Source organism: Halioglobus japonicus, assembly GCF_001983995.1.
GTDB classification, from domain to species: domain Bacteria; phylum Pseudomonadota; class Gammaproteobacteria; order Pseudomonadales; family Halieaceae; genus Halioglobus; species Halioglobus japonicus.
Genome location: NZ_CP019450.1, coordinates 3,621,924 through 3,679,594, shown reverse-complemented (window position 1 = coordinate 3,679,594; position 57,671 = coordinate 3,621,924). Strand labels below are relative to the sequence as shown.

Below are 57,671 nucleotides of genomic sequence, written 5' to 3'. Positions count from 1 at the left end.
CCGCTACACCGTGCAGGTGCGCAATGAGGTCGATCCTGACCTGTTTGAATACCATCACCTGATTGAAGAACCCCCTGTGGCTTGGCTGACCACTGTCCTCGGTGAAGGCAGCCAGGTTGCCTGTGACCCGCGCCTGCATACGCTGGCATGGTATCAGCAGAGTGATCAGCATTTGGCTGCCAAGGGTATTACGCTGATGGCGGATGCTGACAATATCGTCGACCGCTGCTGGCAGGATCGTCCTGCAGCCGCTATCAGCCCCGCAGTCATGCTCGACGAGGCCTATACCGGCGCCAGCAGCGCCCAGAAGCGCTCGGATATCGCTGAACTGGTACGCGTCAAAGGTGCTGATGCTGCGCTGATTTTTGCCCCCGACTCGGTGAGCTGGCTGCTCAACCTGCGGGGCACGGACATTCCCTGCCTGCCGATATTGCAGAGCTTTGCGCTGCTTGCGGTCGATGGCACATGCCAGGTGTTTGCCGAGCCTGGCCGCGTCCCCGACGGGTGGGAGCAACACGTTGGCACAGGCGTCACATTTTTACCGGAAAGCGATGCCGAGGCAGCGCTGCTTGGCTGCGCCGGGATGCGCGTACTTGCAGACCCGGACAGCGCCAATGCCTGGACGCAATTGTGCCTGGCGCGCGGCGGTGCCGAACTGGTCGCCGCAGAAGACCCGGTGCTCATGCCCAAGGCGAGTAAGAATTCGGTCGAAATTGAAGGCGCGAGGCAGGCACACCTGCGCGACGCCGTCGCTGAAATTCAGTTTCTGCAGTGGCTGGACGCTGAGGTTGCCGCCGGTAACCTGCACGATGAGGCAGTACTGGCTGACAAACTGGGCAGCTTCAGGGAGCAGGGAGAACACTATCGCGGACCTTCGTTTGACACGATATCCGCCGCAGGTGGTAATGCCGCGATGTGCCACTATAACCATCAGAACGTGGAGCAGCCCGGACGTCTGACACCAGACTCTGTGTACCTGGTCGACAGCGGTGGCCAGTACCTGGATGGCACGACCGATATTACCCGCACGGTGGCTATTGGCGACCCCGGTCCCGAAGTGCGGCGTATGTTTACCCTGGTGCTCAAGGGCCATATTGCGCTCGATCAGGCACGCTTCCCGCGCGGTACTACCGGCACCCACCTGGACGCGCTGGCGCGCCAGTTCCTGTGGCGTGAAGGCCATGATTTTGATCATGGTACCGGTCACGGAGTGGGCGCTTATCTCAGCGTGCACGAAGGGCCGCAACGCATCGCCAAGGCGCACAACCCATTCCCGCTGCAGCCTGGCATGATCCTCAGCAACGAGCCCGGTTACTATCGCGATAATGCCTATGGTATTCGCTGTGAAAACCTGGTGGTTGTGCAGCCCGTAGACGCAGACACCGAAGTTCCTATGTTGGGCTTCGAAGCACTGACGATGGTGCCGTTTGATCGTCGTCTGCTCGATGTCTCCCTGCTGACAGTTGAAGAGCTGGATTGGTTGAATCGCTATCATCAACAGGTATTTACCCTGATCGCCCCTCGTCTGGAGGGGGATGTACTGGCCTGGCTGGAAGACGCCACCGCACCTGTTGCGGCCTAGGGCCCCTTTGTAAGGCCAAGGGCGTGTGTGTAGACTGCGCCCAATAACAATTTTTCGGAGAACACACCATGGCTGCAGCCGGCGGCGCGCACTGGTCATCACGTTTTGCATTTCTCATGGCATCGGTTGGTTTTGCCGTGGGCCTGGGAAATATTTGGCGTTTCCCCTATGTCACCGGCGAAAACGGCGGTGGTGCATTTGTCATTATTTATCTGGGCTGCGCGATTCTGATCGGCGTACCCGTACTCATGGCGGAGCTGTTAATCGGTCGCCGCGGCCAGGCCAGCCCCCCGGCCTCAATGGCCAATGTCGCGATTGAGAACAAGCGTTCTCCCAGTTGGAAGATCGTCGGCGCCATGGGCTTGCTGGCGGCCTATACCATTGAAATTGTCTACGCCGGCGTGGTCGGCTGGGTACTGTGGTATCTGTTCAAGGCACTGACCACCGGCTTCGCGGGTGTGGACGCCGCGGCCGCGCAAGCCACCTTCAGTGGTGTCCTGCAGGACAACGTTGGTATGTTGTTCTGGACGCTGATCGGTCTTGCCATTACCGGTTTGATTATTTATTCCGGGGTCAAACAGGGGATTGAGCGAGCCGTTAATATCATGATGCCCCTCATGTTCATGCTGCTGTTGGGGCTGGCAGTGTTTAACTACTTCAACGGCGGTTTTGCGGAGGCGATCGACTGGCTGTTTACGCCTGATTTCAGCAAGATTGGTGCCGCGACGGTGTTGGCTGCCATTGGCCAGGCGTTCTTCTCTATCGGTGTGGGCATGGGCGGTATGATGACTTACGGCTCGTATCTGCCGCGGTCTATCTCTATTTCCCAATCGGTACTGATCATCGTATTTGCCGACACTCTGGTTGCCCTGTTGGCGGGTCTGGTGATCTTCCCTGCCGTGTTTAACAACGGCCTGGATCCAGCGGCCGGCGCAGGACTGATATTCCAGACCCTGCCGGTGGCCTTTGCGCAAATGCCCGGCGGCTATGTGTTTGCGGTCATGTTCTTCCTGATGTTGTCGGTAGCCGGTATTACCTCCATGGTCGGCCTGGTTGAAGCAGTGAATCACTGGGCCGAAGAACGGTTCGGTATTCCCCGGCATCGCAGTGCGCTCATCGTGGTGGGCAGCATCGCGGTGTTCAGTATTGTCAGCCTGATGTCCTACAACGTCATTGGTGACGTCTCCATGGGCGGCCTGAACTTCAACGACATCATGGATTACTTCTCCAACCAGATCCTGCTGCCACTGGGTGGTCTGTTGATCGCTGTATTCGCCGGCTGGGCTGTGACTCGGGAGGTGACCCAGGATGAACTCGCGCCGATCGCGGGCTGGGCTTACACCCTGTGGCGCTTCCTGATCCGGTACGTGGTGCCACCGGCGTTGCTTATCATCTTCATTATGGGCGTTAGCGAGTAGCGCCCCACCTCGCTACAGCACGGGTGCAAACAAGCGCGCGGTGGCCATGGCCACCGTAAACCAGGCGGGTTTATTGTCGAACTCGTCCAGGCTGACCTCGCGGCTGCGCCCGAGGTCGGTATTGAGCATGTCCTCGACCTTCCGAGCGAAGAACACATCGTTAACCAGCACCGTGATTTCGAAATTCAGGCGGAACGAGCGGTTGTCGAAATTTGCCGTGCCAACGCCGGCCAGTTGATCGTCCATCAGCAACACTTTCTGGTGCATAAAGCCGCCCTGGTAGCGATAGATCTTGACGCCGGCGGCCAATAGCTCGCGCGTGAATGACCAGTTGGCCATGGCTACCATCGGGCCGTCCGGCTCGTCCGGAATCAGCACGCGGACGTCGACGCCGCGCAAAGCTGCCAGTTGCAGCGCGGAAATAATGCCGCGATCGGGCACAAAATACGGGCTGGCAATCCAGATCCGGTGCTGGGCGGCGACGATGGCCTGGTGAAACATCAGTCCGGCTTCTTCGTATTCACTGGCGGGGTCCGAGGGAAACACCAGCACGGTGCTGGATCCTTCAGCGCTGCTGTTAAAGTCCCAGCTGATTTCGAGATCCTCGCCGGTCGCCCACAGCCAATCCGTGGCAAAGGCCTGCTCGGCGCCGATCACCGCCGGGCCCTGAAAACGCACATGGGTATCGCGCCAATGACCGAAACGTTTGCTCAAGCCCAGGTATTCGATTCCCACATTGTGACCGCCGATCCATGCCTGTTTGCCGTCGACCACGACGACCTTGCGGTGATTGCGGAAGTTGAGTTGAAAGCGATTTCTGCGGCCCTGGGTGGTGTTGAAAGGGGCGACCCTTACACCGCTCATATGCAGTTGCTTGCAGAGCCTTGAGCGCTGGAATTGACGACTGCCGATCTCGTCATAGGTGAGAAATACTTCGACGCCAGCCCGGGCCTTGTCCGCAAGAATGCGCCCCAGTCTGCGGCCGAGTTCATCGTCGCGAATAATGTAGAACTGAAAGAGAATATAGTCCTGGGCCTGCTCCAATCCCCGGCTGATATCGTCAAAGGTGGCATTGCCGTCGATTAATAAATCAACCTGATTGCCGCGGGTGGCAGGCATTCTGGCGAGGTTGAATAAGCTGGTGTAGAGGGGGTCACGACCGGTAACCGGGAGCACGAATTCCTGGACGTTGCCGCTGGTACGTTGGATGAGTTCCAGTGATTCGCGCTCCATGCGATCGCGTTTCTCTTGATAGCCTGCGAACCGGCTGCGACCGAAAATCAGGTACAGCGGTACAGTGATAAAGGGAAAGCTCAGGAGTGAAATAGCCCAGGCAATGGCGCCCTGGGGTGTGCGGGATTGCAGTATGGCCTCAATAGCGGACACCAGTGCCGCCACGTAAAACAGGGCAACGCCTACAGCGATTGCAGTGTTAACCCAGGCTGCGTCCATGGCTACTCCAGTAGGCTGTTCCTGAGGGCCTCTACCTGCTCGGTCGATAATCCCAGGCCCTGGGATACATAGTTGTCGAAACTGCCCCAACGGGCGTCTATTTCTGCAAACGCGGCTTCCAGCCAGTTTGGCTGAACGCCCAACAATACGGCGATCTTGTCGGCGGCTTCATCACCTTTGAACAGCCGCAATACTCGGAGCATTCCCTGTCGCCCCTCCAGAGCATAGTCGTTGCTGAGCATATAGTCTTCGCTAATCGAGGCCATCGGCACGCCGAGAATGCGCAACAGGATGGCGGCTGCGTAACCGGTGCGGTCCTTGCCGGCACTACAATGCCACACTACCGCACCGTCGCCGCTGTCGCCTACTTCGTCAATAAACTGGTTAAATTGTGGCGTGAAGGTGTATGCGAACTGACGGTTCGCCGCGATCATAAAGGCATTCGGATCGAGGTCAGCCATGTTGCCGTCTTCAATGCGCGCCATGATTTCCGTGGCGACATCATTGTCGCCACCATCCAGTGTGGGAATTTCCACGACGGCAAACGGCGGAAGTTCGGGGAACTTATTGGGCTCCTGTTTTTTTTCGGCGGATGAGCGAAAATCGATAATCTTGCTGATGCCGAGATCGCTCAGTACTTGCCGATCGGCTCTGCTGGCCGTATGAAAATTGGCGGAGCGATAGAGTTTTCCCCAGCGCACGGTGCGGCCATCTTCGGTGCGATAGCCACCCAGGTCGCGGAAGTTGTGGATGCCCTCAAAATTGAGCGTGCGGTGCTGTTCGCGTTCACTAACTGGCAATTGTGCGGGGACAATAACGGCGGGAGCAGGGGCAAACTGAATCGCTGCGAACAGGGTTGCGATGATGGCGAAGCTTCCCCACGCCAGGTATGTTTTGTTCAAGTTCGCTCTCGTTTGCCCGCTGGAATGGCCCAGAGCATAGCACCGCAAATATGAAAGCATCCAGTGGCTGAAACTATCTCCCGGTGGTGAGTTTCCCCTATACTGCCGGGCATGTCGGACACAACAACAAAACTGACCGATCTGAATACCACACTGGTGGTCATCTCCCGTGCCAGCGGCCAGGTGTTGGCCATCGAAGGCGCGTTGCCCAATCCCACGGGTGAGGAAAGAGTAGGCCGCGACTGGCGCGATGCCCTGATTGTCTCTCCAAACTGCACGGCTGTTGTTACCCAGGCTCTGGAAGCGGGGGCTGGCGCCGCATTGTCTCCCATGATTGTCGGCAGTGGCACGCAGAGTGAATGCGTCGTCGGTGGCATGGCGGTCCCGGAGTGGTTTGCGGGAGAGCCTGCACTGCTTCTGTTTCTGCGCGAGCTGGAACTGGATAATGCGCTGCTCGAACTGGAGTCAGTTACCGGCGATGATGTGGTTGCCGTACTCGGTATCGACCATCTCGAGTTCAGTCCCAGTTGGGGGGCGGTGGAAACCGAGCGACTGATGATGGACTTGCGCAGCGGCCTGCAGCAGGTGCTGCGGGATGAGGATTGGCTCGGTCTGCCGGCGGGAGCCACATTGACCCTGTTATTGCGTGGGCTGACACCGGAAAGTGCGCTGGATATCAGCCGGGCACTTTTGTCACACCTGCACCAGCGGCTGGAACAGATGAACTCCGGGGCGAGGGTGGCGCGGGCCAGTATCGGCCTGGCCCAACAGCGCCGGGAACAGGGCTCATTGGATGCCTTGCTGGCGGCCAACGGAGCCCTGCTTCACGCCCAGTCGACACCTGAGGAGCGTATCCGCTTTGCCAGTCCCTGGGATCAGCAAGGCCAGGCTGCGCGAGCATTGAATGCCGCCGGGGCATTCCCCGATCGCCGCCCTGATGTAGATGCTACTGTGGTCTTGCGCCGATTGGTTGGCATGCAGGTAGAAGCCATGTCTGCCCAGGAGGCCGTCGCCCGGGTGCTGGCGCTGCTGGTGAGTCAGCGCGGTCTGCATGTGGCGGCCCTGGCACAGTGGGATGCCACGGGCAAACTCAGTATCAGCGCCGCCTATCGCCAGGCCAGCGAGGGAGCGGTCGAGCTGCCTTCTTCACGGCTGCCCTCCCAGCTGCGGCGGGTGCTGCGAGGCGTGAGTGCCGTGCAGCTGCAGGGGCGCGACATATTGGAGCTTCCGGAGCAGCGGGCGGCCCTGGTGGCATTGCGCGGCGCGGGGCAACCTTGGGGTTGTATCGCATTGCTGGCAGAGCCGGATTGTGTGGATGCCTTCCGACCTTCGCCCTCGGTCCAACACTATCTTGGCGTCACTCTGGGCGGCAAGTTGGGTCCGGCTTCCATGGTGGACGAAGCTGCTGAAGACAAGCCCCTGGCCAGAGAAATGGAGAAGGGCATCGAGGGCTATGTGCTCGATAACATGGAAGGCGCGATAGACCAGGCTGTGTTCCTGGCCGGCGTAGATATGCCCGTGGCGGTTATCGGTGCCCGCGGCACAGGCAAAATGTACGTCGCCCAGGTGATCAATACCGAAGCAGGTGGCGCCGCCGCGGATATCCTTTGGCTCGATTGTCGCGCCTATCGCAGCAGGGCGGACGCTCTGCGTAATATTGTCCAGGCACTGGAGGCCAGCGCGGGCCGTACGCTGGTATTCAAGTCGCCTCATTTACTTCACGCCGAGACCCAGGGTCGCCTGGCTCGTATTCTGTCTACCCGGACGTTGACGGGCGAGCGGGGCAGTCACTACCTGCCCCAGGCACGCTATGTGGGCCTTTTTCCCGAGAGTCTCGAGGCCCTGGTGCACCGCGGCGAGCTGGATGAACGCCTGGCGGGGGTGTTTGCGGGTTATCCCATCCAGGTGCCGCCCTTGCGCGACCGGGGTCGTGCCGTGCTGCGATGGGCGCACAAAATTCTCGAGCAGGAAGCTGAACATCTGGATCGGCGGGTACTGGGCTTTACGGCAGATGCCGAGCAGGCCCTGCAGCAGTACCGCTGGCCGGGTAATATCAGCGAAATGCGCGACATGGTTCGAGAGGCGTTGGGGCGCACTGAGAATGAATGGGTCACCCCGGTGGACCTCGGTGTCTTCGCGGGCATCAGCGCTGATGGCAGTGCGGTCAGCGGGGCTCCCAGGCCTTTCCTGGAAGTGCTGCAGGAAGAATCCGCGGCAGAGCCGGAGGAGTATGCGCCATCTGCGCTGGAGGAGATGCGAGCCGCACTGGCCAAGGCCCTGGCGAGCAGTCTCGAGCACGGGGTGATTCGGCCACTCGGTGCCTGGCTTGACGATGAAATCGTGCTGGCGGCACTGGAGCGCTTTGGCGGTGACACCCGTGGAACGGCGCAGTTTCTCCAGACCCGCACGCGCAATATTGGCCGCTGGATGCCGAAAATTGAGGCGCGAGAGCGAGAGCGTGAGACCAGTTTGCTATGGGAGGATTCGCGCAGCCTGGTGCGTCAGTGGATTCTCGAAGCGGTGCCAGGCGAGCATGTGCCCCAACAGTTTGCCGAGGAATTGCTGCTGGGATTGGTACTGCAGCAGTGCGATGAGATCAGCGTCGCCGACCGCGCCAGAATCATGGGGGTCTCTACGCCTACTTATCAAAAGCGGCTAAAACAAATTTTGCAGGAAGCATGAGCATGCCCCACGAATCCAAGACCCACCCAGCCCCCGGGCGCCGGCCCGCTCCCAGCGATCGCCGGAAGAGCTGGCGTCCCAGTTCGAACAGTTGGCCCAGGAGGCACTGCCCGCCAGCCTGGGGTTTTCCGCCCGGTTGAATATGCTCTGGGATCTCTCTGGCGTCGTTCCGGCGCAGGCGGAGGGGCGGGTGCTGGCCGTGTTGGGCATTAATAGCTGCTGGCGCGAGACGGAAGTGCGCAAGTGGCTGCAGAAGGACATTCTGCCGCCGCCACTGGATTTGAGGAATATGGTGTCGTTTTTGCTGGCGCAAATGGATGAGGCGCAGGATGTGAGCCGCTGGGAGGCATTCCTGATCTACGGCTCGCCGGTGGTGTCATCCCCTGTGAATGCCAGCATGTATCGGCAGGACCAGGCCCGGCGCGAGATTGCATCGCTGATTTTTGCGCAATTGACCGATGAATACGGGATTGCCCCCTCAGCCTACGACGCCGACAAGGCGTTTCAGCGCTGTCTGACGCTGATGCACAAGTTTAATATCTACGAGTTGCAGGACTTTCAGCCCGGTCATCTGGAGCCTTTCAGAAACTATATGTTTCCCGTCGAATAGCCCCACCGGGCATTTCACTCAATACCACAACATCTTGTGCCTGGGCCTCTTTTCAGGGGGGATGTGGAGTGCATCACAGAAACTGCTCCTTTCTGGAGAAAACTGCAGATTTTTGTTGCTGGGAGCGCCCCCTCTCTCAATACTGTGACGACAACCCATGTATCTGACTCACAGTAACGAATAAAACTGAGGGCAAAAATGAGCGAACAAACTGAAGAAATGGACATCAGCGGCGTAAAAATCGCCATTGTTGATGACGCCAAGACCATCAGGATGATGATGTCCCACACGCTGAAGGGAATGGGCTGCGAGGTAGAGTCCGCCGAGGACGGCTACAAGGCTCTGGGCATGCTGCGTCGCTTCAAACCCGACCTGATTTTCCTGGATATCACCATGCCAGAGCTGGACGGGTATCAAACCTGTACCCTGATCCGAAACGCAGAAGCCACCCGCGATACCCCTGTGGTTATGCTGTCTTCCTCGGATGGTATTTTTGATATTGCCAAGGGGCAGGCCCGCGGCGCTACCGCTCACGTGACCAAGATTCCGCCGGAGAGTGTGCTCCGTCGGTTGATTTACACCCATACCCGACAGCGAAAAATTGCCTCAGTCTAAAAAAGCCTGAAGCCCGCGTGCACCAGCAGTACCTATAAAGATAAGCGGCCCATAGTCCGCAAAAAAAAAGGAAAACCGGAGGTTTGGTAGTGGCCAGCAAAACTGACATCGTAGCCCTAAAATGGGTCGTCGGCCTGATGAATAAGCAGGCGGAGAATGCTGAGGCGTCCCTGGTGGACTACAGCAATGACCCGTCCAACAAGCGCCCGCTCCTGCAATGCATGTGGGCCGTGCACCAGATTACCTCCACCCTGCGGGCATTGGGTATGCGCAAGGGGGAAATGCTCACGCTGGAGATGGAGCGCAGCCTCAACTACCTGTACAAGGACAAGGTCACCGGAGAGCGGCGCAAGCTCACCATGGGTGGCCTTATGCAGGCGCTCAAGGTATTACCTGCCTACTTTGCCCACGCCCAGAACGCCCGCGCAGACTCCGGTCAGGGACTCGAACAACACGTGAATGATATGCGCCGCTGGCTGGGCGAACGTCCCCGTCCGCCGGCCTACTTCTTCCACATGGAAATACCTGAAAATGCAGGTATTACCGTGGGCGGACAGCCCGCTGCGGACGAGGAAATTCGCGAGCGCGCCAACGTCATGCTGGCCCTGTACCTGGAAATGGCCAAGATGGCCCTGCGCCGCAAAAATGTGAAGGAAAGCATGAAGACGGTGGCGCGGATTTCCCGCCGCATGCAAACCCTTTTTGTCGGCACCGAGCCGGAGCGCTTCTGGCTGACGATGATCGGCATTTGTGAGGGCGTTGCTGGTGGCCTGATTGTGCCCGACGAATGCATTGCCCAGATTTTCAAGACCGGCGCCTTTACGATCAAGTATGCCCGCGAGAATGGCGCGGCTATCGACCCCAACATGGATTACCAGGCGACGCTGCAACAGATGCTGTACTACATTGCTGCCTGCAAGGCGCGGCCGGTACATATCGGTCGAATTCGCGGCATTTTTGGTATTTCCGAGAACACGCTAAGCGATGCTAATGGCAACCTGATTCATGCCGATGCGCTGGTGACGGCGTTGAGTTCGGCGCTGGATCAGCTCAATACGGTGGTCGACCACCTGAATACCCACGATCTCGCCGAGGAAGCCAAGCGTGGCGACGGCCGTGAACTGGATAACACTGCTCTGGTGGGCATTGAGGCCACCCAATACCGCCTTGAAGCAGCCGGCCAGATGGTCCATGCAGACTCACTGCACGGTGTGCAGGGGCGTCTCGAGAAGCTGTATCGCGGCGATTTCAACGAATCACCGGAACAGCTTACCCAGGCAATCAGCGACATTATTCGCGGTATTGTCGACGTTAAACTGGATATCGAGCACAAGTTGGAGCACGGCCTGGGCAGTTCGTTCTCCAGTCGTGAATTTGAGCTGCGCGAAAGTGTCGTCGCTGCCACCTTCAATCACATGGGACTGGTGGAAAACTACATGCACCAGATCCTGCGCCGCAAGGAACTGGCCAGTGCCCTGGCGCGCAAACCCAAGGATGACGCGGCATTGCTGCGCCTCACGGTCGCCCTGAATCGACACCTTAACAAGACCGATCAGGGCTATGAAGAACTGCGCGAGGCAGTGCGCCAGGCCGACGCCGGTGAGGCGGACGTCGATCGCTTATTGGAGCTCTCCAGAGTCTTCCTCAATGAGCAGGAAACCCTGCCCGATCGCAAGGCGATAGACCTGTCCCTGGAATTGCTGGACGAGATCGCCGGCGCACTGGGATTTGCGGGTATGGAAGAAGAGGCAAGCATCATCGACCGCTGCTCCGGGTGGCTGCGCGCCGCCAGCAAAGCCGGTGAGGTGCGTGAAGATGACGCCTTCCGCTGCTTTGCCGAGGCTTTTGCCCAGCTTGAGCTGCACCTGCAGCGTTCGGTGATTGACCCGCTGGATGATACCGAGCACATGCTTGCGATTGCTCGTCAGCGCGCTGCCGAACTCGACGAATTTGCGGCCAAGCTGTCATCTGGAGCCGAGGTTGTCGAAGGCAGCTGGGCCGAGCCCAAGAACTATGTGGAAGACGCAGATATTCCGCCGGAGTTTCGCGAGGTATTTATCGAGGAATCCGAGGAGATTGTCGCGGAAATTTCCACGCTCACCCCGCGTTGGCTGGAAACGCCCGACGATCAGGACGTACTGCGCGATATTCGCCGGCACTTCCATACGTTCAAAGGTAATGGGCGCGCAGTCGGTGCGAACATTCTCGGTGAGTTGGGCTGGGCGGTACAGGACATGCTAGACCGCGTCCTCGATGGCGACCTCGAAGTCGGTGAAAGCCTGAAACTGTTGATGGACGATGTCGTTAATGAACTTCCCGTGCTGGTGGCTTCGTACAAAGATGGCACCAGCTTCGATGTTACCCGCACACGTGAGCTCACAGACCGCTGTTTCCGGATGGCCAGTGGCGCCGGTGAAGATCTCGCTGGCACGCTTCCCCAGATAGACGATCAGGCATCGGCAAGCGCATCCGATAGCTCGGTTGTTGAGCCTCTGGGCCACTAACCCGGCCGCTGCGCGGAAGGAGAAGCAACGTGCATACTGATGAGAACAAAGTCGGGTCGCAGGATGCGGCGGATGGCCTGGACAGCGCTCAGGAGGCGATGGTCCTCTGGTTGATGGACGAGCTCGACAAAGACGAGCCGACTGAGAAGCTGTTTGTCGTCGATCGCCAGGACCCCGTGGATATGTCTCTCAGCGCATTTGAGGCTGAGATTGCTGCGCGTCCAATGCAGCGTGGCAAGGATGGCGCCGATTCGTTTGACGCCTACGTCGGCGAGGAAGTGGTCATGTCCTCGGACGGAGCGTCCAGCGATATCTACCGCGACTCGATGGATGAGAGCCTGAGTGAAGACCTCGAGATTGAAGAGGTTATGGCCCTTGATTTCTCCCGCGACGGGGACGTGGGGGTGTTTGAGGGCAAGATCGATGTACAGGATGGTGACGATATTCTCGGTCTGGAAGATGACGATGATATCGGTGAAACCTATCTGAAGGTCAAACGCGTCAAGCGCGGCGATCAAGTCGACGCGGCACCGGCGCCTGTGGCAGCAGAGCCTGTCGAGGCTGTGGCGCCCGTAAATGTGACCGAGCCTGTTGAGGCAGCACCCGCTGCCACTGAACCTGAGACGCTGGCCCCCGCGGTGCAAGTCACTGAATCCGCCGTGGAGCAGGTAGATGAGGTCGAGTCAGCCGCTACGGAGACAGAGCCTGCAGCCGATTCAGTAGAGGACTATATTGCCGAGAATCCGGCGCCTGTCGATGACGAGGCCTTTGATGACTACCTCGTTGCCGGCGGTGAATTAGGTGAAGCACAGGGTGATATTGGAGGCCTGGAACTGGTCGCCATGGAGCCGGTGGTTGATGTAGAGCCCGACGAGCCGGTAGACCTGCCCGAAGAAATTCAGGAAGTGGCCGAGTTGGGCGAGAGCATTTTGGCGGCGGTCACGCCGCTGATTGCACCGCTGATGGAAGAGCTCAACATGGCCCTGGGAGCACGACTGGTGGCCATGGGCCGCCCGGCAGACTCGGTCTACGCGGATTTCTCCATGGCCACGGACGAATCCAGTGCCAACCTGGCCCAGCAGCAGGACTATGCCCGGGTGATGGATATCTTCACTGCCATCCCTGCCAGTCTCGCCGAATTGACCGACACGCAGCGCGACGCCATTTTCCTGCGTCTGTGCTGGATGGACAGCGGCGAGATCTGTAACAACCTGTTCCGCGAAAGTGGGGAGAGGGGGGTTATTGAAATCGATACCCCGCCGGTGTTGCGCGCTGTCGATAACAATGTATTTGAAGAGAGCATTCTCGACGACGATCTCGATGCCGATCTCGCGCCCAGTGGTTGGGAACCAGGGCAAGAAGATACCGATATCGATGCCCTGTTTGACGAGTTCGACGGCGGCGATGATTTGGCGGCGGCAGAGCCTGCAGCTGAGTCATCCGCTGTAGAGACTGCGCCTGAACCCACGTTTGTTGCGAAGCCAGAACCGGAGCCGGAACCACAACAGCCTGCAGTCGCGGCTGCGGCACCTCAGGATGCTGCCTGGTGCATACCGGCGCATCTGTCCTTTATTCCGCGCGCCCCCGAAGGCGCCAATGTACTGGAAAATTTCCTCGACGCGTTTGCGGAGGAGGGTACCTCCGAAGTGGCCGCGCTGGCGCAGATACTGAACGCCTGGGAGGCCGAGCTTGACGGCGACGCACCCACAGCGGAAATCGCCCGCATTCTGCATACTTTGAAGGGCATCTCCAATGGTGTTGGCCTTGCCGGGTTCGGCACTTTGATGGAGAACTACGAAATTCTGTTTGAAGGCCTGCCCGCCCCCACCGGCGACCTGGCCCCGGATTACTTCAGGATAATGCGCGCCTGGCAGGAAGCCGCTGCCCAGGGTGTTGCGGCTATCAAAGCCAATCGCTGTGATATCGGCAATGTCTTCCCTTATGCGGCGATGCCCGAAGAGCATAGCGCTGAGGCCGCTGTTGTCGTGGAGGAAGCTCTCGAATTGCCGGAGGAGGCGGATACAGCGTCGCCAGAAGCACCCCCGGTGCCTGAGCCTATGGCGGATGAATCTGCGGCGCCGGCCGAACTCGGCGAGATGCAGGCGCTTACAGCCCAGGAAACGGATCTGCGCGCAGCAACAACCGACCTGTTTGTCGCCATCGAGGCGCGACTGGGCACACTGCGGAGTCTTATCTACGCAGAGCAGAACCCGGCATTGCAGGGAGAGCTGGATGGTCTTGCGGAACTCATCGCTCAGGCCAGTCGCAATAACGCCAGCGCCGAGGCGTTGCTTGAGCAGCAGGCAGTTGCCATGCAATCACTCGGTGGGCAGACTGAGCCCGCTGTGGCTGTAGCAGAGCCCGCAGAACCGGTACCCCCGGCGCCGCAGGAAGTGGTAGATGGCGTCTTTGCACTGGTCGTTGATGACTCCCGTACCCAGCGAATGGTCGCGACGAGCCAGCTGGGTGGCGTAGGTGCGGAGACCGAGACGGCCGAGAACGGCGCGCTTGCGATCGAGTGGCTTAACAGCACGGATCGGCTGCCGAACATCATTCTGCTGGACGTGGAGATGCCCGTTAAAGACGGCATCCAGACGCTGCGGGAAATTCGCGAATCGAGCCGATACGGGCACCTGCCGGTGATTATGGTGACCTCACGCACCGGGGCCAAGCATCGCGCCCTCGCCGAGGAAGCAGGCTGTAACGGCTATATGGGCAAACCATTTAATTTCCGTGCACTGGTTGGCCAAATCAATGAATTGACCGGACAAAACCTTGAGATAAAAGGTTAGTTCGACCCATGACCCCAAGGAGCACTTCCGTGCATTTGCAACTGGACAAGTTGGTGGAAAGTATAGAGCTCGCATTTGGCGATGAACTGCCGTTTGTGACCGGGCCCCTGACCGAAGAGCAGAAATCGGTTCTGGTGCAGGTGTTCGGCGATGAGGGCTATCAGAGCTATTTGCAGGATCAGGTCAGTCGCCAGATTATTCGCGACTACCTGACCAACGCGGTGGTGCTGGGCTTTATCAGCGACCGTGACGTGGCGGATTTGCAGGGTAAGCTGGCCACGCCGGAGCTGCGCTCAACCATGTCACTGCAGATGTTGATGAGTGCCGTGGAACAGGCTGCCGAGCTGATGTCTCAGGGGGTACCCGAGCCACTGGAGGCCCTGGACCCCACGCCAAAGTCCCCGCCTCACATGCAGCTGATTACGAATTAGCCGCTTAGGCGTCGAAAATTTGGCACATCAATCGCACTCGGTCCCTAGAAATGATCAAGATGCGTAAAAAAATGGCCAACTAATACCGAATTTGGCAAATTCAGCAAAAATCTGGCCAAATTACCTTTGCCCCTTGCCCGATCCTCACATATAACTAGCGGGCATGTCGCGGAGTTGCGGCATCTTGCGGGCTTATACCCGCCCAGCCAATGGAATGGAACTGACTATTTTTTGTGGGGGCAGAGATGTTGACTATAACACCAACAGCATCGCTAGAAAGCGAAACCGGCAGTGACCTGGAGGTCTTTGCCGTCATCGACGGGAAAAAGGTATTCCTTCCTGACGATGCCAATTACATCATGCAGGACCGCCGTGGCCTGTGGTATTACTCCAAGCGTAAGCCGCGCCCGAAAGAGGGTGATTGGACGCCAAACAAGACCAGTATTTCGTGTCGCAGTGAAGGCGGGTTTGTGCGCGCCTTGAAAACCGACACCGTCCAGCCCTGGCTGGATACCTGTCAGCGCACCGTGCGTATGGTAGGGAAGTCAGCAGGCGATCGCCGTCCGGCGGACGCCTGATCGGGATATCAGGACGCGATAGCGTGGTCGATCTCAGGCTCCGCTGTCGCTATCCACTGATCAAGTACCTCAGCCTGCTCCTCTAGCAGCGCACACAACTCCCTTGTCATGCGTCGGTAGGCTTCCTGCCAGACATCGATATACATCAGCATTGCGCAGCGCTGGCGCAGCGGCATGCTCTCGGGCAGAGCCAGTGGATCCAGGGGACGATTGCGAAAACCGGAGCTTAATACGCTGGCAATCACCTCGTTTTCGCGATGATCGCGCAATTCGCCCTCAAAGCGACGCAGGCACATAGCCAGCTTGCTGCGGCCGGGAAATTCGCGGTCGGTCACAATATTGTGCACCCACAGGGGCAGGGCCTGGTCAAAATGCTCACGAAACTGTGCCGTGTCCATATCGGATAACTTTAGTCCGGCGGTGTCCGGAAAGACCCGTTTCATATTAAGCTCACTGCGCGTTTTGAAGCCCTGCGGAGAAAAGGCATCCATACGCGCGCCGACCAGCGCGACATGGGTTAGCTGGAATTCCGACATCTAAGTCGCATCCTTTTGTTTTTAATAGGGGAATTCAACCATAGGCGCCTGCTTTTCGACCAGCAAAAAAGTGGGAAAAGTTGATCTTTCGCCCCTTGGAAACCGGCGGTGGGATACCACATACTGTGAGCATAACAACAAGGGGACAGGTGGACGCCGGATGACCATTGCCGGAAAGTTCAATGCGCTGGTAAGTACGATAGTGATCAGCGTGGGCCTGCTGGTCTGCGGGGTCAGTGCAACACACGAATTCAATGCCGAGCGCGAGCGGGCTTTTGCCCAGCTGGAGCGCGAGGTCCGTTCGCGGTACCAGATTGCCTACGCGATGTACCTGGGCGACAGCCAGGCCCTGTCGGCTGCCCTGAAGCCCATGCTGCAGACACCCGTGATCGGCATTACCGCCTATTCCACCCAGGGTGACAATCGCATCGTGCTCGGTCGCTCCTCGGACCTGGCCGGGTTCGATGAGGCGCGGGGCAATACGACCTCTGCAGAAACCAACTTGCAGTCCTTGAATCGCGATGGGACCGCCGCAGGTGTCGGGTTAGTCAGTGCCTTTTATCCTCCGGGTGCAGAGCTGCATCTCAACTTACCGGTGTTCTCCGGCGTTAATCCGCAGTCATCGGTGGATACACAGGCTTTTGTACTGGCTCAGAGTGAAGTCTTTGCCGAGGGCAGCCGCCACGTGGTGGGCTATCTCGACTTCGTAGTACCCCAGCAGCAGATTCTGTTGCAGGTCACTCCCCATTTGTACCGTGTCTTCCTGATTAGCGCGCTGTTCGCTTGTGTCAGCATGTTGTTCAGTGCCGTCTTCACACGCCGGATTACCGCGCCCTTGGCCCGGCTGGCGCGGGCAGCGCAGGAGCTCGCAGAGGGGCGTTTGGAGAAGCCGGTACAGGCTCGCGGCAGCGGTGAGATCAGCGACATCGCGCGCATCATCAACGGCATTTTCAGCGGTATGTCCGACTACAAGACCCGTATGGATGTCGACCACCAACTGCTCAGCATGAAGGTGGAGGAGCGTACCGCGCAGTTGTCCAAGCGCAACCAGGAGCTCAATCAGGCGGTCAAGCAGGTCACCCAGGCCAAGAACCGGCTGCGTCAGTTCGCCTACTACGACAGCCTGACATCACTGCCGAATCGCCGCTTGTTTACCGAGCAATTGTCGCTGTTGTTGCGACTGGCCAAACGCAACGAGGAGCAGCTGGCGCTGCTGTTCCTTGATCTGGACAACTTCAAGCGGATCAATGATTCCCTGGGGCATAGCGCCGGCGATTTACTGTTGCGAGAGGTCGGTGCACGGCTGGCGAACTGCGTGCGCGAGAGCGACGTGGTAGCGCACTACAGTGAGACCAGCGGCAAGATCGGGGTGTCGCGGCTCGGCGGCGATGAATTCACCGTGGTGCTCAACCATGTGGCGGGCCCCGAGGCGGCGGGGGTGGTTGCGCAGCGACTGCTCGACGCGCTGGTGGAACCCATGCTGATCGACGGCCATGAACTGGTGGTCACCCCCAGCGTAGGTATTGCCCTGGCGCCTGACCATGCCGACGACGTGGAGGGCCTGCTGCGCTGCGCGGATACCGCGATGTACCACGCCAAGAGCACGGGCAAAAACAGCTTCCTGGTGTACAACAACGATATGGATGCGGCAGGTCTGGATCGCCTGACGCTCGAGACCGATTTGCGGCGCGCTATCGAGCGCGATGAACTGGTGCTGTACTACCAGCCACAGGTGAACACTCGCACGGGTGCCGTGGAAGGCGCCGAGGCCCTGATGCGCTGGCGGCACCCAGAGCAGGGACTGATACCCCCGTTCCGGTTTATTCCCCTCGCCGAAGAAATGGGGCTTATCAATGATATGGGCGACTGGGCGATCCGCGAGGCCTGTATGCAGGTAAAGCGCTTCCGCGAGCAGGGACTGCTATTGCCGCGAGTGGCCGTCAATGTCTCTGCCCTGCAATTCACGCCTACCTTTGTGCGCAAGGTCAAAGACATTCTCGAAGAGACAGGGGTCGACCCCAGTGTGTTGCAGCTGGAGCTGACTGAGGGTGTTGTGATGGGCGATACCCACGCTTCGGTGAAGGCCTTGAGCGAGTTGCGGGAAATGGGTGTGAGTCTGTCCATCGACGATTTTGGCACCGGTTATTCATCGCTGAGTTACCTCAGCCGTTTCCCGTTAACCGAGCTGAAGATTGATCGTAGCTTTGTTATCGCCGCCGAGAACAGCGCCGAAGATGCCAGCCTGGTAATTGCGATTATCGCCATGGCCCGTGGGCTGGGGCTGGACGTTGTGGTGGAGGGCGTTGAGACGCCGGAGCAGTACCACTTTATCAGCGAGCACGGCGCCCACATTATTCAGGGCTACCTGTTCAGTGCGCCCGTACCGGTGGATGAGTTTGCCGAGCTGTTAAAGCCCTGGCATTTTGTGCGTGAGTTGCAGGGGCTGGATGGGCGCGCCCGGCAGGTGCCGGGCGGCTGAGATTACATATTCTCGGGGCCCCAGTAGGCCTTCATGCTGACGACCTTACCCGCTTCATTGAATTCAAAGATATCGATGATATCGATGCTCATGTCACCCATTTTGACCTGAAATGGAAATGCTGCCGTGTTGGCGGCTGAGCGGACCGGGCCGCTGAGTACGAGTTTGGCACCCGACCCCAGGGCGCCTTCATAAAAAGCACACACCGCTTCAATGCCCACATGCTTATCACTGCCCACTGGGTCTTCAACAATAGCATCCTCCGCGTAGATATCGCGGATGATTGCCATGTCCTGTTTGTCGAAGGCCTCGACGTAGCGCTCTACCGCCGCGACTTTGTCTGCGTATTCCATTGTTGCTCCTTAGTAGCCACACAGGGTGGCGTAGCGGTCCTTGTGAAAGCTGGTGTCGCCGAATACCTGCATGGCGACGCGTGCGCGCTTGAGGAAAAAGCCGATTTCCATTTCGTCGGTGACGCCGATGCCACCGTGCATTTGCACCGCTTCGTTGGTCACCAGCTGCGCGAGATCGTTGAGACGAGCCTTGGCCAGGCTTGCCAGCAGCGGCAATTGTTCGGGGGTTTCATCGACGGCGGACAGGGCCTGCAATACCACCGAACGCGCCAGTTCAAGCTGGGTTTGCATAAAGGCGGCGCGGTGCTGTAGCGCCTGGAAGCTGCCGATAAGTGCGCCGAACTGTTCGCGTTCCTTGAGGTAGGCCACTGTGCGCTCAAAGCACTCCAGGGCAATACCCATCATTTCAGCGGCCATCGCTACCCGGCCGCGATCCAGCACCGGCTCCAGTACCGACCAACCCTGGCCAGCCTCGCCCACTAGTGCCTCAGGGCCCACCGCGACATTATCGAGCGTGATATTGGCAGCGTTGCGGCTGTCGGCCATCAGCGTGCGCTGACGCTGTATGCCGGGGGCATCACCGGACACCAGAAACAGGCTCAAGCCAGCGCTGTCGCCAGTGTCGCCTGCGCTGCGCGCCACGACCAGAATTTGGTTGGCGCTGTGGCCGTCCAGCACAAATGTCTTGCGCCCGTTCAGTACGTACCCATCGTCAGTGGTCTCGGCGGTAGTCGCAATGCTGTGGGGCTTGTGACGGTTGTGCTCTTCCAGGGCCAGTGCCAGGGTAGTCTCGCCTGCTGCAATGGCTGGTAGCAGCGTCTCTTTCTGGGAGGGCGTGCCGCCCAGCAAAATGGCCGAGGCACCGACAACGGCCGAGGCGAACAGCGGGGATGCGGTGAGTGTACGACCGGCTTCTTCCATGACCACACCGAGGCCGAGAAAGCCAAAATCTAGGCCGCCGTATTCCTCCGGCAGAATAATACTGGCCCAACCGAGCTCTGCCATTTGCTGCCACAGTGCGCTGTCGTAGCCCGTTTTGTTGCGCTCGTCGCGCAGGGTCCGCAATGCCTCAACCGGCGCATTGGTTTTCAAGAATTCCCGGGCAGTATCCTGCAGGAATTGCTGTTCTTCATTCAGTACCAGTGCCATGTTACCTCTCCTAGCCCTGGGGCAGTTCCAATACGTTTTTAGCGATCACGTTGAGCTGTACTTCTGAGGTGCCGCCGGCAATCGTCATGGCGTAGGACATAGCCCACAGCCGCAGTGTGTCGATTTCGGCGCGGTTGAAGCCTTCGCCTTCCCAGCCAAGCCCCTGGCTGCCCATAATGGCCAGCAGCAACTCGCTCTTCTGTTTCTCCGCCTCGGTGCCCACATACTTCATGACCAGCGGTGCGGCGCTGCGCACGCCGGCAACTTTCTCTTCGAAGGTGCGGAAGTGGGTGAGGCCCACGGCGTGCATTTCCATGTCGTAGTCCACCAGGCGCGAGCGCAGCTCAGCGTCGGCGATCTTGCCGTCCTCAAATTCCAGGTACTGGCGCGCTGCCTGGTTGGGAACGACCACCTCGCGGGGTGAGTCGCTGCCAATCTCTGACATCAGCTTGCGTTCGTGGACCAGCAGTGCCTTGGCGACGCTCCATCCCGCGTTCAGTTCACCGACCAGGTTTTCCTTGGGGACCCTCACATTGTCGAAAAAGGTCTGGCAGAACTCGGATTCGCCGGAAATCAGCTCAATCGGGGTGGTGGTTATACCGGGGTCGTCCATGTCGATCAGCAGGAAGCTGATACCTTCCTGTTTCTTTGCATCCGGATCTGTTCTGACCAGGCAGAAAATCCAATCGCACTTGTCAGCGGCAGTGGTCCAGATCTTGGAGCCGTTAACCAGGAAATGGTCGCCCATATCCTCGGCCTTGCACTGCAGGCTGGCGAGGTCGGAGCCTGAACCGGGTTCGGAATAACCCTGGGCCCAGCGCACCTTGCCATCGATGATGTCGCGAATGTGTTGTTGTTTCTGCGCCTCATTGCCAAATTCCAGCAACGCGGGGCCGAGCATCCAGATGCCTATGCCGTACAGCGGCGTGCGCGCCCGGATGGCTTTCATTTCTTCCTTGATAACTTTGCCCTGTTGCGGGCTCAGGCCGCCACCACCGTACTCGGTTGGCCACTCGGGGCATACCCAGCCTTTGTCGCGGAACCGTTCAAACCAGATGCGGGCGTCTTCACTCGGGAACGTCGCATTGCGACCACCGAAGTACTGTTCTTCGGGGGTAATGGGTTGGCGCTGTGACTCGGGGCAGTTATCTTCAAGCCACTGGCGAACATCGAGGCGAAACTGTTCCAGGTCCTGCACAGTCGAACTCCTATCGGCAGCTGTCATGGTGTCTCCGTCAATAAAACGTAAGCGGGAGGGTCGGGCGCAGTTTATGTGCTCAAAGCCCGCTAGATGAAGGATCTTCAGGGTACTTACTGGTGATTTGCAGGCAATAGCCTAAGAAGTCAGTCTGGGTGACATATTGGGACATACTCGTGATCTGAGCGTCGGTCCGGGAACGGTCAGGTCCTTGCGAAACCGCTGCAAGGCCATCCATGGCGCGCTTCGGCCTTCGCTATCCATGGCTACGGACGATTTCGAAAGGGCCTAACCGCTCCCAGACCTTGTTTCGGCGAGTCTGCGAGACAGGAAAGACCCTATTGGCCCGTTCAACTAGTTGTTGCAGGGATTAGGTCTGTAGACAAATTCTGGCTTCCGAAATCGTCGGTAGGCAGGGATGGCGCGGCCGGCGCTCCGGGACGCCGAAGCGACCACATGGATGTGCCCCGTAGCGTTTTCGGGAGGCAGAATTTGTCTACAGACCGACGGGCAGAGAACAAACCGTCACTGTGACTCAATCAACCGAACCTCAAAGCTCAGCTCTTCCTCTTCCCGCCGTGTCCGAATAGTCACCGTATCCCCGGGCTTACGCTTCTCTAGTGCACTCAGGTAGTCATCCCTATTACGTACCCGGACCCCGTCAACGTGGGTGATGATGTCGCCCAGTTCCACCTCGCGCCGGGAGACCCGCCGCGCGCCTGTCAGTCCTGCTTCCGCCGCAGGCAGGCCCGGGTATACGTGCACGATAGGAACGCCATCAATCCGGTAGCGTTGAATCCAGCTATCGCTAGCCAGTTCCACACCGATGATGGGGTGGAGAATGCGGCCGTAGGCAATGAGCTGTGGCACCACGTCTTTGACCGTATTGACCGGAATCGCAAAGCCAATGCCCGCACTGGCGCCGCTCGGGCTGTAGATGGCCGTGTTCACGCCAACCAGTTGGCCCAAGGAGTTAAGGAGGGGCCGCCGGAGTTGCCCGGGTTAATGGCCGCGTCGGTCTGGATAACGCCGCGTATGGTTCTGCCGCTGGGCGATTGGATTTCTCGACCCAGGGCGCTGACCACGCCAGTGGTCAAAGTTGTGTCCAGGCCAAAAGGGTTGCCGATGGCGAGTACCTTGCGTCCCACTGACAGTTCCGATGAGTCACCCAGAGGCAGGCTGACAAGATCCTCCGGCGGCTCTTCAAGGCGCAGTACCGCCAGGTCTTTTTCCGGAGCCACGCCAATGAGCTCAGCTTCGAATTCGCGCTGATTATCCAGGGTGACGATCAGGCGGTGAGCGCCGGCGATGACGTGATAGTTACTTACAATCAGGCCGCTGTCGTTCCACACAAAGCCGCTGCCCGCGCCACGTGGAATCTCCTGTACGTTGCGCGAGAACAGGCTGCGCCGCAGTGCCGTGTTGGTGACATACACCACGGAGGGGCTGGCCTTGCCGAAGATCTCGGTGCTGTTGCGTTCGTCTTCCGTGGCAAAGGTCAGGTAATCCACGTCTTTGGCCGTGCCCGGGAGGGATACGGCCAGCAGCATCAGGCTTAGCAGCGCCGGTAAAACAGACTTCATTTTTATTCCTGGTAGAACGCTTCGGTGAACTTGCGAATACGGGCGGCATTGGCGCCCAGATCAGAGCGGCCCACGCGGGACACCGAGCGCAGATCCACCATAGTGCCGGACTCGTTGCTGGTAATGCGAATGGCGACGTCGTCCTTAAAGCCCATGAGGGCCGTAGTGGAGACAGCCTCGAGATAACCTGTGTTGAGGTCCTCGCGATAAATATCCCAGCCCAGGTCCAGCGCTGTTTGCTTGGCCTTGGCGAACGCATCTTCGATGCTCAGGTTGGTCTCCAGTGTCGAGAGATCACTGTAGGCCTCACGGGCCATCTCAACGACATCCGGGGCCAGCGCCAGGCTGTTGGCGTCCGGGCCGCGCTGCTCCGGGGCAGCAGTGAAGCGGGGCGGATCATCCGGGTCTGTGGTGATGTCATGAATGGGCGGATAGTCGCCCATGCTGGCCACCATGCTCAGAAGCAGCGCTGTGCCGGGCAGTGCCAGCAGCGCGCGTTTCTGCAGGGCTTTCCGGTGCGGGCGGTAGAGTGGTAACAGGCCCAGCACCAGCGCCAGAACGAAGATAATGGTGGCACCCAGACAGCTTAGTGCGTACAGCATCAGACCTTGTTGCCATGCGCCTGAGCGCACCGTAAGAACGGCCAGTGGCAGTGTGACCAGCATGGTAATGGCCAGGTAACCCACCCAGTTGACCATCTTGGGAGTTGAAGTGTCCTGCATGTTATTGCTCTCTTGGGAGTTCGGGGGTTTAAGAATACTACCCGCACTGTGTCCTTGCGAGTGGGTGATTGTGACCGCTGTGTACATCTGATTTACTGGTGCGCTAAAGAATAAAGACAAAGCGAGTAAAACCTTGGAAAAACTGATCTTTCCCCTCTGGAAATCAACCCAGCAGTCAGGTGACGAATTTCGAGACACCCTGCTGGCCCGGCGCGAGGAGTTGAATGCTCTGGAGGGTGTGCGTGCCGGTCGCTTACTGGTCGTCGATAGCGATGTGGCGCCCTGTGCTCACCGTCGCCAGGATCACTCCAAACCGGTACCGGATGCGATCCTCACGCTGTGGATGAATCGCGCTGAAGAGGGCCGCGCCGTCGGTGACTTTTTGGCACCGCTGGTGACGCGTTTTACCAGCTATCTGGCCACCGAGTCTGAACCGTTGATTAGCGAAAAACATGCAGCCCAACCCGGCGAGCGGGTGCACGGATTTTGTCACGTGGTGTTTTTGCAGCGTCCGCCGTGGCTTAGCGAAGCACAGTGGCTGGAGATCTGGCACGGCAAGCACACCCAGATAGCCATCGACATCCAGTCCACGTTTGGCTATCGCCAGAACACCCTGGTGCGCAGCCTAAGCTACGCCGCGCCGCCGCTGCACGCCATGATCGAGGAAAACTTCCCCGCGTCAGCGATGACCTCGGACTACGCGTTTTACGACCTGGAAGAGGGCGACGACGAGGGCGTCGCCCGGCGCGGCAAGGAAATGATCGACAGCGTGGCGCGCTTTATCGATTTCGACAAAATCGATGTGATTCCCACCAGCGAGTACACGCTGAAGGCGCTTTAACCGGCCTGGAGCGCTCGGATCCTGTCCTCCAGGGGCGGATGCGAGCGGAATAGCCCGGCAAAGCCTTCCTTGAGCTGCTCGCTAATGCCAAAGGCGGTGAGTTCACCGGGCAGGTCCTGCGGTAGGCCCTGCTCTTCGCGCAGTCGCTGCAGCGCAGCAATCATATCGCCATTGGTGGTGAGTTTGGCACCGGCAGCATCGGCCCGATATTCGCGCCAGCGTGAGAACCAGAACACAATCATGCTGGCGAGCATGCCCAGCACCAGTTCAGCCACGATAGTCACCACGTAGTAACCAATGCCATAGCCGCGCTCGGTCTTGAAAACCACCCGATCCACGGTGTGGCCAATGATACGCGCCAGGAACATCACAAAGGTGTTCACCACGCCCTGGATCAGGCTGAGGGTAATCATATCGCCGTTCGCGACATGGCCAATTTCGTGAGCCATAACCGCGCGCACTTCCTCTGGCCTGAAACGCTGCAACAAGCCGGCGCTGACTGCGACCAGTGCATCGTTGCGATTCCATCCTGTGGCAAAGGCGTTGGCCGCTTGTGAGGGGAATACGCCAACCTCCGGCATGCCGATGCCGGCTTCTTCTGCCAGTTCCCGGACGGTATCGACCAGCCACTGTTCATCGCGATTGCGCGGCTGCTCAATGATGTAAGTGCCGGTGCCGCGTTTGGCCATCCATTTGGAGAGCAACAGTGAAATCAGGGAACCGCCAAAGCCAAACACCGCGCAGAAAATCAGCAGTGAGCTTAGATTGAGGTCGACCCCGTTGGCGGCCAGAATACCTTCCAGGCCGAGCAGGTTGAACACAAAGCTGACGAGGACCAATACCGCCATATTGGTCGCCAGGAAGAGCAGTATGCGCATGGTTTCAGTGCTCCGTGGTAGGGGCCGCTTCGACCGCTTGTTCGTGGTTCGCTTGTTCCGCTTCCTCGACGGGCTCCGGCTCGAGGTTGGGCAGGGGAACCTGGCTGGGCTCAACCACTGGCTCGCCTTTCTCTGACAGCGCCGTCGCTACCACTTCACCGCGCAATTCGATGTCTTTTGACGATAATTCGAACAGGGTGTTAATCGCCTCATCCTCGTGCTTTACGCGCATGACGGCTTTGGCTTCACTGCCGCTCACCCACTCCTTGCTTTTGCCCCAGTAGTGGCCGTGCTGGTTGCGGATAACATATACATCTGACATTGGGTGGAGTCCTTCAAATCTGAACGCGGGAAGTGTAGCGGTGTCCTGCCGGGCGGGAAAGCCTTAGCCCAGCAGGAAATCTTTGGCCTGGTTGATTTTGGCGGCTAGGTAGTCGTTGCCTCCGCGGTCGGGGTGCAGTTTCTGCATCAGCTTGCGGTGGGCGGCCACGATATCGTCATCGCTGGCGCTTTCGTCCAGGCCGAGTACCGCCAGGGCTTCCTTGCGGCTCAGGCCTCCCGGGCCGGTCGGTTCCTCGTTAGCCGTTTGGTCCGCAGCGCCTTCGTAGCTGCCGAAACGCTGCTCCAGGTAGCCCTGCAGCAGCTGCACGGAATCCGGGTCGCGGGACTGGCAATACGCCATGAGTTCATCCAGTTGCTCGCGTTGCATATCTGCCAGGCGCCAGCCCTTGTAGGGACCCTCCAGTACTTCGCCGTGGAGTTCACCGCTATCGTGATCCAGTTGCATACTCAGGATGTCGGTGGCGACGGTCGACTGTTGGCCGCTGGGGGCTGCCTGGCCCATGCGTGAGGCCAGCAGCGGAAAGAATCGGATCAGTGTGGGACCCAGCTGACGCAACACGACCAGCAGACCGGTGAGTGCCACGCCGATCCAGTGCATCTTGCCGGCCAGTGCCAGAATAACGACCCCGACCACGGCCACACCGAGGGCCAACTTGATGTATTCACCGCGGCGTTTGTGCGGTGGTGCCGCCTGGGCGCGTTTTAGCAGGATGTAGAGGACGATGGCGACAGCCGCTAGCAGAATCAAACGTGGCACAGGAATCTCAGCGCTTCAATTGTTGAAGTAACAGTTTATCACCCTGGCCGCCCTGTTTTTCAAGCGCCGCGATACCGCCGCTGGCGTAGCGAGCCACGGCACCGAGAAGTGCCGCGAGCGTATCGGCGCTGCGCTGGTCGAAACGCGCGTAAACACCGCCACTCAGCTTCGCCATGTGTTTGAAGGTGCGCTCAACCTGAGCATCGTGACCTTCCTGGAACAGGAACAGCGGTAATTTGAGCAGGCCGCATTCACCGGCCAGCTGGCTCAGGGTGTCGGGGTTTTCCTCCATGGCATCGCCGATGAACACCACTGCTTTTATGGGCTCAGCGCGATGTTCCTGCTGGGCGTGACGCAGCAGCCTGGCAATCTGGGTGTGGCCGCCTTCGCACTGGACTTGCGCCATGGTGCGGGTGAGTTGTTGGCTGTCATTCAGCCAGGGGCTGGCAAAGAAGTCATTGAACCCGCGGAAGTAGCACAGTTGTACCCGCAGGCTGGCGGTGCTGGAGACGGAGCGAAACATTTCACCCTGCAGGTGGCTGGCCCGATCCCAGGTAGGCTGACGGCTGGCGGTGGCATCGATGGCGAAAAGCAGGCGCGGCTGCTGGCGGCGGAACGCGGTAATGTCCCGGCTTTTTTTCAGGAAGAGATCAATGTCCCGACTCTGGGACCGTTGGCTGGGCGCTTTGGCCATGGCAGGCCTGTTACAGTTGGTGGCTGGAGTCTCCCAGTTTACCCATCTCTGCCAGTTCTGTCAGATAGTGGCGCCGCGCAGCGAGTTCACTGATGGCGCGCTGCAGGTCTGCGCTGTCCAGGGGACCGGCTTGTTCGCTGTTGACGATTTGCCACAGCTTCCGGCTGCACAATTCGCTGGGGTTAAAACGTGTCGTTTGCAAAATTTTCTCTCTCGTTCTCGTTGTTATCCGGGGTAAATCGGGCCCGGGAACCATCGTGGGTTCCAGATTAGGCCGGTGATATGACATGGATATGACAGGGGAAGGCGGTGCTTCCACCCCGGGGAGTGCCTCGAGCTTACAACGATTGGCCAGGTTTTGGGAAGGGCAAGGCTTGAATTGGCCGGGTTTAGGGTGTCTACTGCGCCACATGAGCCTATTTGATATTCGTAAAAAACACGCCATGCCCTCCGCTGAGACTGCCCTGCCGGGCAGAAGCGAGGCAATGGCCGTACCCGACACCCACTTCGTCAGTGGCAATCCGCTGGTGGGGCCGTTCCCTGACAACCTGGCCTCGGCCATGTTCGGGATGGGCTGTTTCTGGGGTGTGGAGCGGATGTTCTGGCAGTTGCCCGGCGTATACTCCACCGCGGCGGGCTATGCAGCGGGCCATACGCCAAACCCCACCTATAAGGAAGTCTGCAGCGGACAGACCGGCCACAATGAGGTAGTGCGGGTGATCTTTGACCCGGCGCAGGTGTCTTTCGCCGAACTTCTCCAGGTTTTCTGGGAGGGGCATGACCCCACTCAGGGCATGCGTCAGGGCAACGACCTGGGCACACAGTATCGCTCCGGCATTTATTGCTACGATGACGCGCAGGCCAGCGAGGCCGAACGCACTCGTGAAGAATTCCAGGCGTCACTCAGTGCCGCCGGCTATGGTGAGATCACCACTGAAATTATCGCTGCCCCGACCTTCTATTTCGCTGAGGAATACCACCAGCAGTACCTTGCCAAAAATCCCGGCGGCTATTGTGGTATCGGCGGGACCGGTGTCAGCTGTCCGATCGGACTGGGCGTGGAGTAGCGCTGGCTACACCGGTTAGAGCAATCGCCCCAAAAGCGATGTGACGGCATTTTCTACGCGCAGAATACGTGGGCCCAACGAGACCGTCTTACAGCCCGCTGCCTCCAGTTTTGCCACCTCGTAGGGTATGAACCCACCTTCAGGCCCCACGACCAGCAGTGTGCCGCTGTCGGTGCTTCGGGGGCAGGGGGGTAGTTGCCCGGGTGTGCCAGCAGGCTCTGACGCCCGCGCACGAGATCGGGCAATAGATCTTCCACAAAGGGCTTAAAGCGCCGGTGACAGCTCACCGGAGGCAGCACGGTATCGCGTGATTGCTCCAGGCCCTGTAGCAAGTACTCGCGAATCGTGTCAGGGTCGAGCACCGGGGTCTGCCAGAAGCTTTTTTCGACCCGCAGGGAATTGATCAGGTGCAGTTCGGCGACGCCAAACTCTGCCACCGCGCGCAGAATACGCCTCAGCATTTTGGGTCGCGGCAGGGCCAGCACCAGAATCAGCGGCAGCTTGGCCGGTGGCAATTGATCCAGTGTCGGTTCCAGTACGGCGACCTCGGTATTAATGGACAGGACTTTCCCGTGCCCCATGCGGCCGTTGATCTCGCCAATGCGGACGGTATCGCCCACCTCTTTGCCGTGAACTTCCAGCAGGTGCTGTAAGCGTCCGTCGTCAACGCTGAGCAGGCCATCGCTGCCCAGTTCGCTGCGCGAGAAGAGAAGCAGGTTCATTCAGCCTGCCCAGAGATCGTACTCGTCGGCGCCCGTCACTTCGGCTTCGACAAAGTCACCCGGGTTGAGGTCTGTTGCGCCATCGAGGAACACGCGACCATCGATTTCCGGAGCGTCGCCCTGGGAGCGACCAATGGCGCCCTGGTCATCAACTTCATCGATCAGAATCTCGACCTTGGAACCTACCTTTTGCTGCAGTTTGTTGGCGCTGATCTGCTGCTGCAGCGCCATAAACCGCTCCCAACGCTCTTTCTTGACCTCAGCGGGGACATGATCGGGAAGGTCGTTGGCCCGGGCGCCCTTGACCGGTGAATACTCAAAGCAGCCAACCCGGTCCAGCTGCGCCTCTTCGATGAAGTCGAGCAGGGTCTCAAAGTCCTGGTCGGTCTCGCCGGGGAAGCCCACGATAAAGGTGCTGCGCAGGGTAATGTTCGGGCAGTCGCGTCGCCAGGCGGCAATGCGCTCCAGGGCTTTCTCCGCCGCAGCGGGGCGTTTCATCCGCTTGAGCACTTCCGGGCTGCCGTGCTGCAGAGGCACATCCAGGTAAGGCAGAATCTTGCCGTCGGCCATTAGCGGAATCACCTTGTCCACGTGGGGGTAGGGGTAGACATAATGCAGCCGCACCCACACACCGAACTCACCCAGTGCCTCACAGAGCTGCTGCATGTGGGTTTTTAGCGGGCGGCCATTCCAGAAGCCGGTGCGGAATTTGGTGTCGATGCCGTAGGCGCTGGTGTCCTGGGAGATGACCAGCAATTCGCGCACACCGGCGCGCACCAGGCGCTCGGCCTCATCCATGACATCGCCGATCGGGCGGCTCACCAGGTCACCGCGCATGTCGGGAATAATGCAGAAGCTGCAGCGATGGTTGCAGCCCTCGGAGATTTTCAGATAGGCATAGTGGCGTGGCGTCAGCTTCACGCCCTGCGGAGGTACCAGATCGGTGTAGGGGTCATGGTTTACCACCGGTGGAACCCAGTTATGAACCGCGCCGACAACTTCTTCATAGGCGGCCGGCCCGGTCACCGACAGCACCTTGGGATGCAGTTCCTGAATCACCTGGGCGTCGTCGCCCTTACCCATACAGCCGGTGACAATCACCTTGCCGTTCTCTTTCATGGCCTCGCCAATGGCGTCGAGCGATTCCTGCTTGGCACTGTCGATAAAGCCACAGGTGTTGACCACCACCACTTCGGCGTCTTCGTAGCTGGGCACAATATCGTACCCGTCCATTTTCAGCTGGGTGAGGATGCGTTCTGAGTCCACCAGCGCTTTCGGGCAACCGAGGCTGATGAAACCCACTTTCTGTTTGTCAGTGGTCGTCATGGGGAGTCTGGAATGAGGGGAGACAGACTCTATTGTAGCGCAGAGCCCAGAGTTCACGCCATGCTAACGGACCTGGATGGGCGCGTCGGCGTCCGGCGACACGGCCTGGCCAAACGGCTTCTGGAACCCCGCCGGAAGCTCCTCCGTCATGTCGAGAAGTGCGGCCAGGCGTCCCATGCCAACGTAGAGGGCGCAATGCAGCATCAGTTCAATGACTTCGGCCTCAGTGAACTCATCTTTTAGGCGCTTAAAGTACGCATCGTCAATCGACAGGTGATTGGTGGCAAAACGCTCGCCGAAGTCGATGGCGAGCTTTTCCCGGGGGCTGAGATTCTCCGCTTCCGCCGGGCGCTCGAGGCTGCACACGTCGCCTTCGCTCACCGTGTCCGCGGCGCTGGAATAGCGGATCGCCATGTAACTGCGACACTAGTTGTGAAAGGCGATACGCAGGCGCATCAATTCAATCAGGCGCTCGGGCAGGGTGCGATTCATTGTTACCGCAGTGGCAAATTGCAATGGCCCCATGGCCGCCGCCGGGGCATGGGCGAGCATGCGGGTAATGCCGAGCTCAATGTCGGTGGCGCTGTCCGCTGCGGTGAAGTTGCGCAACTCCTAGCTCCACTGCTCCGGTGGCAGTTTGCTGATTCTGCTCGTGATGGTGCCTCGTTGTTATGTTTTTTTGGGGCGTAACGTTATCGCTATAGCACGCGCTGGCTGATGATCACAGCGTCGTTGATGATAAAGGGTTCCGGCATCATTGATGTGCTGCGTGCTTTCATGTCTTCAAACAGTTCAGGCATATCATAGGCTGTTTGCAGCAATTTCAGTCCAAGCGGCGCGTCGGAATCGATGCTCAGCTCAACGGTCAGCGGCGCTAGCGGTGACGCCTGGGTATTGGTCAGTACGAATCCCGGTTTAAATTCGCCTTCGATCCATTGGTCAGACCGCTTGAATGGCTCGCCATTGATCCGCATTCTGCGCACCGTGAGGGGCGATGTCGTCACCAACTGTAATACCGCAGTTGGTCTCTGAGGTTGAATGCTGAAGGTGATGGTGCGTAACCCATCATCTTTGACATCGCCTGTGACGGTGATCTTGGCCGGGGCCAGCGGCAGCACCGGGGCATCCTGGTACCAGCGCACCCGGCTCGATCGATAGGCGGGATAGCGCTCCTGTGGCCAGCTGTCGCCGGTGGTAGGGTCAGTCAGGAACTGCCCGACAAAAGAATCCAGGCGGCGATTGCTGCTGGTCCACCACGCCTCGCCCGTGTCGCTGTCCAGAATGTAATTTATGCTGTTGGGCTTGCGACGATCTTCGCTGTAGCCCGACAGCATCATTGAGACAACCAGTGACCCACAAGCGATGACCGCGCTAATGCGGATCCCCAGTGTGAGCAGCCCCTGGTCGCTGCACAGGGGCAGCAGCAGGGCAAGGGTTAGTGCCGTTAGCACGGTGCCCACTGCCATGGCATTCAATCCCAGGCCAATGACGAAAGCGGGAATCAGTGGGGCCAGGATGAGCACGGGCAGCAGCGCAAGCAATAGCCGCGCTGCCGCCAGCCGCGGGGTGTCTTCGCTGGCCGGCCAAAACATCATGGCCGCCAGTGCAAGCAGGGGAGGGATGACCAGGAATCCTGCGCCCGGCAGACTGGTGGCAGCGCCGCCACTGATCACCAGCCAAAGGGCCACCGGCGCCACGTGCAGCGCTCGCAGTGGCTGATCGGTCGTTGTGCGGCCTGCCCAGCGAAATAGTACCAGCGTGATAGCGATGCTCAGGGCAATAAAACTCGCCAGTATCCAGTGGCCGTTATAGGTGAAACCGTGGGGGATTTCGGCATACTGGGGGAAGAGCGCCTCTAATAGCTGCCAGCCGACATGCGTGACTGCCCAAACCAGCAGAGCTGCCAGTGACGTCGCCAGCACACCTCGCCACAGCTGACTGACACCCAGGCGACCCTGGCGCCAATCGCGCCAGACCACGCCCCCAGGGCCATGACGCCGAGAGCCACTAGCCATAGATTCCAGGCAAACGGATAGCTGATCATGCCGATGCCTGGCGCGTTGAAATACACCCAATCAGCCTCACTCTCCAGTGAGGCGAGGTCGGCATCGGCGAAGTAATCGAGCAGCGTGGTGAGATATTCCGCCTGGTGATTGAGCGTGTTTGCATCCAGGCGTGGTACTGAATCCTGAGCTGTGTGGTAATCGAAGTGATCGTCGATAAACGCAAAATTAAAGCCGGGGATGTCACCCTGTTCCCTGAATACGGTCAGGTCAGTGTCATTGGGCAGTTGTTTGTACAGGCTGTACATCAGTGAATTGGCGGCGGGGTGTTTCAGGCCGGCGGCGCTGAAGGCCCTGATCATGTGTGCATTGCCGCCGTTGGTCTCCATCAGCATATAGCTGGGGCCACCGGAACCGCGTGCCTCGAGATTGAGTATCAGTCGCGCCTGGCTGGCCCAGGGGTGATGACCGACAAAGGCCTCGGCGCCCAGCAGACCACGCTCCTCGCCATCGGTCAGCAGAATAACAATGTCGTTAAGCGGTGTTTCTCCCCGGGCGAGAAAGGCGCGTACGGCTTCAAGAATCGTCACAACGCCGCTGCCGGCATCTGAAGCGCCGAGAGATGAGTGCAGGCCTGAATCGTAGTGCGACATCAGTATCAGGGCATTGCCGGGTTGAGAGCCAGGTATACGGGCAATGATATTGCGCGTGTCGGCGGCGCTGTACTGGCGCCGGAAATGCGTGCCGACCTGGTGCTGTATGTCTGCGGTCAGGCCCATTTGCGCCAGCGCGCCAACGAGATATTCACGCACCCGCTCATGCTCCGCGCTGCCAAGGTAGTGCGGTTTGGCGGCGATAACGTTGAGGTGGGCCAGTGCCCTTTGCTGTGAGAATACCGCGTCGTCGCTGGCGCTGTAGGCGTCATTGGCAGGTTGCTGGGCGCTGAAGCTCCAGCCGATAGCGGCCACTATCGCCAAGAAAACAAGCCAGGAGGAGAGCGTGATAGACGAGCGTGATCGATTCATAGTGTCCGCGAGAAATACATGTAGAGAGGTGGTGCAGGTACGGCTGGCGCGTTGATAAGAGCCGCATTCCTGACAGGGGCAGAATAGCATTTCCGGAGGCGGTTTACGCTGTGGTGCGGGTAGCCCCGAGCAGAGTATCGGGGATACCGCGTCGTCGAATGCCCGCCGCGTCAGGACGGGCGTTCGGTTCACGACAGACTGGCGATCTCCTCGCCCAGCACTTTCAGGAAGGTGGCGCCGATGGCGCCATCGATGACCCGGTGGTCACAGGACAGGGTGGCACTGACGATCGTAGCGACGGTGACTTTGCCGTCTCTGACCACTGGCTGCTCACTGCCTTTGCCCAGCGCCAGAATCGCGCCCATCGGTGGGTTGATGATGGCGGTGAAATTATCGATGCCATACATGCCCAGGTTCGACACGGTAAAGCTCCCGTCGCTCAGATCTTCGCGGGTCAGGGCGCCGTTGCGTGCGCGTTCGGCGAACTCTGCGGTTGCGGCTGCGATCTCCTGCGTAGACAGGTTCTGGGCCGCGCGAATCGTTACCGGATACAACCCGTCTTCGGTGGCGATGGCAACAGATACGTTGGAATCGCTGTACTGATGAATCGAATTTTCGATGACGTTGATGTTCACGCGCGGCTCGCGCTGCAGAGCCCGCGCCACGCATTTTACGAGCAGGTCATTGACTGACACGCGGGTGTTGCCATTGGCATTCAGGGCTGCCCGGTGGGCCAGCAGGCCATCGAGTTCGTAGTTAACGGTGAGGTAGTAATGAGGAATGTCCTGCTTGGCTCCCGTCAGGCGCTTGGCGATAGTTTGGCGCGTGGCAGACAGCGGTATGACCTCTACCCCTGCCGGCGCTGGCTCGGCGCCATCACTGGCGGCGGCGCGCACATCATCTTTGGTGATGCGCCCGCGGCGGCCCGTGCCGGTGACCGTATTGAGATCAACACCCAGTTCTGCGGCAAGGTTGCGCACGGCGGGGGCGGAGCGAGTCGCAGCGTCTCCGCCGGGCCGGCGTTGGCCGCGGCTGCCGGGACAGGGGCATCGTTGTCGGTTGCGCTGTCGTCCTCTGCTGCGGGCGCGCTACCACCGAAGTCAGCGATAAAGCTGTCGATACTGGCGTCATCGACGTTTGCAGCGGCAATCACACCGAGCAATGCACCCACCGGGCGCGCTTCACCTTCCTCGACGAGTACCCGGCGCAGCACACCGTCGGCGGGGGACTCCCACACGTTGACGATTTTGTCCGATTCCATTTCGAGGATTTCGTCGCCCTTGGCAACAGTGTCGCCGACGGTCTTGTTCCAGACGTTAATGGTGCCTTCGACCATTTCGATGCCCCACTTGGGCACTGCGATGGCAGTGATATCGCTCATGCCATGGTCTCCTTGATTGCGGCCATGATTTTTGCGGCATCCGGTATGTAGGCCGCTTCAAGTTCGGGTGAGAAGGGGGTGGGTGAATGCGGTGCACTCACCTGTTTGATCGGTCCTTTGAGTGACTTGAAGGCGCGGTCTGCTGCGAGGCCGGCAATATCTGCCGTCAGGCCACAGCGCGGCGGTGCTTCATCGACGACCACGAGTCGGCCTGTGGCTTCAACACTTTCGAGGATAGCATCGGTATCGAGGGGCGAGGTGGTGCGTGGATCGATCAGATCACAGCTAATCCCCTCGGCCTCCAGTGCATCGATCGCCTGTGCAGCGCGGGGCACCATCTGGCCGAACGCCACAACGGTACAGTCGTCGCCCTCGCGTACAAACGCGGCCTCGCCGAAGGGAATGGTGTACATCTCATCAGGCACTTCGCAGGCTTCCTGGTAGAGCACCTTGGGTTCAAAGAACAGCACCGGGTCATCATCCTGAATTGCCTGCAGCAACAGGCCCTTGGCGTCATACGCGTTGGAAGGCACGACGACCTTCAACCCGGGGAACGAGGTCATTACCTGGTACATGGCCTGGCTATGCTGGCCCGCGGCGGAGAAACCGCCGCCCGATGCGAAGCGGATGACGGCAGGGCATTTACTCTTGCCGCCAAACATGTAGCGGAATTTGCCCATCTGGTTGACGATCTGGTCCATGCACACGCCAATAAAGTCGGCGAACATGATCTCAGCGACAGGGCGCATACCCACCAGCGCGGCACCGGCCGCGGCGCCGACGATGGCGGATTCAGAGATCGGAGTGTCGATACAGCGATTCGGTCCAAAGGCTTTGTACAGACCGGAGGTCACACCAAACACGCCCCCGACTTCACCGACCTTGCCGCTGGGGCTGCCATTACAGCCGGCCACATCCTCGCCGATGACGAATACGGATTCATCGGCTGCCATTGCCTGGTGCAACGCCTCGTTAATGGCGTCGCGCATTGTTTTCTCTGCCATGTCTGCTTACTCCTCAGGCGGCGCCGTAGTTGATGTAGACGTCTTCAGTGACTTGCTCGGGGGTGGGGCGGGCGGCGGCTTTTGCGCCGCTGACAGCTTCTTCGATCAATGCCATCACCTCGCTGTCCACCGCATCGAGCTCGGCTTCGCTGAGTTCGCCGGTCTCGGCCATGCGCGCCCGAAAGTTCTTCAGGCAGCAGGCATTTTCGCGCAAGTCGTTAATCTCGCCATCGGCCCGATAGTGCTCCGGGTCGCCCACGAAATGCCCGTGGAAGCGGCCCTGTTCGGCAAAGATGCCCGCGGGGCCAGTTCCTTCACGGGCGTGGGCAATGGCTTTTGCGGCGGCTTCGTACACGGAGAAAAAGTCCGACCCGTCTGCGACGAACACAGGGAAGCCAAAGCCCTCGGTGCGGGCCTTGAGGTCGTCACAGCCGACGGCGTAGTCGATGTTGGTGTGCTCAGAGTAGTAGTTGTTCTCGATGACGAACACGGCGGGTACTTTCAGTACCACCGCCAGATTCATGGCTTCGAAGCAGGTGCCCTGGTTGACGGAGCCATCACCGGAGAAGGAAATGGCAACGCGGCCATTGTCGCGGATTTTGGCAGCCAGTGCCGCACCCACCGAGATGGGTGGGCCGCCGGCCACAATACCGTTGGCGCCGAGAATACCTTTCTCGACATCTGCCACATGCATGGAGCCCCCTTTGCCCTTGCACAGGCCCTCGGAGGAGCCGAACAGTTCGGCCATCATCCCGATCACGTCGGCGCCTTTGGCAATGCAGTGGCCATGGCCGCGGTGGGTGGAAATAATCGTGTCTTCATCGTCGAGGTGTTCGCACACACCCACGGCGTTGGCTTCCTGCCCTGTATACAGGTGGGTAAAGCCGGCGATCTGGCCATTCATGATTTCCACGTGGGTGCGATCCTCGAACTCACGAATGGTCTTCATCTGGCGATAGGCCCGCAGCAGGCCTTCCTTATTAAGAGACATGGTTCTCTCCTTTATCAGGTGGGGCGGGTTAGAGTGTGTGCATCGCCCAGCGAATACCGCGCCGCAACAGCTCGTAGTATTCATCGGTTTTCCAGGCGCCGAACTCCGGCTCGGGATACTCTTCAATATGGGGCTGCATGTCGTACTTGCCGCGGCAATGTCCCAGGGTCAGGTACAACACTTCACCTTCGCCATAGGGCCGTAGGTACATGCAGGAGCGCGGCTCATCGCTGTGCCAGTCTTCCTCGACAAAACCCTCGGTTTTACCGCTCCAGTGGGTGTGCAGCAGCGTGGTCTGTTCGCCGTGGTGTTCACTCAGATACAACTCATCGTCGACGATAAACGGCGGAATACCGCTGACCAGCGGATGGTCCGGCTCGGTGACTTCCACCGTATAGGGTTGAATCGGAGGGTGCGACAGGAACTGGCTGCCGAGCATCTCCATGAACGCTGGGTTCTCCCGGGGGCAGTCTACACGGCCGTCTTCCAGGAAGCGCAGTATGGAATTGGTGCCGTGCAGAGCGAACCAGCGCCCGCCATTGCGCATGCGTTCGCAAAGGCGCTCGGTCTGGGCGTCGGTAGGCATGACATCGCAGGTATAGGTGATGATGAAGTCAGCGGCGCAGATGGCGTCGATGTCGGAGTAATCCGCGCCCACTTCTACTTTCAGGCGTGGCTGCTCGGCGATCAGCTTGAGGATTTCCAAACGGGCGTAGTCGATGTTGTGGTACTTACCGCCCGCTACCAGATAAACGTCGATTCTGTCACTTTTGCCCATAGCTACTGACCCGCCCGCGGCGGTTGACCACCTTGTTTGTTATTAGATGCGAAGAAAGTATCACGCACCTTAATAAAAAACAAACAGCAGTGACTGTATTTTTTGCCGAGTTCATTTTTCTTGCTGATCCCGCAGCCGATTTCTAGACTGAGGCCGCATTTTCAGGAGAGTCATGCATGTCAGTCAGCGTCGAACAACACGGCCATGTGGCCGTTATTTCCCTTGCCAGGCCCGAGGTGCGCAATGCGGTAGATGGCCCCACGGCGCAGGCCCTGGCGGACGCATTCCGGACGTTTGACGCGGATCCCGAGCTGCGGGTGGCGGTCTTCCGCGGGCCAACGGCACGTTTTGTGCGGGGGCCGATCTCAAGGCGATTGCCGCAGAGGCGGGCGCGAACCAGTTGGCGGCAACGGGCGATGGCCCCATGGGGCCATCGCGCATGCTTCTCTCCAAGCCGGTAATTGCGGCGGTCTCTGGCCACGCGGTGGCGGGCGGCCTGGAGCTGGCGCTGTGGTGTGACCTGCGCGTGGTCGAAGAAGATGCGGTAATGGGAGTGTTCTGTCGGCGCTGGGGTGTACCGCTAATCGACGGTGGCACGGTGCGCCTGCCGCGCCTGATCGGACACAGCAGGGCCATGGATTTGATACTCACCGGTCGCGCTGTCGGGGCCGAGGAGGCGCTGGCCATGGGGCTTGCCAATCGAGTGGTTGCCCCGGGCAACGCGCTACAGGAAGCATTAGCGCTCGCAGAGCAATTGGCGGCGTTTCCACAGGGCTGCCTGCGTTCGGATCGCCTGAGTGCCTACGCGCAGTGGGATCTGGACTATGAAGCTGCGATGGCCAATGAATTCCAGCGCGGTGAGCAGGTCGTGGCGTCGCGTGAAACGGTGACAGGCGCCACGCGTTTTGCTGAAGGCGCGGGGCGGCACGGCAGTTTCGAAGACGTTTAGAACGCGCGCTTGTCGCTGGCGCTGTGGGTGTCGACCCGGATTTCCCGGCGCAGCAACTCAATGAGTTCGCGGGTGTCGTCGGCGGTCAGAAATTCCCCCAGGATGACGTTCTCGGTGCGGTTGTGCAGGCTGAGTGAGGGGCTGTCGTGGGGGTGGCGCTCGGGGATGATGTTCAGGCCCGCCGTCTCCCGCTGAAACTGCCAGCACTGGCGAGGGAAGTAATGGCCTTTCTCAATGCGCACCTCGTCGTCGCTCAGGGTGATCACCTGGCGGTACTGGAGCTTCCAGTTGACGTAGTAGAGCGCACTTCCCAGGGCCAACAGCTCCAGTCCGGCAAACGGCAGGATCGGCCAGGCGCCCAGAAACGTAAAGCCGATCGCAGCACCCAGTGAGGGCACACACAGTGCCAGCAGCACATACAGGTTGTTGCGCCATGTTGACGAGTAGTTGGGCCGGGCCACGATTGTGGTGGCTTGACCTTGGCGACTGCTGGTAACCAGGGAACACACCTCCTATTCAGTGGTTTCAGTCTAGTGAATAATACGTCGCTCGCATACCATCAGATATTGCACAGCAAGCCTCCGGGAGATCACCTTGAAACATCCTATGCTGGTCGCCGCCAACGAGCTGAGCCTCAATGCCGACAGTGTGATTGTCGATTGCCGTTTCAACCTTGCAGATAAGGGCGAGGGCGAGCGCCTCTATCTTGAGGGGCATATCCCCGGCGCCGTTTATATGGACCTGGAGCGACACATGTCAGGCCCCGCAGGTGAGCATGGCGGCCGGCATCCCCTGCCTGGCGCCGCCGATTTTGTCGCGACTCTGGCCAGCTTTGGTATTGGCCCAGAGACGAATGTCGTGGCCTATGATGCCCATCGCCTGGCGTATGCAACCCGTCTGTGGTGGATGATGCGAAGCCTGGGTTACCGCCCACCGCGGCTGCTTGACGGCGGCTATCTGGCCTGGGTGCAGGCTGGCGGTGTGCCGGCGTCCGGCGCTGAGGCCGCCGTGCCACCGGTCGAGACAGCACCGAATCAACCTTCTTTTATGCGGGTATGCGACATCGAAGGCTTACGCACAGCGCAGGCGCAGGGCGCGACCCTGGTGGATTCCAGGGAGCCGCGTCGCTACGCTGGAGTAGAGGAGCCCATTGATCCGCTGGCCGGGCATATTCCCGGCGCGCTCAACCACCCATGGCAGGGAGTGACAGATGATAGCGGTGCCGTGCGCGACGAGGCTGGCCTACTCGCCCACTGGGGGGACACGCTGGAGGCCGATAGCCTGGTGGTGTACTGCGGTTCAGGGGTCACCGCCTGCGTAAATCTGTTTTCCCTCACCCTGCTGGGGCGCGATGACGCCACGCTGTATGCGGGCAGCTGGAGTGACTGGTGCAGCTACCTGTAATGCTGCCACAAACCGGGCTAGGCCCGGGCAGCGGCCTAAGGTAAAATGCGCGCCTTTTTCGTTACCAATCGAGCGACAAGACATGCTTGAAATCAACCCCCTGAACCAGAAGCTCAAAGATATCGAGGCGCGTACTGACGTGCTTAGGGGGTATCTTTGACTTCGCCAATCGAAAGGATCGACTGGCAGAGGTAGAACTCGAACTGGCTGAGCCCAGCGTTTGGGATGATCCCGCGCGCGCTCAGGAACTGGGGCGGGAGCGCTCCTCCCTGGAAGCCATTGTCCACACGATTGAAGGCCTGGACAGCGGTCGCGGCGATGCCGCTGATCTGCTGGAGATGGCCGCTGCCGAGGACGACGAAGAAACCGTTGCCGAAGTGGAGGCAGACATTGAAGCGATGCTGAGCCAGCTGGAGAAGCTGGAATTTCGGCGCATGTTCAGCGGCGAGATGGACGCCAACAACGCCTACGTCGACATCCAGGCAGGCTCCGGCGGTACCGAGGCCCAGGACTGGGCCGAAATGCTGCTGCGTATGTACCTGCGCTGGGCCGATGACAAGGGCTTCAAGGCAGAGCTGGTGGAATGCAGTGCTGGTGAAGTCGCGGGGATTAAGAGTGCCACCATCTATATAGAAGGTGAGTACGCCTTTGGCTGGGTGCGCACTGAGATCGGCGTGCATCGTCTGGTACGCAAGTCACCCTTCGATTCCGGCAATCGTCGCCACACCTCGTTTACGGCGGTATTTGCCTCGCCGGAAATCGACGACAATATTGAGATCGAAATTGATCCCTCCGACGTGCGCACGGATACCTACCGCGCCTCCGGTGCAGGCGGTCAGCACGTCAACAAAACGGATTCGGCGGTGCGCCTGACGCATGCGCCCAGCGGCATTGTGGTGCAGTGCCAGAGCCAGCGCTCCCAGCACCAGAACCGGGACAAGGCCTGGCAAATGCTACGTGCCAAGCTGTATGAGCAGGAAGTGATGAAACGCCAGGAGGCGGCCCAGGCCAGCGAAGACAGTAAGTCGGACATTGGTTGGGGCAGCCAGATCCGCTCCTATGTGTTGGATGACTCACGGGTGAAGGACCTGCGCACCGGCGTTGAAACCAGTAATACCCAGGCGGTACTCGATGGCAGTATCGACCAGTTTATCGAAGCCTCGCTGAAAAGCGGGCTGTAAGAGTAGAGACCATGAGCGAACAGAACCAGGCTCCGGAAGCCCAGGACGAAAACAAGCTGATTGCAGAGCGTCGTGCCAAGCTCGACGCGATTCGCGAGCAGGGCATTGCCTTCCCCAATGATTTTCAGCGCACAGCCGAGGCAGCGCAGCTGCAGGGCGAGCATGGTGAGTCTTCCAAGGAAGAGCTGGAGGCGGCAGACAAACACTACTCCGTCGCCGGGCGTCTTATTCGCAACCGCGGTGCCTTCCTGTTGATTCAGGACGGTACCGACCAGATTCAGCTGTACGTTGATCGCAAGGGCCTGGACGCAGACACCCTGGCATCGATCAAGTCCTGGGATCTCGGCGATATTGTGGCGGCAACCGGTCCTATCCATAAATCCGGCAAGGGTGATCTGTACATTAATATGCGTGAGGCGCGGCTGCTGACCAAAGCCCTGCGCCCACTGCCCGACAAGTACCATGGCCTGGCTGACCAGGAGATGCGTTACCGCCAGCGCTACGTCGATCTCATTGTTAACGAAGAGTCGCGCAACGTCTTTCGCACGCGCTCCAAGGTCATCGCATTTATCCGCAACTACATGATGGATCGCGGCTTCATGGAAGTTGAAACCCCCATGATGCAGGTGATTCCCGGCGGTGCGACTGCGCGTCCGTTCGTGACTCACCACAACGCGCTGGATCAGGACATGTACCTGCGCATTGCCCCGGAGTTGTATCTCAAGCGCCTGACCGTGGGTGGTTTCGAGAAGGTTTTCGAAATCAACCGCAGTTTCCGCAACGAGGGTCTGTCCACCCGGCACAACCCCGAGTTCACCATGCTTGAGTACTACTGGGCCTATGGCGCGTATGAAGATGCCATGGATCTCACCGAGGATATGCTGCGCAAGCTGACCCTCGACGTACTGGGTTCAACCACAGTCGAGTACCAGGGCAACAGCTACGATTTCTCCCAGCCGTTTACACGCCTGTCGGTGTTCGATTCGATTCTCAAGTACAACCCCGATATTTCCGCCGAGCAACTGGCGGATGAGCCCGGTGCGCGCGAGATTGCCAAAGGCCTGGGTATTGAACTCAAGGATATCTGGGGCCTGGGTAAGGTGCAGATCGAGATCTTCGAGAAGACGGTAGAGCACCTGCTCGACCAGCCCACCTTTATTACCCGTTACCCGACCGAAGTGTCGCCGCTGTCGCGTCGCAACGATGACGATCCGTTCGTCACCGACCGCTTCGAGTTTTTTGTCGGTGGCCGCGAACTGGCCAATGGCTTCTCTGAGTTGAATGACCCGGAAGACCAGGCCGAGCGTTTTCTCGCCCAGGTGGCGGAGAAAGATGCGGGCGATGATGAGGCCATGCACTACGACGCAGATTATATTCGCGCCCTGGAATATGGCCTGCCGCCTACCGTGGGCGAAGGCATTGGTATCGATCGCCTGGTGATGTTCCTGACCGACTCGCCCTCGATCCGCGATGTGCTGCTATTCCCACATATGCGGCCTGAGTGAGGAGATTTCTCCACAAATAGTGCTCAGAGCCGATGTAATACGCTACACTCCCCCGAAGTTGAATTCACCGGGGAGTGTGTGTTGTCACCCGCATCCAGAGTACTGATTATCGTCGCTGCTGCGGGCCTGCTGCAGGCCTGTGCCCAGGCGCCCAAAGCGACGGTGCCGGTGACCCCGGTCGATCCCTCCGAAATCACGCTTAATCTGCCCGATCAACAGGCCTGTGATTGCGCGACCCCCGAACCGGCAAGCCTCGATTTTCTCGAGAAGGGCTATGTCGAGCTGGCAGGAGGGCGCCATGCTGAGGCGATGGAGTACTTCAATCGTTACCTGCGCATGGAGACCTCTCACACCGCAGACTGGGAGGCAGAGGTCGCGATTGCCTTCGTGTATGCATTGCGTGAAAGCCCCCTGTACGACGCTGATGCCGCGCGCAAATCCTATCGCGACCTGCGCAAAGAAGATTGGCAGGCCATGGAATTACACCCGCAAACCCAGCTGGCCCGACAGGCCCTGGAAGGTTTTCTCAAGGCCGAACAGGAGCGCCGTGAGCTGACCGCCCAGAACAAACAGTTGCAGGAAGATCTGGTGAAGCGCGAAGAGGCGCTCAAGCGGTTGCGAGAGCTAACTCTGGGTCGGACGGGATCAACACAGTAAAGGTTGACCCTTTTCCAGGCTCACTTTCCACGCGAATCTCACCACCCATCAGTTCACAGAAATCTCGGCAGATAGAGAGTCCCAGGCCGGTGCCACCGAACTGGGCCGTCGTGGAAGAATCCGCCTGAATAAACGCCTCGAATACGCGGCTCTGCTGAGCAGCGTCCATCCCGATGCCGGTATCGGTAACCGCAATTTCCACCCAGCCCGGGCGATCGGGCGGCACCCTGGCACTGACGCTGATACGGCCGTTCTCGGTGAACTTGCAGGCATTGCCCAGCAGGTTGGTAAAAATCTGCCGGAACTTGTTGGCGTCGCTGTATAGCTTGGGCAGGCCACTGAAATCGGGTTTATCCAGCGTATTATTCTGGCTGCGCAGCTGGGGCCTGATTGCATCGCAGGCCTGATCGAGAAGCTCACCGGGCTCAAACGTCTGGCGATGCAGTGACATCTTGCCGGTCTCAATTTTGGACAGGTCGAGAATATCGTTGATCAGGGTCAGCAGCTGGCGCCCGGAGCGGATGATTTTCTCCAGATCCTGTTGGAACTGGGCGCGATTAACCTCGGCCTCGTCCGAAAGCTCGTCGTGGAGCATTTCCGAGTAGCCGATAATCGCATTGAGCGGCGTGCGCAGTTCGTGAGAGACATTCGCAAGGAAAATACTCTTGGCCGCATTGGCCTCGTCAGCCGCATCGCGCGCCTTGCTCACGTCGTACATGGCATTGCGCAACTTCTCCGACATGTCGTTAAAAGCCTTGGCCAGATCGCCCAGCTCACCGGAATCGACAATTTCTTCAATACGATAGGAGAGGTCGCCCGCGCCGATGCGCTCGGTGCCGCGCTTGAGTCGTTTCAGGGAACGGTTGGTGTAGCGCACCAGGAAGAAACCGAGTGTGGCCGTGAGGAAGATCGAGGCAATAAAGCCTATCACTGTGATGCGGTCAGTCAGGGCAATAGTGCGGTCGATAATCGCCGCGCGCTGTTCGGCAATAAAGGTCTGGCGGGCCTCCAGTTCCTTCAGGCGCTCGCTGGCTTCGAGATAGGGGAGGGGATCGTCGACATCGGCGCTGAAATCAGGATCGTTGTAATTGCGATAAAACGCTCGCCACTCGTCCAGCAGTGAGCTGCTGGATTCTTCCAGGCGTTCATAGTTAAGGCGCGTGACATCATGACTCAGCCGGCCGAGCTTGCCGATGCGATCTTCAATTTCGTCTACCTGTGCCACCGCCTGTTCGATTTCCGTATCGTCGAACTGGTCGCTGGTGTTCTCGCGAATAGTGGAGAGCACCTGAATGCGCTGGCGCTGGTCGTTGAGCATTTGCTCAATTTCCGTCGACAGGCGCGCCGCCGCCACCGAAATGCGGTAGGCGCTCATACTTTCGTTCCGGGCGTAGGAGCCCCAGAAGTGGGTGCCGACGTTCACGGCGAACAGCACCAGAATCGTGACCAGGGAGAGGGTGAGTCGTCTGCGCAGGCTCATCGTGTCAGTTGCCGGTCTCGCTCAGCGATTCAATTTTTGCCAGCAGGCCCGGAAAATCGACGGGTTTGGTGGCGTAGTCGTCGCAACCGGCATCCATGGCCTGTTGCCGGTCGGCCTCACTAGCGTGAGCAGTCAGGGCAATAATCGGGATGTGCTTGATCGAATCATCCTCGCGCGCGGTCCGGCAGGCGGTCCAGCCATCCATGATCGGCAGGTTCATATCCATGAGTACTACCCGTGGCTGTGCCGAGCGCATCAGCTCCAGCGCCTGCTGGCCGTCGCCCGCCGGGATGACTTCAACGCCGGCGCGATTCAGCCTGCGAATGAGCATGTCGCGATTGAGTTCGTGGTCCTCGACCAGCAGCACCGGGGCGAGCTTACTCATGGTGCCTCCTCAAGAATCTGGTGAACCCGAACCAACTCATCTATTCCTTTCACCTTGAGTTCCTGGCTGGTGCCGACCCGGTAGTCCCGCGTCAGCGCCTGCAGCGTGCTCTCTGAAATCAGTATTTCGCCGCCGGCCGTGACATCCTCGATGCGCGAGGTGACGTTCATCGGGTGACCCACAAAGCCATACTTGCTGCGTCGCTCGGAGCCAATGTTGCCGGCAATAACGTCGCCGGTATTGAGCGCAACCCCAGTGCTGATCTCCGGAAGTCCGTCTTCCCGGTTGAGGCGGTTGATCTCTTCCATGGCCGCCTGCATTTCCAGCGCGCACTGTACCGCGCGGTCGGCGTCGTCGTCGCGCCGTTGGGGCGCGCCGAATACCGCCAGAATGGCGTCGCCGATAAATTCATCGATAGTGCCGTTGTGGGCCATGATGATATCGGTCATGGCGGCCAGGTAGCGGTTGATCAGGGTGACCACCTGGGCGGGCTCCAACTGCTCGCTGATGGTCGTGAAGCTGCGGATGTCCGACATCATGATGGTGACCCTGCGCAGGTCGCCGCCCAGCTCGAGGCCCTCCGGGCGCTCGAGAATGTCGGTGACAATTTCGTCGGACAGGTAGCGGCCAAAGGTAGCGCGAATAAATTTTTCATTGCGCTCCAATTGCTGGCGATACAGCTCTTCGCGATCGTGCCAACGTTTGCGCTCGATACCGGCCTTGATGCGTGCCTGCAATAAAATCGGATTGAAAGGCTTGAACAGGTAGTCGTCGGCACCGGCCTCGATGCACTCGATAATGCCCTCCATGTCCTGTCGTCCTGAGATCACAATCACGGGGGTGGCGCGCCACTCCGGATGTTCCTTGATCCGGCGCAACACCTCACGGCCATCCAGGTCAGGCATCATCAGATCCAGTAGCACCACATCCACATCGGCCTGGTCGAGGGTTTGCAGAGCCTCTTCGCCGCCGGCAGCCGTTACCACGATATGGCCGGAGCGCGACAGATAGCGAGCTACAAGCTCGCGATTTTCCTGCAGGTCATCAACGGCGAGTATGAAGCCAGGGTCGCTGGCAATCATGCGCTGCTCAGCTGCCGGGGCCTGCTCCACCGGCTCATCATTGTGGGCGGTGTGTACCGCGCTCAGCAATCGTGACAGGGCCGCGTCGAGCTCGGTGTATTGCGAGCCGAGATCTTCGCGCAGCAATTCGGCATAGCCACGAATCGCTGCTAGTACATTCATCAGGTCATGGCGATTGATGTCGGCGGCGGCAAGTTGCGCATTGAGGCGATCGGCGCCGTCGAACAGACGGGAAAAATCGTCCAGGGCCTCCTCGCTAAGGGCACTGTGTAAGCGTTTGTAATGCTCGCGCAAATCGGCCATTGCGCGCAGCAGGTGGTCGCTCCACTGAGTACTTGTCTGGCTTGAGCCCTGGCTCACAGGCGGTCCTTATGGTTAAGGGTTTCCAGTATAAATTGTGAATCGGATTGAGGAAACGGAGTTTTTGTTCGTCTCAGCGTTAATGTCAGGGTGTTTTTTTGGCCGAAAAGTGCGCTTTTAATAGAAACATAGGTTACTATTGTTCGCATAGCTTTTAGGGACAAGCTAAGCAAGGAACCGGTTACGCAATGTTGCAGCAAGTTGAAATCTTTCAGGGGCTCTCAGCAGAAGAACTGGAGGCGCTCGCTGCGAGCAGCACCAGTCGATCCTTCCCCAAGAATACTGTCGTGATCCACGAGAACGATCCTGCCGACTCGCTGTTCGTCATCGAGACTGGCAAGGTCAAGGTTTACTGCTCGGACAAGAACGGCAAAGAATTCATTATGAACACCCAGGGCGCCGGCGATTATTTCGGCGAGCTGGCTCTGCTCGATGACTCCACCCGCTCTGCTTCAGTGCGCACGGTCGAGAAGTCCTCTTTCTGCATCATCTACAAGGAAGACTTCAACCGCGTCCTCGACGAGCATCCCAACATTGGCCGCCAGCTGGTTAAGAATCTCGCCGCGCGCGTCCGCAAACTGACCGCCGATGTTAAGAGCCTCGCCCTGCAGGATGTCTACGGCCGTGTTGCCAACGTGCTGATGGATCTCTCGGAAGAGCGCGGTGACGGCACGCTCTACATCCCCGAGAAGCTTACGCAGCAGGATATCGCCGACCGCGTCGGTGCCTCCCGCGAGATGGTTGCCCGCATTCTCAAGGATCTCACCATCGGTGAGTACATCCGCTTTGAGGGTCGCCATATCATTATTAACACCCGGTTGCCGGCTAAGTACTGAGTTAGCCGTAGCCGATAAAAGCCCCGGTCTGTTAAGCAGGTCGGGGCTTTTTTTTGTGCTCTAGAATGGCCGATGCATGCGTCTGTTCAGGCCTTCTGAAACCACTACAAGCACATCCATGTGGTCGTTTCGGCGTCCCGGAACGCCGGCCGCGCCATCCCTGCCTCCCGACGATTTCAGAAGGCCTTAACAGCCGCAGCCCCTCGTACAGTGATTAGCCCCAAGATCCGCTAACTATTTCAGGCACTGGGAGCTGGAAGTTTGCTCCAAAATCGTCGGGAGCCATGGATGGCGTACGCCGAAGCGCGCCATGGATGGCCTTGCAGCGGTTTTGGGGCAAACTTCCAGTTTCCAGTGCCGTCGGGTAAAGAGCGACGTAATTATGGATTTGCATGTGGCTCTGGCTAGTCGGTGACAATGGTTGATAAGCTGGTCGGAGCACGCTTAGAGGGCCCGCTAGTTGAGCACGGTGCCAGAAGCAGGAGAGCCCCCCCCTACCGTCCTAAACCCTGATAAATCATGAGCTGTTCTAGGGGGGTAGGTATACGAGTTCTCACTCCCGGAGGGTTGAGAAAACGACAAACGAATCAAGAGTCCTTTTCAGAAACTGAGTCGACAGTGACCTCAAGGCTCCCCGACGCCAACCGGGTCGTAAGCGAAGTGCCTTTTGCAACCGAGGATGCGTCTGTGACGACCTTGCCGTCGGCGTCAGTGACAATGGCGTATCCACGGGCCAGGGTGGCCAGTGGGCTGAGTGAGTCGAGCATTTGCGCCAGGTGGGCGAGGCGATTGCGGGCGTCGGCCAGTTTGGTTTGCATGGCGCCTTCCAGGCGCTGTTGGCTGACGGTCAGGTCTTTCTGCATTTGCTGGATGCGGGGTAGTGGTGAATTCGCGTGCAGCCGGGATTCCAGCAGTGCCAACTCGTTCTTTTTGCGGGCCAGCAGGTTCTTCTGGGCGAGGATGAGGCGTTGTTCCAGGTCGTCCAGGCGCTGCGATTGCTCGCGCAGTTGGGCGCCAGGGTGCTTCAGGCGGGCGCGCAGGTGATCTAGTCGAGTCTGGGCGTCGGCCAGCTTGCGGCGCATCAGGCGTACCAGGTCCGCTTCCAGCTTTTTCAGGCGCGCCATTTGCTCGCGCTGATCCGGGCTCAGCATCTCGGCGGCGGCCGAGGGGGTGGGGGCGCGCTGGTCGGCCACCATGTCGGCGATGGAAAAATCCACCTCGTGGCCCACCGCGGAGACAATCGGCAGTTTGCTGGCGGCAATTGCCCGGGCCACGATCTCCTCATTAAAGGCCCAGAGGTCCTCCAGCGAACCGCCGCCGCGGCCGACGATGAGCGCGTCGAGCTGGACGTCGCCCGCTTCGTGGAGGCGATTGGCGCGCTCAATGGCAGCGACAATTTCCGGAGCGGCGCTGTCGCCCTGTACGGCCACCGGCAGAATGCTGACTTCAATCGCGGGGCAGCGGCGTTCCAGGACCGTGAGAATGTCGTGGATGGCGGCACCAGTGGGGGACGTGATGACGCCCAGATGAGACACGCTTTCCGGCAGCGGCTGCTTGCGATCGGCGTCGAACAGGCCCTCTGCCAGGAGTTTGGCTTTAAGCTTTTCGAAGGCCGCCTGCAGTGCACCGGCACCGGCCAGCTCCATGTGTTCGGCAATCAGCTGGAATTCCCCGCGCCCCTCGTAGAGCGAAACCCGGCAGCGCAGGCGGATATGGTCGCCATTTTCCGGGCGGAAGCGCAGGCGCTGGTTGCGGCCACGGAACATGGCGCAGCGTACCTGGGCATTGCCGTCTTTAAGCGAGAAGTACCAGTGGCCGGAGGAGGGGGCCGCGAAGTTGCTGATCTCGCCCTCGACCCAGACAAAGTCAAAATGGCTTTCCAGCAGTGAACGGGCCTGGCGATTGAGCTGGCTGACCGTCAGCGTGACCGGTTCAGGGACGTTGTTAAAAGGGTTCGACAAGTTGTACTTCTATTTACGGGAGGGACACCAAAGTTTTATAATTGCACGTTTACCTCAACCCCGCCAGCCGGAGACCCTCCTATGTTGCGAATTGCCCAGGAAGCCCTCACTTTCGACGATGTACTGCTGCTGCCCGGGTACTCGGAGGTCGTCGCAACCGATGTCTCACTGAAGTCCCGCCTCACCCGCGAAATTGAGCTCAATATCCCGCTGATTTCCGCCGCCATGGATACCGTTACCGAGCACCGCCTGGCCATTGCCATGGCCCAGGAAGGCGGTATCGGCATTATCCACAAGAGCATGACCATTGAGGAGCAGGCTGAACAGGTCCGCCGGGTCAAGAAGTTCGAAAGCGGTGTTGTTAAGGATCCCATTACGATTCAGCAGTCGGCCACGATTTCAGAGCTGCTAAAGCTGACCAATTCCCACGGTATTTCCGGGGTGCCGGTACTCAATGGCGAAGATCTGGTCGGTATTGTGACCCGCCGCGATCTGCGCTTTGAATCAGATCACACCAAGCTGGTCTCCGATATCATGACGCCCCGCGATAAGCTGGTTACCGTCAAAGAAGGGGCGAGTTCTGCCGAAGTACAGGGCCTGCTGCACCAGCACCGGATCGAGAAGATCCTGGTGGTGAACGACAATTTTGACCTGTGCGGCATGATTACCGTGAAGGACTTCGACAAGGCCGAGAGTTTTCCGGACGCCTGTAAGGATTCCTACGGTCAGCTCCGCGTGGGCGCCTCGGTCGGCACCAGTCCCGATACTGATGACCGGGTCGCAGCGCTGATCGGTGCGGGCGTGGACGTGCTCGTGGTGGATACCGCCCACGGGCACTCCAAGAATGTGATTGAACGCGTGCGCATGATCAAGGATGGCTATCCCTCGATTCAGGTGATCGGCGGCAACATTGCCACGGGTGCCGCGGCAATAGCGCTCGCGGATGCCGGCGCAGATGCGGTCAAGGTGGGTATCGGCCCCGGTTCTATTTGTACAACCCGGATTGTCACCGGTATCGGTGTACCGCAGATCTCAGCTATCGCCAATGTGGCCGAAGCCCTCGCAGATCGCGATGTACCGCTGATTGCCGACGGTGGCATCCGCTTCTCGGGTGACATCGCCAAGGCCTATGTCGCCGGTGCGCACTCGGTGATGATGGGTAGCATGTTCGCCGGTACCGAAGAGGCGCCGGGCGAAGTCGAGCTCTATCAGGGGCGTACCTATAAGGCATATCGCGGTATGGGGTCACTCGGCGCCATGTCCCAGACCCAGGGGTCCTCGGACCGCTACTTCCAGGATTCCAGCAAGGGCGCTGAGAAGCTGGTGCCCGAGGGCATTGAAGGTCGGGTACCTTACAAGGGTCCGGTGACAGCCATTATTCACCAGCTGATGGGTGGCGTGCGTGCTGCCATGGGCTACACCGGCAGTGTCGATATGGAAACCATGCGTTCCCGCCCCGAGTTTGCCCGGGTCACTGCAGCGGGCATGTCAGAGAGCCATGTCCACGATGTGTCGATTACCAAAGAAGCACCGAATTATCCGGTGCGCTAAATCACGGGGCCTGCGGGCCCCATTTTGTTTGTGGCCTACCACGCCTGACGTCGTGGCCAGAATGAATAAACAGGAAGCAGCATGAGCGCAGATATTCACGCCCAGAAAATTCTTATCCTCGATTTCGGTTCCCAGTACACCCAGCTGATCGCACGCCGCGTGCGTGAAGTCGGTGTGTATAGCGAGATACGCGCCTGGGACATGAGCGACGAGGACATTCACGAGTACAACCCCCAGGGCATTATTTTGTCGGGCGGTCCGGAATCCGTGGCGGCCGAGGCATCACCACGTGCACCGGCGCTGGTGTTTGAACTCGGGGTGCCGGTACTCGGTATTTGCTACGGCATGCAAACCATGGCCGAGCAGTTCGGCGGCAGGGTTCAGGGCTCGGATGTATCCGAGTTTGGTTACGCCCAGATTCGCCACGTCGGTAATGGCGGCCTGTTGCACGATATTCGCGACCACATTGATGATCAGGGTCGCGCCCTGATGGATGTGTGGATGAGCCACGGCGACAAGGTGGTTGAGCTGCCAGCCGATTTCGAGCTCACCGCAGAAACCGACAGCTGCCCGATTGCCGGCATGGCCCATAAAGAGAAACCTTTCTTCGGTATTCAGTTCCACCCGGAAGTCACGCATACCCACCAGGGCAAGCGCATCTTTGAGCACTTCGTGCTGGAGCTATGCGGCTGTGAGGTGCTGTGGACGCCGGCCAACATTGTCGAGGATGCCATTGCGCGGGTGCGCGAAACCGTGGGCACCGACAAAGTGCTGCTGGGCTTGTCCGGCGGTGTCGACTCCTCAGTGGTAGCAGCGCTGCTGCACCGGGCTATTGGCGAGCAGTTGACCTGCGTATTTGTGGACAACGGCCTGCTGCGCCTTAACGAGGGCGACGCAGTAATGGAAATGTTCGCCAATAATATGGGGGTGAAGGTCATCCGCGCTGACGCTGAAGATTTGTTCCTCGGCAAGCTGGCGGGCGAGGCGGACCCGGAAGCCAAGCGCAAGATCATTGGCAATACCTTTATCGATGTGTTCGATGCGGAAGCTGCCAAACTGCAGGATGTGAAGTGGCTGGCACAGGGCACGATTTACCCCGACGTAATTGAGTCCGCAGGCGCCAAGACCGGCAAGGCCCATGTGATCAAATCGCACCACAACGTAGGTGGCCTGCCCGAGGACATGAGCTTCGAGTTGGTAGAGCCGCTGCGCGAATTGTTCAAGGACGAAGTTCGTCAGATCGGTCTTGAGCTGGGCCTGCCCTATGACATGGTGTACCGCCACCCGTTCCCGGGCCCCGGTCTGGGTGTCCGCATACTCGGTGAGGTCAAGAAGGAGTACGCTGACCTGCTGCGTCTGGCGGACGATATCTTCATCAGCGAACTGCACAAATCCGGTTGGTACGAGAAAACCAGCCAGGCATTTGCGGTATTTCTCCCCGTAAAATCGGTGGGTGTGGTCGGCGATGCGCGCCGCTACGAATACGTCATCGCACTTCGTGCCGTTGAAACCGTGGACTTCATGACGGCGCGTTGGGCACACCTGCCCTACGATCTGCTCGAGCACGTGTCGAACCGGATCATCAATGAGATCTCTGGTGTTTCACGGGTGACCTACGACGTCAGCTCCAAGCCGCCTGCGACGATTGAGTGGGAGTAGTGACATGGGCTGTAAGGCCCATTTTTACTGACTTTTACCACTTGTAAACTACTTGAAAACACCCATTTTTGAGTGGTTTTTTGTAAACAAACTTGTAAACACGTGCCGCTACTGAAAATCGTAGGTGTATCAAGTATCTGATATTACAATGCTTGAAGTGGATACGCTCCACACCCAAGTCCATAATGTTCATAGTGACTTAGAAAAGGAGCGTTACTATGAACAGAGGGTAAGTATTGGCTGTCGACTTTGAGAAGCGAGAACTTGAAGACACACAGCAAAATTCTGACACCGACAATCAGTTGTTCTACCGCAACAAAACCAAAATCTGCAATGACGCAGTCACCATCTTTCAAACAGCAAAGAGTGGTGGCATTTGGCATATGCGTGCGTACGTCGGCGATGCTGACAAGTACTATCAAAAGAGTCTGCGAACTAAGGACAAAGCGAGTGCGATTGATAAGGCTACGTTAAGACTTTTGAGCAACGAACACGAAGAAAGCAGAGCATTCGTACTAACACGCACAAGTCGTTGAACAAGGCACAAGCCAACATTGAAGCAGTAGAGAAAGGCACATTTGGAGTAGGGCATTAAGTGACTGTCGTAACCTCGTAATATGAAATATAGAGCAGAAATTGATGGTCTAAGGGCATTGGCAGTAGTGCCGGTAATTCTATTTCACGCTGGCTTTGAGTTGTTTAGTGGTGGCTTTGTCGGTGTAGACGTTTTTTTTGTGATTAGCGGTTACTTAATCACAACAATCATTATTTCTGAGATGGCTGACGATAAATTCAGCATTGCCAATTTTTATGAGCGACGTGCCCGGCGAATTCTGCCCGCTTTATTTTTTGTTATGGCGGTAAGTCTTTCTTTTGCTTGGTTGTGGTTTGCTCCAAGCGATTTGAAATTATTTGGGCAGAGTATCTTAGCGGTGTCGACTTTTTGGTCAAATGTGCTCTTTTGGCGAAAAAGCGGATATTTTGAACCGTCAGCGGAGTTGAATCCATTGCTCCATACTTGGAGCCTAGCTGTCGAAGAACAGTTCTACATTATCTTCCCCATCTTTCTTTTGATTATGAAACGGTTTGGTCTCGCACGAACTTTAGGAAGCTTGTTTCTATTTTTCTTCGCTAGCTTAGCGTTGGCAGAGTTCGGAGCTTATGCGCATCCTTCGGCTACATTTTTCTTACTTCCCACGCGTGGCTGGGAGTTGTTGATAGGCGTTTTCGCTGCTTTTTACTTGAAAAGGCGAGGGTTCGTAGAGGGGAAGATTTTGAATGAAACCCTCAGCTTGCTTGGTCTTCTATTGATAGCGTATTCAATCTTTGTGTTTGATCATACAACACCGTTTCCCAGCTTGTTCGCCATTGTTCCAACCGTTGGTACTGGATTAGTGATCGTTTTTGCTAGACCTGAAACTACCGTTAGCAGACTACTAAGTTTCAGATTCATTGTAGGTATTGGATTAGTCTCCTACAGCGCTTACTTGTGGCATCAGCCGATCCTATCACTTGCTAGATACAAGTACTTCGATTTCTTGTCGCCCCCAGTTTTGTTGAGCTTGTGCCTCTTGTCATTGCTACTAGCGTGGTTCAGCTGGAGATTTATAGAAAGACCTTTTCGAAACAGACAGACCATCAGTCGGAGACAAGTTTTTGGATTATCACTTTCGTCGATTATGGTCTTTTGCTGTATCGGAGCGTTCCTACACTTCACAGATGGAAGATTGAACTCTTACCAGCCACACGAAAAGAAAGTTTATGAGGCATTCTTTGACTCCTCACGTTACGTTACAGAGACGCATAGAAAGATTCGGCTCAAAAGTTTCGACTCAGAAAATGATAATCATAAGATTTTAATTGTCGGAGATAGTCATTCTGAAGATCTCGTCAACGCAGTATTCGAAGCGCAGCTCAATGAGAATATAGATTTTTCGAGTTTTTATATCCCTGTCCGTTGTGGAGTACTATTCGTTGAGGACAAAAGCGATAGGGAGCAGCAGAACTTTAACTGTGTTGACTGGCGCGACTTTGACAATAAGTTTTTTCAGTTATTGTCTGAAGCCGATGAGGTATGGATAGCTTCTGCTTGGAGAATGCTTGATGGTCGTTATATGGACGCGTCGCTGAAAAATTTGTCAAGTCTCAATGGAAGAGTTACGGTTTTTGGGACAAAAGGGTTTGGCGATATTTCAGCCGCAGCATATAGAAAAATCGATAGCGAAAAATGGCAGCGTGATTATAGGAGTAAGGATGAAATTGAAGATAGTCGGAGTTTGAACGCTGAGATTGCAAGAGCAGTGGAGGCAAATGGCATGCGGTATATTGAAACGCAAGGGTTGTTCTGTCCCTCTAGCGAGCAATGCTCAAATTACCACTTGGAAAATTTGATTTCATACGATGGAAGTCATCTGACGCCATTTGGCGCCCGACTGCTGGGTGAGAGGCTTAAGACATTGCTTGCTAGCGAATCTCTGAAAACCAACTAGAAATCAGTGCTTTAATGTTCACAACACTAAAAATGTTAAACCTTTGAAAACAAAATGGTTACGTAAATTGAGCAGAGCAAAACGAAACACAAAATGTTTCAAAGATGTTGTAAACAAGAATTTTTTGCTCGCAAACCCTTGTGTAGCAAGGCTCTTTAATCGTGTAACTATTGAGTGGGAGTGAGTGGGCGAATCTGCTGCGGGTGAATGCCTGGCGCTTGAAGGCGCCGAGCTAACCCTGTACCGCCGGCCGTGGCCCGAGGTGGACACCGCTGGCCTGCTGGCGGAGCTGGTCGAGGCTACCCCCTGGCGGCAGGAAACCATCACCCTGTTCGGTAAGACCCATTTACAGCCGCGCCTGCTGTCCTGGTGCGGCGATGCCAATGCCAGCTACCGTTATTCCGGCAAAACCTATCAGCCGGAACCCTGGACACCGTTGCTCGATGATTTGCGCGGCCGCCTTGAGCGGTTGACGGGAGCATCGTTTAACAGTGTGTTACTCAACTACTACCGCGATCATCGCGACTCCATGGGGCTGCACGCCGACGATGAGCCGGAGCTCGGTCCACAGCCAACGATTGCATCCTTGAGCCTGGGAGAAGAGCGCAAGCTGATCTTCAGGCCGCGCGCCAAGGGCGAGGCCGGCAAGCTGGATATTCCGCTACCTGACGGCAGTGTGCTGGTGATGGCCGGTCAGACCCAGACCAACTGGAAACACGGTATTCGCAAGCTCAATCGGCCCTGCGGCCCACGGCTTAACCTGACGTTTCGCCAGATTATCTGAGCGCAGCTTCGACGTTGGCGTGCCGCGCCGCTGGGCTGGTCTATAGTGAATGCTTTCGCATATTGAGGATATGACGATGGCAGATTATATCCCCCTGCGCTGGACTGGGTGCGTAAACAGGTTGAGCTTTACGAGAGCAGTGGTGGCAAGGAGGGCTATCTCCTGGACGGCACAGACATGCCCTGCGTTTTGTTCACGCACATTGGCGTGAAGTCCGGTGCGTTGCGCAAAACGCCTGTGATGCGGGTGGAAGTGGATGGCGCCTATGTGTTGATCGGGTCGATGGGTGGCCAGCCCCAGAATCCTGCCTGGGTTGCGAATCTTCGCGCCAGTCCCGATATCACCCTGCGCGATCGTGAGCAGGTGTTTGAGATGACGGTGCGCGAAGTGGATGACCCCGCCGAGCGAGAAAAGCTCTGGGCAGCTGCCGTGGCCGCATACACCGATTACGATGCCTATCAGGCCAAGACCGATCGCGTGATTCCCGTCTTTGTTGCAGAGCAACGCTGAGCCTAATATTGTTGCGACACTTATCAGGAACTTTTCACGGAGGAAAATCTCTGCATGTCGCAACTCCCCTCACTTGAATCGCTGGCCTGGCGAACGCGGCCGGGTATTCTCGGCGCTCATTCGGCAAGTCCCGAAAGCATCCATGCGTTGCTCGGCTACTATCTGCGCGATCGCAACTCGCCCAGCCCTTACCCGGGTAGAGATGGCTTGCTCGACGGTAGTCTGTTTGACTGGGGGGTGGCTCCGCCACTTGAAAAAGTTATCCGCGGTCCGGAGGAACTGTCGCTGCTGTTAGGAATGCCCGAAGTGTACCGGCAGGCAGTGCATGTGGTGGAGCCCTGGAAGAATGTCGGCATTAATCTGCAGGGCGAGGAGGTGCGCGCCTCCAAGAACGTCGCTTATATTCTCCAGCAGGTTGCGGATCTCGATACCGTGCTTTACCCGATGTGGGACAGCGGTGTGTTCGACGCCAGGCGTCTCGCCCATGCCACCAGCGCTGGGATTGCCACTGTGGTGCAGGGCGGCAACCCCTCTGCCTACGATCCCGCAAGCTTTGCGGGAAGCGCCGCAAGCCTGGAGCAGATGCTTAGTTTCACCGACGAGCTGTTGCTGCGTCGATCAACCGACAGTGGGCCGAGTATTTTCATTTGCCTGGGGCATCAGTTGGCCGCGGTGTCGCAGATACGCCTGCTGCGCCGTGCGGTGAACGAGATCGAGGCACTGGCTTATCTTTCGCTGGATGAAGAGGGTAGGGCGCTCGAGAGCCTGCGGCGTGTTGCCGGCAAAATCCGCCAGATGGGTGCCAGCCTGCAGGTGATTAAAAATGGCGAGTGCATTGCAGACGGTTGGGGGCATCCCAGGTTCGCCGTCGCCCGCAACGAGGGTGTAGAGGTTGGCACGCGGCAGTTACTGCCCTATCGCGATCGCGCCCACAGCCATATTCCGCTGGAACTCAACGATACCCATGCCCTGGTGGCCGATGATCTCGACGGGGTTATCGATACACTGATGAGCCATGAGCGCACGCTGGAAATCGAGATGTTCCACAGTGATGAGGTGAATCTGGAGGCGGCGCTGTTTGCCAACTGGGCCTTCAAGTTACTGCACGATTCACTGGTGCCACTGCGCTATCAGGTCGCAGTAAGTCCTCTGGCCTGGTTGTTGAGCCTGCCTTATGCGGTGGAGATACTCTCTCAGACCCAGGTGGATGAGGAACACTGGACTGAAGTCTCCACAACCTGCATTTACTATAAAGACTGGGAGACGCATACGCTGCGACGCTCCTTTACCTGCCAATTCCACCCCGAACTGATGGCTGATATTCGCGACATTGGCAAGCGTGAGGGGCCGCGTTATGCGGAATTGAAAGACAACGATGGAGCGCGCTTGCTGGTGCGTCTGCTTTACCACGGGATGCAGGAATAACGCCCGCAGGTGGTGTTTCTGCTGTGCCCACTTGGTACCATGCGCCCCCTGGAGGGCA

The 57,671-nt window shown here is 58.5% G+C and carries 52 protein-coding genes and 2 pseudogenes (1 of these 54 only partly in view); 24 read left to right on the top strand and 30 right to left on the bottom strand.

All coding sequences use genetic code 11. The annotated features are described in order from the left end of the window. Positions 1-1,582, top strand: partial view of an aminopeptidase P family protein gene (locus BST95_RS17270; protein ID WP_084200704.1) — the 3' portion only. The gene continues 206 nt to the left of window position 1, outside the view; the window shows 1,582 of its 1,788 coding nt (coding positions 207-1,788); its start codon lies beyond the left edge, outside the window; the stop codon is at positions 1,580-1,582. A gap of 68 nt (positions 1,583-1,650) precedes the next feature. Continuing rightward, positions 1,651-3,000 carry a sodium-dependent transporter gene (locus tag BST95_RS17265; protein ID WP_084200703.1) on the top strand — a complete coding sequence of 450 codons (1,350 nt, stop codon included), beginning with the start codon at positions 1,651-1,653 and terminating at the stop codon, positions 2,998-3,000. A 12-nt stretch (positions 3,001-3,012) separates the two neighbouring features. Here BST95_RS17265 and cls read toward each other — a convergent pair whose 3' ends face one another. Both cls and BST95_RS17255 read right to left on the bottom strand, forming a co-directional pair. Beyond that, the gene (gene cls, locus BST95_RS17260) at positions 3,013-4,452 is read right to left on the bottom strand and encodes a cardiolipin synthase (protein WP_066050359.1); all 1,440 of its coding nucleotides are present in this window, start codon (positions 4,450-4,452) and stop codon (positions 3,013-3,015) included. A 2-nt stretch (positions 4,453-4,454) separates the two neighbouring features. Then, positions 4,455-5,354 carry a tyrosine-protein phosphatase gene (locus BST95_RS17255; RefSeq protein WP_169843986.1) on the bottom strand — a complete coding sequence of 300 codons (900 nt, stop codon included), beginning with the start codon at positions 5,352-5,354 and terminating at the stop codon, positions 4,455-4,457. Positions 5,355-5,465: 111 nt separating this feature from the next. On the opposite strand from BST95_RS17255, the gene BST95_RS17250 reads away from it, so the two are divergent. The 7 genes from BST95_RS17250 to BST95_RS17220 all read left to right on the top strand — a co-directional run bounded on the left by BST95_RS17250 (position 5,466) and on the right by BST95_RS17220 (position 15,566). After that, positions 5,466-8,036, top strand: a complete 2,571-nt coding sequence (locus BST95_RS17250) for an AAA-type ATPase lid domain-containing protein (RefSeq protein WP_084200701.1) — start codon at positions 5,466-5,468, stop codon at positions 8,034-8,036. 91 nt (positions 8,037-8,127) lie between these two features. Beyond that, on the top strand, positions 8,128-8,646 hold the full coding sequence (locus BST95_RS17245) for a hypothetical protein (protein WP_084200700.1): 519 nt from the start codon (positions 8,128-8,130) through the stop codon (positions 8,644-8,646). A gap of 198 nt (positions 8,647-8,844) precedes the next feature. Beyond that, entirely contained in the window at positions 8,845-9,261 is a 417-nt protein-coding gene (locus BST95_RS17240; protein WP_066050347.1) for a response regulator, read from the top strand. A gap of 89 nt (positions 9,262-9,350) precedes the next feature. Beyond that, entirely contained in the window at positions 9,351-11,765 is a 2,415-nt protein-coding gene (locus BST95_RS17235) for an Hpt domain-containing protein (RefSeq protein ID WP_102106067.1), read from the top strand. Between the two features lie 29 nt (positions 11,766-11,794). After that, positions 11,795-14,557, top strand: coding sequence for a response regulator (locus tag BST95_RS17230; RefSeq protein WP_084200698.1), 2,763 nt, complete (start codon positions 11,795-11,797; stop codon positions 14,555-14,557). Positions 14,558-14,586: 29 nt separating this feature from the next. Next, the gene (locus BST95_RS17225) at positions 14,587-14,988 is read left to right on the top strand and encodes a hypothetical protein (protein ID WP_084200697.1); all 402 of its coding nucleotides are present in this window, start codon (positions 14,587-14,589) and stop codon (positions 14,986-14,988) included. A gap of 245 nt (positions 14,989-15,233) precedes the next feature. Continuing rightward, positions 15,234-15,566 carry a hypothetical protein gene (locus BST95_RS17220; protein ID WP_066050335.1) on the top strand — a complete coding sequence of 111 codons (333 nt, stop codon included), beginning with the start codon at positions 15,234-15,236 and terminating at the stop codon, positions 15,564-15,566. An 8-nt stretch (positions 15,567-15,574) separates the two neighbouring features. Here the strand turns inward: BST95_RS17220 and BST95_RS17215 are convergent, their stop codons facing one another. Beyond that, a complete protein-coding gene (locus tag BST95_RS17215; protein WP_084200696.1) occupies positions 15,575-16,102 on the bottom strand; it encodes a hypothetical protein in 528 nt (175 codons plus the stop codon). Positions 16,103-16,262: 160 nt separating this feature from the next. Here BST95_RS17215 and BST95_RS17210 point away from each other — a divergent pair, with 160 nt between their 5' ends. Then, positions 16,263-18,581 carry a putative bifunctional diguanylate cyclase/phosphodiesterase gene (locus BST95_RS17210; RefSeq protein WP_084200695.1) on the top strand — a complete coding sequence of 773 codons (2,319 nt, stop codon included), beginning with the start codon at positions 16,263-16,265 and terminating at the stop codon, positions 18,579-18,581. Between the two features lie 2 nt (positions 18,582-18,583). Here the strand turns inward: BST95_RS17210 and BST95_RS17205 are convergent, their stop codons facing one another. The 6 genes from BST95_RS17205 to BST95_RS17185 all read right to left on the bottom strand — a co-directional run bounded on the left by BST95_RS17205 (position 18,584) and on the right by BST95_RS17185 (position 23,586). Beyond that, the gene (locus BST95_RS17205; RefSeq protein WP_084200694.1) at positions 18,584-18,934 is read right to left on the bottom strand and encodes a nuclear transport factor 2 family protein; all 351 of its coding nucleotides are present in this window, start codon (positions 18,932-18,934) and stop codon (positions 18,584-18,586) included. A gap of 9 nt (positions 18,935-18,943) precedes the next feature. After that, the gene (locus tag BST95_RS17200) at positions 18,944-20,083 is read right to left on the bottom strand and encodes an acyl-CoA dehydrogenase family protein (RefSeq protein WP_084200693.1); all 1,140 of its coding nucleotides are present in this window, start codon (positions 20,081-20,083) and stop codon (positions 18,944-18,946) included. A gap of 10 nt (positions 20,084-20,093) precedes the next feature. Then, positions 20,094-21,308 carry an acyl-CoA dehydrogenase family protein gene (locus BST95_RS17195; RefSeq protein WP_084200692.1) on the bottom strand — a complete coding sequence of 405 codons (1,215 nt, stop codon included), beginning with the start codon at positions 21,306-21,308 and terminating at the stop codon, positions 20,094-20,096. 498 nt (positions 21,309-21,806) lie between these two features. After that, a complete protein-coding gene (locus BST95_RS21170) occupies positions 21,807-22,232 on the bottom strand; it encodes a S1C family serine protease (protein ID WP_338073391.1) in 426 nt (141 codons plus the stop codon). Then, positions 22,229-22,864: a S1C family serine protease gene (locus BST95_RS21165; protein WP_338073390.1), complete on the bottom strand. Its 636-nt coding sequence runs from the start codon at positions 22,862-22,864 to the stop codon at positions 22,229-22,231. The genes BST95_RS21170 and BST95_RS21165 overlap by 4 nt, the downstream gene beginning before the upstream one ends. A gap of 2 nt (positions 22,865-22,866) precedes the next feature. Continuing rightward, positions 22,867-23,586 carry a DUF1499 domain-containing protein gene (locus BST95_RS17185; protein ID WP_066050312.1) on the bottom strand — a complete coding sequence of 240 codons (720 nt, stop codon included), beginning with the start codon at positions 23,584-23,586 and terminating at the stop codon, positions 22,867-22,869. A 133-nt stretch (positions 23,587-23,719) separates the two neighbouring features. Between BST95_RS17185 and BST95_RS17180 the strand changes: the two genes are divergently transcribed. After that, a complete protein-coding gene (locus BST95_RS17180; RefSeq protein ID WP_084200691.1) occupies positions 23,720-24,427 on the top strand; it encodes a hypothetical protein in 708 nt (235 codons plus the stop codon). On the opposite strand, the gene htpX is transcribed toward BST95_RS17180, so the two are convergent. The 5 genes from htpX to BST95_RS17155 form a co-directional block, all read right to left on the bottom strand. After that, a complete protein-coding gene (gene htpX / locus BST95_RS17175) occupies positions 24,424-25,305 on the bottom strand; it encodes a protease HtpX (RefSeq protein WP_084200690.1) in 882 nt (293 codons plus the stop codon). The two genes, BST95_RS17180 and htpX, sit on opposite strands and share 4 nt — an antisense overlap. A 4-nt stretch (positions 25,306-25,309) precedes the next feature. Then, complete coding sequence (locus BST95_RS17170; RefSeq protein ID WP_084200689.1) at positions 25,310-25,627, bottom strand: hypothetical protein; 318 nt, start codon at positions 25,625-25,627, stop codon at positions 25,310-25,312. Between the two features lie 63 nt (positions 25,628-25,690). Beyond that, the gene (locus BST95_RS17165; protein ID WP_084200688.1) at positions 25,691-26,404 is read right to left on the bottom strand and encodes a DnaJ domain-containing protein; all 714 of its coding nucleotides are present in this window, start codon (positions 26,402-26,404) and stop codon (positions 25,691-25,693) included. Positions 26,405-26,411: 7 nt separating this feature from the next. After that, a complete protein-coding gene (locus tag BST95_RS17160) occupies positions 26,412-27,098 on the bottom strand; it encodes a hypothetical protein (protein WP_084200687.1) in 687 nt (228 codons plus the stop codon). A gap of 10 nt (positions 27,099-27,108) precedes the next feature. Then, complete coding sequence (locus BST95_RS17155) at positions 27,109-27,300, bottom strand: hypothetical protein (RefSeq protein ID WP_066050296.1); 192 nt, start codon at positions 27,298-27,300, stop codon at positions 27,109-27,111. A 208-nt stretch (positions 27,301-27,508) separates the two neighbouring features. Here BST95_RS17155 and msrA point away from each other — a divergent pair, with 208 nt between their 5' ends. After that, positions 27,509-28,165, top strand: coding sequence for a peptide-methionine (S)-S-oxide reductase MsrA (gene msrA, locus BST95_RS17150; RefSeq protein ID WP_066050292.1), 657 nt, complete (start codon positions 27,509-27,511; stop codon positions 28,163-28,165). 15 nt (positions 28,166-28,180) lie between these two features. Here the strand turns inward: msrA and BST95_RS21050 are convergent, their stop codons facing one another. From BST95_RS21050 to BST95_RS17105, 11 genes and pseudogenes are all read right to left on the bottom strand, one after another. Next, entirely contained in the window at positions 28,181-28,282 is a 102-nt protein-coding gene (locus BST95_RS21050; RefSeq protein WP_276205902.1) for a 16S rRNA (uracil(1498)-N(3))-methyltransferase, read from the bottom strand. Positions 28,283-28,470: 188 nt separating this feature from the next. After that, positions 28,471-28,626 (bottom strand): annotated as a pseudogene (locus BST95_RS21160) (16S rRNA (uracil(1498)-N(3))-methyltransferase); the annotation flags it as partial. Positions 28,627-28,887: 261 nt separating this feature from the next. Continuing rightward, a complete protein-coding gene (gene rimO / locus BST95_RS17140) occupies positions 28,888-30,213 on the bottom strand; it encodes a 30S ribosomal protein S12 methylthiotransferase RimO (RefSeq protein WP_084200686.1) in 1,326 nt (441 codons plus the stop codon). Between the two features lie 63 nt (positions 30,214-30,276). Beyond that, on the bottom strand, positions 30,277-30,627 hold the full coding sequence (locus BST95_RS20735; RefSeq protein WP_229801615.1) for a carboxymuconolactone decarboxylase family protein: 351 nt from the start codon (positions 30,625-30,627) through the stop codon (positions 30,277-30,279). A 12-nt stretch (positions 30,628-30,639) separates the two neighbouring features. Beyond that, positions 30,640-30,822 carry a hypothetical protein gene (locus BST95_RS20730; protein ID WP_229801614.1) on the bottom strand — a complete coding sequence of 61 codons (183 nt, stop codon included), beginning with the start codon at positions 30,820-30,822 and terminating at the stop codon, positions 30,640-30,642. 1,246 nt (positions 30,823-32,068) lie between these two features. Then, positions 32,069-33,184: a M28 family peptidase gene (locus BST95_RS17125; RefSeq protein WP_240500307.1), complete on the bottom strand. Its 1,116-nt coding sequence runs from the start codon at positions 33,182-33,184 to the stop codon at positions 32,069-32,071. 245 nt (positions 33,185-33,429) lie between these two features. Continuing rightward, the gene (locus tag BST95_RS20725) at positions 33,430-34,200 is read right to left on the bottom strand and encodes a dihydrolipoamide acetyltransferase family protein (protein WP_240500306.1); all 771 of its coding nucleotides are present in this window, start codon (positions 34,198-34,200) and stop codon (positions 33,430-33,432) included. Further along, positions 34,089-34,622 carry a biotin/lipoyl-containing protein gene (locus tag BST95_RS20720; RefSeq protein ID WP_240500225.1) on the bottom strand — a complete coding sequence of 178 codons (534 nt, stop codon included), beginning with the start codon at positions 34,620-34,622 and terminating at the stop codon, positions 34,089-34,091. The genes BST95_RS20725 and BST95_RS20720 overlap by 112 nt, the downstream gene beginning before the upstream one ends. Next, a complete protein-coding gene (locus BST95_RS17115; RefSeq protein ID WP_084200683.1) occupies positions 34,619-35,626 on the bottom strand; it encodes an alpha-ketoacid dehydrogenase subunit beta in 1,008 nt (335 codons plus the stop codon). The genes BST95_RS20720 and BST95_RS17115 overlap by 4 nt, the downstream gene beginning before the upstream one ends. Before the next feature lie 13 nt (positions 35,627-35,639). Then, positions 35,640-36,617: a thiamine pyrophosphate-dependent dehydrogenase E1 component subunit alpha gene (locus tag BST95_RS17110; RefSeq protein ID WP_084200682.1), complete on the bottom strand. Its 978-nt coding sequence runs from the start codon at positions 36,615-36,617 to the stop codon at positions 35,640-35,642. A gap of 28 nt (positions 36,618-36,645) precedes the next feature. Then, entirely contained in the window at positions 36,646-37,395 is a 750-nt protein-coding gene (locus tag BST95_RS17105) for a ThuA domain-containing protein (RefSeq protein ID WP_084200681.1), read from the bottom strand. 176 nt (positions 37,396-37,571) lie between these two features. Here BST95_RS17105 and BST95_RS17100 point away from each other — a divergent pair. Continuing rightward, positions 37,572-38,344: pseudogene (locus BST95_RS17100) on the top strand (crotonase/enoyl-CoA hydratase family protein). Here BST95_RS17100 and BST95_RS17095 read toward each other — a convergent pair. Beyond that, a complete protein-coding gene (locus BST95_RS17095; protein ID WP_229801613.1) occupies positions 38,341-38,805 on the bottom strand; it encodes a DUF2244 domain-containing protein in 465 nt (154 codons plus the stop codon). The pseudogene BST95_RS17100 and the gene BST95_RS17095 overlap by 4 nt on opposite strands. Before the next feature lie 133 nt (positions 38,806-38,938). On the opposite strand from BST95_RS17095, the gene BST95_RS17090 reads away from it, so the two are divergent. The 4 genes from BST95_RS17090 (at position 38,939) to BST95_RS17075 (ending at position 43,091) form a co-directional block, all read left to right on the top strand. After that, positions 38,939-39,748: a sulfurtransferase gene (locus BST95_RS17090; protein WP_229801612.1), complete on the top strand. Its 810-nt coding sequence runs from the start codon at positions 38,939-38,941 to the stop codon at positions 39,746-39,748. Positions 39,749-39,830: 82 nt separating this feature from the next. Beyond that, positions 39,831-40,929 (top strand): peptide chain release factor 2 gene (gene prfB, locus BST95_RS17085; protein ID WP_102106074.1). Its coding sequence is split into 2 segments (ribosomal slippage): positions 39,831-39,905 and positions 39,907-40,929, totalling 1,098 coding nucleotides; the frame shifts between segments, so codons are not numbered across the junction. An 11-nt stretch (positions 40,930-40,940) separates the two neighbouring features. Next, the gene (gene lysS / locus BST95_RS17080) at positions 40,941-42,434 is read left to right on the top strand and encodes a lysine--tRNA ligase (RefSeq protein WP_084200678.1); all 1,494 of its coding nucleotides are present in this window, start codon (positions 40,941-40,943) and stop codon (positions 42,432-42,434) included. A 78-nt stretch (positions 42,435-42,512) separates the two neighbouring features. Beyond that, positions 42,513-43,091: a hypothetical protein gene (locus tag BST95_RS17075; RefSeq protein ID WP_146004138.1), complete on the top strand. Its 579-nt coding sequence runs from the start codon at positions 42,513-42,515 to the stop codon at positions 43,089-43,091. Here the strand turns inward: BST95_RS17075 and BST95_RS17070 are convergent. The 3 genes from BST95_RS17070 to BST95_RS17060 are packed head-to-tail and all read right to left on the bottom strand — an operon-like array spanning position 43,042 to position 46,398. Further along, positions 43,042-44,571, bottom strand: a complete 1,530-nt coding sequence (locus BST95_RS17070) for a sensor histidine kinase (protein ID WP_084200676.1) — start codon at positions 44,569-44,571, stop codon at positions 43,042-43,044. The genes BST95_RS17075 and BST95_RS17070 overlap by 50 nt on opposite strands. A 4-nt stretch (positions 44,572-44,575) precedes the next feature. After that, complete coding sequence (locus BST95_RS17065) at positions 44,576-44,956, bottom strand: response regulator (protein WP_066050254.1); 381 nt, start codon at positions 44,954-44,956, stop codon at positions 44,576-44,578. Beyond that, a complete protein-coding gene (locus tag BST95_RS17060; protein ID WP_084200675.1) occupies positions 44,953-46,398 on the bottom strand; it encodes an adenylate/guanylate cyclase domain-containing protein in 1,446 nt (481 codons plus the stop codon). The genes BST95_RS17065 and BST95_RS17060 overlap by 4 nt, the downstream gene beginning before the upstream one ends. Before the next feature lie 188 nt (positions 46,399-46,586). On the opposite strand from BST95_RS17060, the gene BST95_RS17055 reads away from it, so the two are divergent. Continuing rightward, positions 46,587-47,234 carry a Crp/Fnr family transcriptional regulator gene (locus BST95_RS17055; RefSeq protein ID WP_084200674.1) on the top strand — a complete coding sequence of 216 codons (648 nt, stop codon included), beginning with the start codon at positions 46,587-46,589 and terminating at the stop codon, positions 47,232-47,234. Between the two features lie 587 nt (positions 47,235-47,821). Here BST95_RS17055 and xseA read toward each other — a convergent pair. Beyond that, positions 47,822-49,195: an exodeoxyribonuclease VII large subunit gene (gene xseA / locus BST95_RS17050; RefSeq protein WP_084200673.1), complete on the bottom strand. Its 1,374-nt coding sequence runs from the start codon at positions 49,193-49,195 to the stop codon at positions 47,822-47,824. An 81-nt stretch (positions 49,196-49,276) separates the two neighbouring features. On the opposite strand from xseA, the gene guaB reads away from it, so the two are divergent. The 6 genes from guaB to BST95_RS17015 all read left to right on the top strand — a co-directional run bounded on the left by guaB (position 49,277) and on the right by BST95_RS17015 (position 57,613). After that, positions 49,277-50,746, top strand: coding sequence for an IMP dehydrogenase (gene guaB, locus BST95_RS17045; protein WP_084200672.1), 1,470 nt, complete (start codon positions 49,277-49,279; stop codon positions 50,744-50,746). Between the two features lie 81 nt (positions 50,747-50,827). Beyond that, positions 50,828-52,405 (top strand): glutamine-hydrolyzing GMP synthase, encoded by a 1,578-nt coding sequence (gene guaA / locus BST95_RS17040; RefSeq protein ID WP_084200671.1) that lies wholly within the window; start codon positions 50,828-50,830, stop codon positions 52,403-52,405. 617 nt (positions 52,406-53,022) lie between these two features. Beyond that, positions 53,023-54,894 (top strand): acyltransferase family protein, encoded by a 1,872-nt coding sequence (locus tag BST95_RS17030; RefSeq protein WP_084200669.1) that lies wholly within the window; start codon positions 53,023-53,025, stop codon positions 54,892-54,894. A gap of 184 nt (positions 54,895-55,078) precedes the next feature. After that, on the top strand, positions 55,079-55,678 hold the full coding sequence (locus BST95_RS17025; RefSeq protein WP_084200668.1) for an alpha-ketoglutarate-dependent dioxygenase AlkB family protein: 600 nt from the start codon (positions 55,079-55,081) through the stop codon (positions 55,676-55,678). Positions 55,679-55,786: 108 nt separating this feature from the next. After that, entirely contained in the window at positions 55,787-56,188 is a 402-nt protein-coding gene (locus BST95_RS17020; protein ID WP_229801611.1) for a nitroreductase family deazaflavin-dependent oxidoreductase, read from the top strand. 54 nt (positions 56,189-56,242) lie between these two features. After that, positions 56,243-57,613: a hypothetical protein gene (locus BST95_RS17015; RefSeq protein ID WP_084200666.1), complete on the top strand. Its 1,371-nt coding sequence runs from the start codon at positions 56,243-56,245 to the stop codon at positions 57,611-57,613. Positions 57,614-57,671: the final 58 nt, after the last annotated feature.

Bases quoted from the DNA above. Each gene is read 5' to 3' on its own strand.
- BST95_RS17265 (WP_084200703.1), top strand. From the start codon at position 1,651: ATGGCTGCAGCCGGCGGCGCGCACTGGTCATCACGTTTTGCATTTCTC.
- cls (WP_066050359.1), bottom strand. From the start codon at position 4,452: ATGGACGCAGCCTGGGTTAACACTGCAATCGCTGTAGGCGTTGCCCTG.
- BST95_RS17250 (WP_084200701.1), top strand. From the start codon at position 5,466: ATGTCGGACACAACAACAAAACTGACCGATCTGAATACCACACTGGTG.
- BST95_RS17240 (WP_066050347.1), top strand. From the start codon at position 8,845: ATGAGCGAACAAACTGAAGAAATGGACATCAGCGGCGTAAAAATCGCC.
- BST95_RS17220 (WP_066050335.1), top strand. From the start codon at position 15,234: ATGTTGACTATAACACCAACAGCATCGCTAGAAAGCGAAACCGGCAGT.
- BST95_RS17215 (WP_084200696.1), bottom strand. From the start codon at position 16,102: ATGTCGGAATTCCAGCTAACCCATGTCGCGCTGGTCGGCGCGCGTATG.
- BST95_RS17210 (WP_084200695.1), top strand. From the start codon at position 16,263: ATGACCATTGCCGGAAAGTTCAATGCGCTGGTAAGTACGATAGTGATC.
- BST95_RS17205 (WP_084200694.1), bottom strand. From the start codon at position 18,934: ATGGAATACGCAGACAAAGTCGCGGCGGTAGAGCGCTACGTCGAGGCC.
- BST95_RS17200 (WP_084200693.1), bottom strand. From the start codon at position 20,083: ATGGCACTGGTACTGAATGAAGAACAGCAATTCCTGCAGGATACTGCC.
- BST95_RS17195 (WP_084200692.1), bottom strand. From the start codon at position 21,308: ATGACAGCTGCCGATAGGAGTTCGACTGTGCAGGACCTGGAACAGTTT.
- BST95_RS21165 (WP_338073390.1), bottom strand. From the start codon at position 22,864: ATGAAGTCTGTTTTACCGGCGCTGCTAAGCCTGATGCTGCTGGCCGTA.
- BST95_RS17185 (WP_066050312.1), bottom strand. From the start codon at position 23,586: ATGCAGGACACTTCAACTCCCAAGATGGTCAACTGGGTGGGTTACCTG.
- htpX (WP_084200690.1), bottom strand. From the start codon at position 25,305: ATGCGCATACTGCTCTTCCTGGCGACCAATATGGCGGTATTGGTCCTC.
- BST95_RS17170 (WP_084200689.1), bottom strand. From the start codon at position 25,627: ATGTCAGATGTATATGTTATCCGCAACCAGCACGGCCACTACTGGGGC.
- BST95_RS17160 (WP_084200687.1), bottom strand. From the start codon at position 27,098: ATGGCCAAAGCGCCCAGCCAACGGTCCCAGAGTCGGGACATTGATCTC.
- msrA (WP_066050292.1), top strand. From the start codon at position 27,509: ATGAGCCTATTTGATATTCGTAAAAAACACGCCATGCCCTCCGCTGAG.
- rimO (WP_084200686.1), bottom strand. From the start codon at position 30,213: ATGACGACCACTGACAAACAGAAAGTGGGTTTCATCAGCCTCGGTTGC.
- BST95_RS20735 (WP_229801615.1), bottom strand. From the start codon at position 30,627: ATGGCGATCCGCTATTCCAGCGCCGCGGACACGGTGAGCGAAGGCGAC.
- BST95_RS20720 (WP_240500225.1), bottom strand. From the start codon at position 34,622: ATGAGCGATATCACTGCCATCGCAGTGCCCAAGTGGGGCATCGAAATG.
- BST95_RS17115 (WP_084200683.1), bottom strand. From the start codon at position 35,626: ATGGCAGAGAAAACAATGCGCGACGCCATTAACGAGGCGTTGCACCAG.
- BST95_RS17110 (WP_084200682.1), bottom strand. From the start codon at position 36,617: ATGTCTCTTAATAAGGAAGGCCTGCTGCGGGCCTATCGCCAGATGAAG.
- BST95_RS17105 (WP_084200681.1), bottom strand. From the start codon at position 37,395: ATGGGCAAAAGTGACAGAATCGACGTTTATCTGGTAGCGGGCGGTAAG.
- lysS (WP_084200678.1), top strand. From the start codon at position 40,941: ATGAGCGAACAGAACCAGGCTCCGGAAGCCCAGGACGAAAACAAGCTG.
- BST95_RS17070 (WP_084200676.1), bottom strand. From the start codon at position 44,571: ATGAGCCTGCGCAGACGACTCACCCTCTCCCTGGTCACGATTCTGGTG.
- BST95_RS17065 (WP_066050254.1), bottom strand. From the start codon at position 44,956: ATGAGTAAGCTCGCCCCGGTGCTGCTGGTCGAGGACCACGAACTCAAT.
- BST95_RS17055 (WP_084200674.1), top strand. From the start codon at position 46,587: ATGTTGCAGCAAGTTGAAATCTTTCAGGGGCTCTCAGCAGAAGAACTG.
- guaB (WP_084200672.1), top strand. From the start codon at position 49,277: ATGTTGCGAATTGCCCAGGAAGCCCTCACTTTCGACGATGTACTGCTG.
- guaA (WP_084200671.1), top strand. From the start codon at position 50,828: ATGAGCGCAGATATTCACGCCCAGAAAATTCTTATCCTCGATTTCGGT.
- BST95_RS17030 (WP_084200669.1), top strand. From the start codon at position 53,023: ATGAAATATAGAGCAGAAATTGATGGTCTAAGGGCATTGGCAGTAGTG.
- BST95_RS17015 (WP_084200666.1), top strand. From the start codon at position 56,243: ATGTCGCAACTCCCCTCACTTGAATCGCTGGCCTGGCGAACGCGGCCG.